This window comes from Oleiphilus sp. HI0067 (assembly GCF_001635735.1).
The window spans coordinates 1-57,671 of sequence record NZ_LWFI01001420.1 but is presented as its reverse complement, the minus strand read 5'-3'; the positions used below and the strand labels follow the sequence as shown (position 1 = coordinate 57,671).

General features: G+C 44.2%; 57 protein-coding genes (1 of these 57 running past the window's edge). 26 read left to right on the top strand and 31 right to left on the bottom strand.

Features of this window, described 5'->3' with window-relative positions:
- Positions 1–238, bottom strand: partial view of an NAD(P)H-flavin reductase gene (locus tag A3739_RS22770; RefSeq protein ID WP_068477541.1) — the 5' portion only. The gene continues 536 nt to the left of window position 1, outside the view; the window shows 238 of its 774 coding nt (coding positions 1–238); it begins with the start codon at positions 236–238; its stop codon lies beyond the left edge, outside the window.
- 130 nt (positions 239–368) lie between these two features.
- Between A3739_RS22770 and A3739_RS22765 the strand changes: the two genes are divergently transcribed.
- The 11 genes from A3739_RS22765 (at position 369) to A3739_RS22720 (ending at position 10,809) form a co-directional block, all read left to right on the top strand.
- Positions 369–1,277, top strand: a complete 909-nt coding sequence (locus A3739_RS22765; RefSeq protein WP_068480542.1) for a LysR family transcriptional regulator — start codon at positions 369–371, stop codon at positions 1,275–1,277.
- A 154-nt stretch (positions 1,278–1,431) separates the two neighbouring features.
- The gene (locus A3739_RS22760) at positions 1,432–2,439 is read left to right on the top strand and encodes a DUF1852 domain-containing protein (protein ID WP_068480545.1); all 1,008 of its coding nucleotides are present in this window, start codon (positions 1,432–1,434) and stop codon (positions 2,437–2,439) included.
- A 26-nt stretch (positions 2,440–2,465) separates the two neighbouring features.
- Positions 2,466–3,494, top strand: a complete 1,029-nt coding sequence (locus A3739_RS22755) for a methionine synthase (protein ID WP_068480548.1) — start codon at positions 2,466–2,468, stop codon at positions 3,492–3,494.
- Between the two features lie 58 nt (positions 3,495–3,552).
- A complete protein-coding gene (locus tag A3739_RS22750; RefSeq protein ID WP_068480551.1) occupies positions 3,553–4,383 on the top strand; it encodes a sulfite exporter TauE/SafE family protein in 831 nt (276 codons plus the stop codon).
- Positions 4,384–4,426: 43 nt separating this feature from the next.
- A complete protein-coding gene (locus tag A3739_RS22745) occupies positions 4,427–4,831 on the top strand; it encodes an acyl-CoA thioesterase (protein WP_068480554.1) in 405 nt (134 codons plus the stop codon).
- A gap of 157 nt (positions 4,832–4,988) precedes the next feature.
- Positions 4,989–6,380 carry a peptidoglycan DD-metalloendopeptidase family protein gene (locus A3739_RS22740; protein ID WP_068480557.1) on the top strand — a complete coding sequence of 464 codons (1,392 nt, stop codon included), beginning with the start codon at positions 4,989–4,991 and terminating at the stop codon, positions 6,378–6,380.
- 53 nt (positions 6,381–6,433) lie between these two features.
- Positions 6,434–6,688 carry a membrane protein insertion efficiency factor YidD gene (gene yidD, locus A3739_RS28330; protein ID WP_231876684.1) on the top strand — a complete coding sequence of 85 codons (255 nt, stop codon included), beginning with the start codon at positions 6,434–6,436 and terminating at the stop codon, positions 6,686–6,688.
- Between the two features lie 136 nt (positions 6,689–6,824).
- Positions 6,825–7,124: a hypothetical protein gene (locus A3739_RS22735; RefSeq protein ID WP_068478857.1), complete on the top strand. Its 300-nt coding sequence runs from the start codon at positions 6,825–6,827 to the stop codon at positions 7,122–7,124.
- A 543-nt stretch (positions 7,125–7,667) separates the two neighbouring features.
- Positions 7,668–8,330 (top strand): ATP-dependent zinc protease, encoded by a 663-nt coding sequence (locus A3739_RS22730; protein ID WP_082878552.1) that lies wholly within the window; start codon positions 7,668–7,670, stop codon positions 8,328–8,330.
- Between the two features lie 8 nt (positions 8,331–8,338).
- Positions 8,339–9,856, top strand: a complete 1,518-nt coding sequence (locus A3739_RS22725) for a UUP1 family membrane protein (protein WP_068502925.1) — start codon at positions 8,339–8,341, stop codon at positions 9,854–9,856.
- Positions 9,857–9,858: 2 nt separating this feature from the next.
- Positions 9,859–10,809, top strand: coding sequence for an alpha-L-glutamate ligase-like protein (locus A3739_RS22720; RefSeq protein WP_068502922.1), 951 nt, complete (start codon positions 9,859–9,861; stop codon positions 10,807–10,809).
- A 35-nt stretch (positions 10,810–10,844) separates the two neighbouring features.
- Here A3739_RS22720 and aguA read toward each other — a convergent pair whose 3' ends face one another.
- From aguA to A3739_RS22700, 4 genes are read right to left on the bottom strand one after another with little or no spacing between them, the layout of a single operon-like run.
- On the bottom strand, positions 10,845–11,945 hold the full coding sequence (aguA, locus tag A3739_RS22715) for an agmatine deiminase (protein ID WP_068475941.1): 1,101 nt from the start codon (positions 11,943–11,945) through the stop codon (positions 10,845–10,847).
- Between the two features lie 17 nt (positions 11,946–11,962).
- The gene (gene aguB / locus A3739_RS22710) at positions 11,963–12,856 is read right to left on the bottom strand and encodes an N-carbamoylputrescine amidase (protein ID WP_068475940.1); all 894 of its coding nucleotides are present in this window, start codon (positions 12,854–12,856) and stop codon (positions 11,963–11,965) included.
- A 2-nt stretch (positions 12,857–12,858) separates the two neighbouring features.
- Positions 12,859–14,211 (bottom strand): glutamine synthetase family protein, encoded by a 1,353-nt coding sequence (locus A3739_RS22705; protein ID WP_068475939.1) that lies wholly within the window; start codon positions 14,209–14,211, stop codon positions 12,859–12,861.
- A gap of 9 nt (positions 14,212–14,220) precedes the next feature.
- The gene (locus tag A3739_RS22700; RefSeq protein ID WP_082869137.1) at positions 14,221–15,012 is read right to left on the bottom strand and encodes a gamma-glutamyl-gamma-aminobutyrate hydrolase family protein; all 792 of its coding nucleotides are present in this window, start codon (positions 15,010–15,012) and stop codon (positions 14,221–14,223) included.
- A 189-nt stretch (positions 15,013–15,201) separates the two neighbouring features.
- Here A3739_RS22700 and A3739_RS22695 point away from each other — a divergent pair, with 189 nt between their 5' ends.
- On the top strand, positions 15,202–16,650 hold the full coding sequence (locus tag A3739_RS22695) for an NAD-dependent succinate-semialdehyde dehydrogenase (protein WP_068475938.1): 1,449 nt from the start codon (positions 15,202–15,204) through the stop codon (positions 16,648–16,650).
- 10 nt (positions 16,651–16,660) lie between these two features.
- Complete coding sequence (locus A3739_RS22690; protein WP_068475937.1) at positions 16,661–18,022, top strand: glutamine synthetase family protein; 1,362 nt, start codon at positions 16,661–16,663, stop codon at positions 18,020–18,022.
- Between the two features lie 212 nt (positions 18,023–18,234).
- Here the strand turns inward: A3739_RS22690 and A3739_RS22685 are convergent, their stop codons facing one another.
- Genes A3739_RS22685 through A3739_RS22670 form a run of 4 tightly spaced genes read right to left on the bottom strand, consistent with a single transcriptional unit; the run spans position 18,235 to position 22,702 of the window.
- A complete protein-coding gene (locus A3739_RS22685) occupies positions 18,235–19,515 on the bottom strand; it encodes an FAD-binding oxidoreductase (RefSeq protein ID WP_068475936.1) in 1,281 nt (426 codons plus the stop codon).
- Between the two features lie 6 nt (positions 19,516–19,521).
- Positions 19,522–19,878, bottom strand: coding sequence for a cupin domain-containing protein (locus tag A3739_RS22680; protein ID WP_068475935.1), 357 nt, complete (start codon positions 19,876–19,878; stop codon positions 19,522–19,524).
- 9 nt (positions 19,879–19,887) lie between these two features.
- Positions 19,888–21,375 (bottom strand): CoA-acylating methylmalonate-semialdehyde dehydrogenase, encoded by a 1,488-nt coding sequence (locus A3739_RS22675; RefSeq protein WP_068502919.1) that lies wholly within the window; start codon positions 21,373–21,375, stop codon positions 19,888–19,890.
- A 7-nt stretch (positions 21,376–21,382) separates the two neighbouring features.
- A complete protein-coding gene (locus A3739_RS22670) occupies positions 21,383–22,702 on the bottom strand; it encodes an aspartate aminotransferase family protein (RefSeq protein WP_068502915.1) in 1,320 nt (439 codons plus the stop codon).
- Between the two features lie 262 nt (positions 22,703–22,964).
- On the opposite strand from A3739_RS22670, the gene A3739_RS22665 reads away from it, so the two are divergent.
- A complete protein-coding gene (locus A3739_RS22665) occupies positions 22,965–24,461 on the top strand; it encodes an aldehyde dehydrogenase (protein ID WP_068502913.1) in 1,497 nt (498 codons plus the stop codon).
- Between the two features lie 43 nt (positions 24,462–24,504).
- On the opposite strand, the gene A3739_RS22660 is transcribed toward A3739_RS22665, so the two are convergent.
- Complete coding sequence (locus A3739_RS22660; protein ID WP_068502910.1) at positions 24,505–25,803, bottom strand: FAD-binding oxidoreductase; 1,299 nt, start codon at positions 25,801–25,803, stop codon at positions 24,505–24,507.
- Positions 25,804–25,965: 162 nt separating this feature from the next.
- Here A3739_RS22660 and A3739_RS22655 point away from each other — a divergent pair, with 162 nt between their 5' ends.
- Positions 25,966–26,514, top strand: a complete 549-nt coding sequence (locus A3739_RS22655; RefSeq protein ID WP_068502905.1) for a cupin domain-containing protein — start codon at positions 25,966–25,968, stop codon at positions 26,512–26,514.
- Positions 26,515–26,601: 87 nt separating this feature from the next.
- Here the strand turns inward: A3739_RS22655 and A3739_RS22650 are convergent, their stop codons facing one another.
- From A3739_RS22650 to A3739_RS22635, 4 genes are all read right to left on the bottom strand, one after another.
- The gene (locus A3739_RS22650) at positions 26,602–28,101 is read right to left on the bottom strand and encodes a hypothetical protein (protein ID WP_156502774.1); all 1,500 of its coding nucleotides are present in this window, start codon (positions 28,099–28,101) and stop codon (positions 26,602–26,604) included.
- Positions 28,101–29,552 (bottom strand): rhomboid family intramembrane serine protease, encoded by a 1,452-nt coding sequence (locus tag A3739_RS22645; protein ID WP_068502898.1) that lies wholly within the window; start codon positions 29,550–29,552, stop codon positions 28,101–28,103. Before A3739_RS22645 ends, A3739_RS22650 begins: the two co-directional genes overlap by 1 nt.
- A 428-nt stretch (positions 29,553–29,980) precedes the next feature.
- A complete protein-coding gene (locus A3739_RS22640; RefSeq protein ID WP_068502896.1) occupies positions 29,981–30,868 on the bottom strand; it encodes a succinylglutamate desuccinylase/aspartoacylase family protein in 888 nt (295 codons plus the stop codon).
- A gap of 334 nt (positions 30,869–31,202) precedes the next feature.
- Complete coding sequence (locus tag A3739_RS22635) at positions 31,203–32,084, bottom strand: aspartoacylase (protein WP_068502893.1); 882 nt, start codon at positions 32,082–32,084, stop codon at positions 31,203–31,205.
- A gap of 658 nt (positions 32,085–32,742) precedes the next feature.
- Between A3739_RS22635 and A3739_RS22630 the strand changes: the two genes are divergently transcribed.
- Positions 32,743–34,419 carry an aspartate:alanine exchanger family transporter gene (locus A3739_RS22630; protein WP_068502889.1) on the top strand — a complete coding sequence of 559 codons (1,677 nt, stop codon included), beginning with the start codon at positions 32,743–32,745 and terminating at the stop codon, positions 34,417–34,419.
- 568 nt (positions 34,420–34,987) lie between these two features.
- Here the strand turns inward: A3739_RS22630 and A3739_RS22625 are convergent.
- The 4 genes from A3739_RS22625 to A3739_RS22610 all read right to left on the bottom strand — a co-directional run bounded on the left by A3739_RS22625 (position 34,988) and on the right by A3739_RS22610 (position 37,673).
- On the bottom strand, positions 34,988–35,809 hold the full coding sequence (locus A3739_RS22625; RefSeq protein WP_068502885.1) for an HAD family hydrolase: 822 nt from the start codon (positions 35,807–35,809) through the stop codon (positions 34,988–34,990).
- A 456-nt stretch (positions 35,810–36,265) separates the two neighbouring features.
- Complete coding sequence (locus A3739_RS22620; RefSeq protein WP_068478913.1) at positions 36,266–36,598, bottom strand: PepSY domain-containing protein; 333 nt, start codon at positions 36,596–36,598, stop codon at positions 36,266–36,268.
- Positions 36,599–36,963: 365 nt separating this feature from the next.
- A complete protein-coding gene (locus A3739_RS22615) occupies positions 36,964–37,236 on the bottom strand; it encodes a cation transporter (protein ID WP_068502880.1) in 273 nt (90 codons plus the stop codon).
- Entirely contained in the window at positions 37,233–37,673 is a 441-nt protein-coding gene (locus tag A3739_RS22610) for a gamma-glutamylcyclotransferase family protein (RefSeq protein ID WP_068478918.1), read from the bottom strand. Before A3739_RS22610 ends, A3739_RS22615 begins: the two co-directional genes overlap by 4 nt.
- A 30-nt stretch (positions 37,674–37,703) precedes the next feature.
- Here A3739_RS22610 and A3739_RS22605 point away from each other — a divergent pair, with 30 nt between their 5' ends.
- From A3739_RS22605 to A3739_RS22585, 5 genes are all read left to right on the top strand, one after another.
- On the top strand, positions 37,704–38,189 hold the full coding sequence (locus A3739_RS22605) for a GNAT family N-acetyltransferase (RefSeq protein ID WP_068502877.1): 486 nt from the start codon (positions 37,704–37,706) through the stop codon (positions 38,187–38,189).
- Positions 38,190–38,425: 236 nt separating this feature from the next.
- Positions 38,426–39,553, top strand: a complete 1,128-nt coding sequence (locus tag A3739_RS22600; protein ID WP_068502874.1) for an ABC transporter ATP-binding protein — start codon at positions 38,426–38,428, stop codon at positions 39,551–39,553.
- Positions 39,550–40,473, top strand: a complete 924-nt coding sequence (locus A3739_RS22595; RefSeq protein ID WP_068502869.1) for an ABC transporter permease subunit — start codon at positions 39,550–39,552, stop codon at positions 40,471–40,473. Before A3739_RS22600 ends, A3739_RS22595 begins: the two co-directional genes overlap by 4 nt.
- Positions 40,463–41,302: an ABC transporter permease subunit gene (locus A3739_RS22590; RefSeq protein WP_068502866.1), complete on the top strand. Its 840-nt coding sequence runs from the start codon at positions 40,463–40,465 to the stop codon at positions 41,300–41,302. Before A3739_RS22595 ends, A3739_RS22590 begins: the two co-directional genes overlap by 11 nt.
- A 112-nt stretch (positions 41,303–41,414) precedes the next feature.
- Positions 41,415–42,512: an extracellular solute-binding protein gene (locus A3739_RS22585; protein ID WP_068478930.1), complete on the top strand. Its 1,098-nt coding sequence runs from the start codon at positions 41,415–41,417 to the stop codon at positions 42,510–42,512.
- Positions 42,513–42,734: 222 nt separating this feature from the next.
- On the opposite strand, the gene A3739_RS22580 is transcribed toward A3739_RS22585, so the two are convergent.
- From A3739_RS22580 to A3739_RS22570, 3 genes are all read right to left on the bottom strand, one after another.
- Positions 42,735–44,036 (bottom strand): FAD-binding oxidoreductase, encoded by a 1,302-nt coding sequence (locus A3739_RS22580; protein ID WP_068502863.1) that lies wholly within the window; start codon positions 44,034–44,036, stop codon positions 42,735–42,737.
- A 165-nt stretch (positions 44,037–44,201) separates the two neighbouring features.
- A complete protein-coding gene (gene ald / locus A3739_RS22575; protein ID WP_068478120.1) occupies positions 44,202–45,338 on the bottom strand; it encodes an alanine dehydrogenase in 1,137 nt (378 codons plus the stop codon).
- Positions 45,339–45,517: 179 nt separating this feature from the next.
- On the bottom strand, positions 45,518–45,976 hold the full coding sequence (locus A3739_RS22570) for a winged helix-turn-helix transcriptional regulator (protein WP_068481781.1): 459 nt from the start codon (positions 45,974–45,976) through the stop codon (positions 45,518–45,520).
- Between the two features lie 270 nt (positions 45,977–46,246).
- Here A3739_RS22570 and nhaR point away from each other — a divergent pair, with 270 nt between their 5' ends.
- Positions 46,247–47,170, top strand: a complete 924-nt coding sequence (nhaR, locus tag A3739_RS22565) for a transcriptional activator NhaR (protein WP_068476073.1) — start codon at positions 46,247–46,249, stop codon at positions 47,168–47,170.
- Here nhaR and A3739_RS22560 read toward each other — a convergent pair.
- Complete coding sequence (locus A3739_RS22560) at positions 47,145–47,465, bottom strand: hypothetical protein (RefSeq protein WP_068481778.1); 321 nt, start codon at positions 47,463–47,465, stop codon at positions 47,145–47,147. The genes nhaR and A3739_RS22560 overlap by 26 nt on opposite strands.
- A 216-nt stretch (positions 47,466–47,681) precedes the next feature.
- Between A3739_RS22560 and A3739_RS22555 the strand changes: the two genes are divergently transcribed.
- Positions 47,682–48,041, top strand: coding sequence for a hypothetical protein (locus A3739_RS22555; protein ID WP_068502861.1), 360 nt, complete (start codon positions 47,682–47,684; stop codon positions 48,039–48,041).
- 208 nt (positions 48,042–48,249) lie between these two features.
- Positions 48,250–49,452: a Na+/H+ antiporter NhaA gene (gene nhaA / locus A3739_RS22550; RefSeq protein ID WP_231876682.1), complete on the top strand. Its 1,203-nt coding sequence runs from the start codon at positions 48,250–48,252 to the stop codon at positions 49,450–49,452.
- Positions 49,453–49,475: 23 nt separating this feature from the next.
- Here the strand turns inward: nhaA and A3739_RS22545 are convergent, their stop codons facing one another.
- Genes A3739_RS22545 through ubiE form a run of 8 tightly spaced genes read right to left on the bottom strand, consistent with a single transcriptional unit; the run spans position 49,476 to position 54,931 of the window.
- A complete protein-coding gene (locus tag A3739_RS22545) occupies positions 49,476–50,195 on the bottom strand; it encodes a 16S rRNA (uracil(1498)-N(3))-methyltransferase (RefSeq protein ID WP_068481772.1) in 720 nt (239 codons plus the stop codon).
- Between the two features lie 2 nt (positions 50,196–50,197).
- Entirely contained in the window at positions 50,198–50,968 is a 771-nt protein-coding gene (gene tatC, locus A3739_RS22540; protein ID WP_068481754.1) for a twin-arginine translocase subunit TatC, read from the bottom strand.
- On the bottom strand, positions 50,965–51,300 hold the full coding sequence (tatB, locus tag A3739_RS22535; RefSeq protein WP_068481743.1) for a Sec-independent protein translocase protein TatB: 336 nt from the start codon (positions 51,298–51,300) through the stop codon (positions 50,965–50,967). Before tatB ends, tatC begins: the two co-directional genes overlap by 4 nt.
- 10 nt (positions 51,301–51,310) lie before the next feature.
- Positions 51,311–51,532, bottom strand: coding sequence for a Sec-independent protein translocase subunit TatA (gene tatA / locus A3739_RS22530; protein WP_068481740.1), 222 nt, complete (start codon positions 51,530–51,532; stop codon positions 51,311–51,313).
- A gap of 1 nt (position 51,533) precedes the next feature.
- Entirely contained in the window at positions 51,534–51,869 is a 336-nt protein-coding gene (locus tag A3739_RS22525; RefSeq protein WP_068481737.1) for a phosphoribosyl-ATP diphosphatase, read from the bottom strand.
- A 17-nt stretch (positions 51,870–51,886) separates the two neighbouring features.
- Complete coding sequence (ubiB, locus tag A3739_RS22520; RefSeq protein ID WP_068502857.1) at positions 51,887–53,527, bottom strand: ubiquinone biosynthesis regulatory protein kinase UbiB; 1,641 nt, start codon at positions 53,525–53,527, stop codon at positions 51,887–51,889.
- Between the two features lies 1 nt (position 53,528).
- Positions 53,529–54,158 carry an SCP2 domain-containing protein gene (locus A3739_RS22515; protein ID WP_068481732.1) on the bottom strand — a complete coding sequence of 210 codons (630 nt, stop codon included), beginning with the start codon at positions 54,156–54,158 and terminating at the stop codon, positions 53,529–53,531.
- Complete coding sequence (gene ubiE, locus A3739_RS22510) at positions 54,158–54,931, bottom strand: bifunctional demethylmenaquinone methyltransferase/2-methoxy-6-polyprenyl-1,4-benzoquinol methylase UbiE (RefSeq protein WP_068479572.1); 774 nt, start codon at positions 54,929–54,931, stop codon at positions 54,158–54,160. The genes A3739_RS22515 and ubiE overlap by 1 nt, the downstream gene beginning before the upstream one ends.
- A 151-nt stretch (positions 54,932–55,082) precedes the next feature.
- Between ubiE and A3739_RS22505 the strand changes: the two genes are divergently transcribed.
- Together A3739_RS22505 and A3739_RS22500 are read left to right on the top strand one after the other, a co-directional pair.
- Complete coding sequence (locus A3739_RS22505) at positions 55,083–55,361, top strand: polyhydroxyalkanoic acid system family protein (protein ID WP_068479568.1); 279 nt, start codon at positions 55,083–55,085, stop codon at positions 55,359–55,361.
- Between the two features lie 33 nt (positions 55,362–55,394).
- A complete protein-coding gene (locus A3739_RS22500) occupies positions 55,395–57,218 on the top strand; it encodes a long-chain-acyl-CoA synthetase (protein ID WP_068481729.1) in 1,824 nt (607 codons plus the stop codon).
- Between the two features lie 8 nt (positions 57,219–57,226).
- Here A3739_RS22500 and A3739_RS22495 read toward each other — a convergent pair.
- A partial coding sequence (locus A3739_RS22495) for an enoyl-CoA hydratase-related protein (protein ID WP_231877132.1) occupies positions 57,227–57,671 on the bottom strand: 445 nt, incomplete at its 5' end.

Below are 57,671 nucleotides of genomic sequence, written 5' to 3'. Positions count from 1 at the left end.
TATACAGTTGTATTCGACGAGCTTGGTTTGGGTCGCAACGATTCGCAATGGTATAAAAAAACGCTTGTGGTTCTCCATCATCATTTAGATCGAGTTCCAGCTGCAGATACTGCCCTGCATGATAATTCAGCGAGGTGCCGACGGGAGAAAGTAATTCAATCTCTAGGGTATCTTTGGTCAAGGGTTCTGCGCTCAAGACCTGACATTCGTGCGTAACTTTATTCGCAACTTTGTTCATATCAAAGCCATCATTACTATTTCAATAATCGAGTTCTAGCAAGTTTAGAGGACTTTTATGATGAGTAAAAATGGTATATTTTCACGTACCGATTAATATTTCTCATGCATGATGTTTGCTGAACTTAACGATGATTGAACGTACTCACCTTAGAATTCTGCACGCCGTTGAACAGAACGGATCATTAACGGCGGCTGCTAAAGCGCTTTGCGTGACGCAATCCGCTTTAAGTCACACGATGCGAAAGCTGGAAGATAATCTCGGCGCCGAAATTTGGTTTCGAGAAGGGCGCAGTTTGCGTCTCACTCAGTCAGGTCGTTATCTATTAAATATCGCGAATCGCGTGCTTCCCTTGCTAGATCATGCTGAAGAAAAGCTCAAGCAAATGGCGCAAGGTGAGCGAGGCACATTGCGAATTGGTATGGAATGCCATCCTTGTTATCAATGGTTGTTAAAAATCGTTTCTCCGTTCTTGGATGCGTGGCCAGATGTGGATGTAGATGTAAAACAGAAGTTCCAGTTTGGTGGTGTCGGCGCACTGTTAGATTACGAAATTGATCTATTGGTGACGCCAGATCCGTTTTATAAAAGCGGCCTAAATTTCACCCCTGTATTTGATTATGAGCAGGTCTTGGTTGTGCCTCGGGGGCACGATTTAGTTGGATGCCAATATGCAGAAGCAGAAGATTTAAGAGACCAGGTTTTACTGACCTATCCGGTCGCCACTGATCGACTCGATATTTATAGCCAGTTCCTTAATCCGGCGGGTGTCGTGCCCAGACTTCACAAAACCAGTGAGACGACCGAGATCATGTTACAGATGGTCGCTTGTGGGCGCGGTGTGGCTGCTCTGCCACGTTGGTTAGCAGAGGAGTATTGTAAAAAGCTTCCTTTAAGTGTGGTGCGTTTAGGTAGAGAGGGCATTGCCAAGCAGATATTCGTGGGGACGCGTGAAAGTGATGGCGATATTAAGTATCTCAATGCATTTATTGAAATGGCACGTGGCTACGAATATCCGATATCAACCGGTAAAACCTAGGTTTTTCGCTAGGTTCTATCCTCTCGCTCCAATTAAGTATGATAAAAACTCATAAAATAATGAAATAAAATCAATTTTATTCATGATTTGATCTGGGTATAACTATATACAGTTTTAAATGCGGCATAGCATGTATACGGGAGGTCAGGTCACCATGAGTAAAGGGTTTACATACACAATTAAGACAATTCAGTTTGATGAACACTATCGTCCATCAGACGGTACTCGAATCACAACTAATTTCGCAAACCTGGCGAGAGGTGAAAGCCGTAAAGAGAATCTGCGAAACGCCTTGAGAATGGTGGATAGCCGATTCAACGCTCTCGCTAATTGGGACAACCCAAAAGGTGATCGCTATTCAGTTGACTTGGAGATTGTATCGGTCGACATGGATATCGAAGGAAATGGTGAAAAATTTCCATCGATAGAAATTCTCAAGACTTATGTTGTTGACCGCCTTACGAATAAGAGAATTGAAGGCATTGTAGGGAATAACTTCTCATCTTACGTTCGGGATTATGATTTTAGCGTGCTGCTTTTGGATCATAATAAAGACCAGGATCATTTTAGTATTCCTGATAACTTTGGCGATCTACATGGCAATCTATTCAAAGATTTTATCTGCTCTGATACTTACAAAAAGAACTTTAACAAGCTGCCTGTTATCTGTCTGAGTGTGTCTGATAATAAAATTTATCAACGTACAGAAAACGGTCATCCTGTCTTAGGCATTGAATACTTACCAAACGAATCTTCTTTGACTGAACAATACTTCAAAAAGATGGGCTTTGAAGTGCGTTATTTTATGCCACCAAACAGTGTCGCGCCGCTTGCGTTCTACTTCTTTGGCGATTTGCTTAGCGATTACACCAATCTAGAGTTGATCAGTACCATCAGTACGATGGAGACCTTCCAGAAAATCTATCGGCCTGAAATCTACAACGCTAACGCGGTGGCGGGTAATCACTATCAGCCAAAATTGAAGCATTCAGATCATTCCTTAACGCAAATTGTTTATGACAGACAGGAACGTAGTCAGTTAGCCATCAAGCAAGGGAAGTTTGCTGAGGAGAATTTTATAAAGCCCTACCAGAATGTTCTAGAAAAATGGTCGGCAAACTTTTCCCCATCAAACGATGTTTTACAAAACCTAGCCTCGTGATTGGCCTAAAAAGACGGAAATTCATGATGAAAAAATTATTACCTACTTCGACGGCTGGTAGCTTACCCAAGCCTTCATGGTTAGCGGAACCTGAAAAACTCTGGTCACCATGGAAGTTGGAGGGAGAGGACTTAGTCTCCGGTAAACAAGATGCACTTCGCGTTACCTTGCAGGAGCAAGAAAATGCAGGAATAGATATCGTGAGTGATGGTGAGCAAACGCGTCAGCATTTTGTAACGACTTTCATAGAGAGCCTGAGCGGCGTTGATTTTGATAAGCGCAAAACGGTTAGGATTCGAAATCGCTATGACGCGAGTGTGCCGACTGTTGTTGGTCCAGTGAGTCGCCAGAAAGGAGTGTTTGTTGAAGATGCGAAGTTCTTACGCAAACAAACCAAACAGCCAATAAAGTGGGCGCTTCCCGGTCCTATGACGATGGTGGACACGCTTTACGATGAGCACTACAAGAGCCGTGAAAAACTGGCTTGGGAATTCGCCATTGCCTTAAACAAAGAGGCTAAGGAACTCGAAGCGGCTGGTGTTGATATTATCCAGTTTGATGAGCCTGCATTTAACGTCTTCATTGATGAGGTCAACGAATGGGGCATTAAGTGTTTAGAGCGGGCGATTGAAGGTCTGAAATGCGAGACCGCTGTACACATTTGTTATGGCTATGGCATTAAAGCCAATACAGACTGGAAGAAGACTTTAGGTTCGGAGTGGCGACAGTATGAAGAGACATTTCCATCGATACGAGAATCTAATATCGATATTGTTTCGTTAGAGTGCCATAACGGTCGCGTACCGGTTGAGGTTCTTGAACTTATTCGAGGCAAGAAAGTGATGGTCGGTGCCATTGATGTAGCAAATGAAACTATCGAAACGCCCGAAGAGGTCGCTGAGACTTTGCGAGGCGCTTTGAAATATGTCGATGCAGATAAGCTCTATCCGTGCACCAATTGTGGCATGGCCCCATTATCCCGAAAAATTGCAAGAGGAAAACTTGAAGCCTTACGCGCTGGTGCCGATATCGTCAGACGAGAATTGGCCGCTTAAAAGTCAAAACAATTGTGAGCAAACCTAGATAAACCACTCAAAGCAGAAGTAGTCACTGATGAGTATCATTGAATTTTTAACACAAAACTTTCCCACCTTTTTAGCCTTGTTAGCGACAGGAGTATTTGCTGGTATCCTTGCCGGATTATTAGGCGTTGGTGGCGGAATCGTCATCGTACCTGTATTGTTTTTCTTGTTTCAGAGCTTTGGCGTCAGTCCCGAGTCTTCCATGGTAGTGGCAACTGCCACCTCACTGGCGACGATCGTGCCTACTTCAATCAGCTCCATTCGGTCTCATCACAGTAAAGGTTACGTAGATTTTGGTCTGCTAAAACGTTGGGCCATATTCATCTTCGTTGGTGTGTTGGTGGGCAGCTGGCTAGTTACGCGCGTCGATGGTACGTGGTTGACAATGCTATTTGGTGTGATCGCGACCTTATCCGCGCTCAATATGTTATTTAGAACAGGAAAGTCAGCGTTATTTACAAGTTTGCCGGGCAAAGCTGGACAATCAGTGATGGGGACGTCCGTTGGGTTTTTTAGTTCCATGGTTGGTATCGGTGGCGGGACAATATCTGTTCCTTTGCTTACGCTATACAATTATCCAGCCCACAAGGCGGTTGGTACGGCTGCGGCGATTGGTCTTATCATATCTTTGCCAGGCGCGTTAACGATGCTGTTATTGGGAACCACACCAAGCGATGCTCCTGTCGGTACATATGGTCTCGTGAATTTGATTGGTTTCATCTGTATTGTTCCGCTTACTGTTTTCTTTGCACCAATTGGCGCATCGCTTGCCGCGAAACTGGATGCGGCTAAACTGAAAAAAGTATTTGCTGTTGTATTGCTTATTACAGGTATTCGAATGTTAGTTCAGTTGGCGCTGTAAATGATGTTTGGCTGATAGTTGCCTAAAAAGTTGATGGATAATAATGAACGATTCAATTTTCGAAAAACGTAAGGAACTCTCCCTTACACGTATTACTAAAGCGGTTTTTCCTGACACGACAAATCATCACGATACGTTGTTTGGTGGCACAGCAATGCAATGGATGGACGAAGCTTCATTCATTTCTGCCACCCGCTTTTCACGCAAACGTCTAGTCACGGTTAGCAGCGACCGAATCGACTTTGAGCATCCTGTACCGGCTGGAAGTGTGGTCGAACTTATTGCTTCAGTCGCAGACGTGGGGCGAACGAGCTTAACAGTACGGGTTGAAATGTGGGTTGAGAGTATGTATCACGATGGCAGAACCAAGGCCATCAGTGGCGTGTTTAAGTTTGTAGCGGTCGATCAAAATATGCAGCCCACGCCAGTAATGGAATTTACTGATTGATATCTTACTGTTGCTATGCGAGCTAAGTAGAATAGAATGATATGTTATATCGTAACTATATTGATTCTCGTTGCGATGATAGTAAATACATATCAGAGGGAGTTAAGGTTTAATATCGGCTATGGATGGTTTCCTCATTAAGAAAAATGAATAAAAAATGCGACGTAACAGAATCACTTTTAATAAGCTGCTCATTGGTCGAATTCAAGTATCTTTCGGTTTTATTGGTCTCATAAGCTTGCTTTGGTACAGTGTCAGCTCTACATCACCATCAGCTTCTACCACTAATCAACGCATCATTCCTATTGAGCTCATCGATCAAAAACAGGATTCAACAAATAATCATCTCCCTCAAAAATCGCAAGAAAAACGGTTTCGAGACCAGCGTTACACAGTAGTGGAAGGCGATACCCTAGAGGCGATATTCAAGCGAAAGCAGCTCTCTATCAACGAGCTATATGAAATTATAGAGGCTGATGAACCGTATTTAGAGCTGGATGTTTTACAACCAGGGGATCAACTGATTTTTCGTATCGAGCGTGAAGACAATCGACTCGAAGCCTTGTCTCGCATCGTTGATCCAAGTAAGACAGTTACGTATCAATACAATAACGATGATTTCATATACCAAGAAGAGCTTACTCCAACAGACAAAATTGCCGAGGTGACACGTGGGCAGATAGACGGCAGTTTTTATGTTTCGGCCTCATCTTCAGGTCTAACCGATAACGGTGTTATGACGATTACTCAGCTTCTCAAAAGCTCCCTCAACTTTAGACGAGACCTACGAGCTGGTGACCACTTTCAAGTCATCATGGAACGCGAGACTGTTGAAGGAAAGACGATCGGTAAAGATCGATTGCTTGCTGCACGCGTTCTATCTAGGGGGAAAGAATTTGGCGCCTACCTACACAGTGATGGCTCATACTACAACGCACAGGGCGAAAGCTTAGTACCCGCACTTTTACGTTATCCAACAAAAAAGAAATATCGCATAAGCTCGCATTTCAACCCTCGACGAGTCCACCCTGTTACCGGAAGGGTGAAGCCTCATAATGGGGTCGATTTTGCGATGCCAACTGGCACGCCGATACTTTCTACAGGACATGGTCGTGTCACCCGTGTTGCCTCCCATCGCTACGCAGGTAAATATATTGATATAGATGAGTTTGGCCCTTACTCGACACGATTTCTTCATCTTAGCAAGATACTGGTAAAGAAAGGTCAGCAGGTTGAACGTGGTCAAGTCATTGCTCTTTCTGGAAATACAGGTCGCTCTACTGGTCCTCATTTACATTATGAGTTGCACATCAAAGGTCGGCCAGTTAATCCAATGACCGCAGATATTCCTATGCTTAAATCGATTCCCAATAGCGAGATCAAAGACTTTCATTTATATGTTGCGGATATGCGAGATTTAATGCTTAGCGAAGAAAAAGTTGTGTATCTAGATGAGCAAACAACGGATAAACATAAACAAGAAACTCATCAATACAACTCAGCGAAGAGTTCGAAGGAGCCCCCTGTGATTTCATCTTCGGCGAGTTAGGATTTTTGTTAGTGAAAAGGGATCTAGCTAGCTATCTTCAGAAGATTAAGCGCTTGCCAGTAGCGCTATTGATCCTGTTAGTAAAGTTTTATCAATTATTTATTAGCCCCATTATTGGTCCTCGTTGTCGTTTTACGCCAACTTGTTCAGAATATGCCGTCGAAGCTCTAAAAACTCATGGCGCGCTTAAAGGAGTTTGGTTAACAATAAACCGGCTGTCTCGGTGCCATACTATGCATCCTGGCGGTCACGACCCGGTGCCGCCATGTTGTTCGACTAAGAAGCTATCAAACTTCGATAAGAGCTAAGGTCGCTCTTTAACGGCAACTAAGGATTTGGACGGGGTTCTGGAATCAAAAGACTTTGGTCTCGCTACGTAACACACTAAGGGTAATCTATGGGTACCCAACATAATTTAAAACTAGTAAGGGTATTAAACGAAAGATGAATGAATACAAAATAGTCATACAAGAGAAAGAGCATGGCTATGTGGTAGAAGGCAAAGATATTTGCTTTGAGGTAGCAATTTCTTCAGAAGGTGGCAGGAGACAGATTTCCTCGGTCTCAGGGTATGCGAATGCAGACGATGACGACGCAGTCGACATTAGACGAGATGATGCTTTAAAAGTTACGAAGTTCATTCAGCAATTAGATCCTGACCTCATACTAAATGAGCTTGTTAGAGGCGGTTGGGACCAAACAGAAAATGAAGGCTCGGAGCTTGGTTGGTGGCAAACTGCTTAGCGATGAAATAAGCGTATAAACACAAGGCAAAAATGTTTGCTTTCTCATCCTTTGCAATGAATCGCATTGTATTAGCGCTGGTCTGATTTTCCTGGTGAGGATGTTTGGAGCTAGTGGGACGGAAAGCGATGATTCAAGCCTCCCTCAAAAGTCTGCTATCCGAACAAAGGTAATGTTCAGAGTTAAACTTTGATGCCAGATCTTAAGGTCCGTTATTGTCTATGTTCGGAAGTTAGGAAATGCCAGATACAGTTGTTTGACGGACTCGGTGGCCACTATATGGTTCCTTTAGGTGGCCAACATATGGTTCCCACACCACCTTCTTACAATTTGTTTTACTTGCCTGAATATCAATGCAGCATTGTTTGTTTTGTTAGCTTAGTTCAACGCAGTGATGAAGAATTTGTTACACTCTGCGCCCTCATTTTTATGGCTTGTATGAGCTAGTTCAGTCTGGCTTATTCAAACAAACCTTCAATTTTTAAATTTTTAACTACACTTACGCTCTAGCTATTCGATTGCTTTTAGACGTATGGAGCATCCATGCTGCGTTATTTATTCATCATTGCTGTCATTGTTGTCTTGCCTTCTTGTGCTTTGATTGGGCAGAAACAGCAGGTCGTTGAACCTGAGGTGAAAGTTGTTGAAAAAGTGGTGGTCAAGGAAGTACCTGCACCATGCCCGGTATGTCCAGAGTTAAAACCTCAGCCTGTATTAGAAAAAACGCTAGAATGCCCTAGCCCAAAGCAAGACGTTTCGCAGATACAGCCTGTTAAATCGTTACATCACACCAGCCTGCCAATTATTGGTGAGGTGGAGTGGGTTTCCGTGAATGCAAAACGTAATCGATTTAAAGCACGTATTGATACCGGAGCTGCGACAAGTTCGATCCATGCGGAAGATATTCAATTATTTGAGCGAGATGGGCACACGTGGGCCTCTTTTAATATCCATCCTTTCAAAAAGTCGAAGCCTGTAAGAGTCAAAGCACCTATCACGCGTGAATCTAAGATCAAGCAACATGATCGAGCATCTGATGAACGTTACGTGGTCGAGCTGACGCTCACTATGGGCGATATTAAAATGAAGACAGAGGTGAATTTGAATGATCGTTCAGAATTCAGATACCCTTTGTTGGTCGGTCGTAGCTTTCTTGAAGGCAATGTGCTCGTTGATACCAGTCAACGTTATATGGTGCTCGATTAGGTGCTCTTATGAACTCCCGGCTTCAAATTGCGTTCGTCATCAGTGTACTTATTATTTTGGGTCTCGGCGCGGTCGCCTATAAAAACCAAGTGCTCTCGTTTCCGCTCACGACGAATCAAGACCAAGAAGTATGGTCTGTCGAAATAAAGCTCTCGTTTGAAGCCACTGAAGAATCTGTTCGATTGTTTATCAATGCTGCAGATAAAAACCCTTACCGTCGTACCTTAGTCACTCAAAAATTTGGTCCCTTCCAGTCGCAAAAGAATAACTCAGAAAACGGTTATGAATCAGTTCTGCTTGAAGGGAAAATGAATCTAGGTAAGCAAGAAGCTGCGATTCGTTATGTTACGTGGTTTTTGAATAATGATAATTACACGAGACCGTCACCAAGCGAGCTCAGTCTCCCAACATTTCTCGTGAGTGAAAAACAGGCGGTTGATGCGATTACAAGGTCGCTTGAACAGTATCGTTCACCCAAAGGAAAAGCGCTGGCTTTGTTAGATATGATGAATACTGATGAGCCGAGCATGCTGGTTCTATTAGGTGAGAACGCACGCTTAAGTAAGCGCATAGAGCTTGCGCAAAAATTACTAGCTTACTCGGGTGTACATAGCAAAACTGCACAAGGCTTGATGCTGCGTGATCGCAAACGCAACACGCCTATTCAGCAATTTTTAAGGGTTTACGAACAGGACGCGTGGCATACCATCGATGCCTTAGAAGAGTATGTAATTCAGCCTAACCGACTAATTTTGTTCCAAGAGGGCGATGAGCCGCTTATTGAAATTTACGGAGGTCGAAATGCGGAACTTCGTTTTTCAATGCTCAGAGAGTATCGCAATGCGCTTGCCACGTCGGTAGAGAGTCAAGGGATCGCAGATAGCTTGTTTATCGACTTTTCAATTTATTCTTTACCGATTTCTGAGCAAAGCACTTTTAAGTTGCTATTGATTATTCCCTTGGGCGCTTTGGTTGTTGTTATTTTTCGAAATCTAATCGGCATCAGAACGTCCGGGACGTTTATGCCGGTATTAATAGCCATGGTGTTTTTGCAGACTGAGCTCATTGTCGGGCTGACGCTGTTTGTCTTGGTGATTAGCATTGGCTTGTTACTTCGATCTTGGCTAAGCCGTCTGAATTTACTGCTGGTGCCAAGAATCGCGTCAGTACTTGTGTTTGTGATTATTATTTTTGCAGCTATTGGTATTGCGAGTCATAAACTTGGTATCCCATGGGGGCTTAAAGTGACGTTTTTCCCTATGATAATTACCGCATGGACGGTTGAGCGTCTTTCTATTCTTTGGGAAGAAGAAGGTCCAAGAGAAGTCGGGATTCAAGGCTTAGGTAGTTTGCTCACGGCAGTAGTGAGCTATATTTTGATGAGTAATACCTACGTTGCAGATTTTGTTTTCTTATATCCCGAAAGCTTATTACTAGTATTGGCGGCGATTTTAGCGATAGGAAATTACAACGGCTATCGCTTAAGTGATTTAAGACGCTTTAAATCGATTTTGGAACATCGTTGATCATGTTTGGTTTTGCCAGCCCTAAACGTCTAAAACAATGCGGCATCATCGGAATGAACCGCCGCAATGTCCAGCTGATTGCAGAGAACAACCCTCGCCAATTGTATCCCCTTGTCGACAATAAGTTGAAAACCAAACAACTTTGTCTGAAGTCTGGTATTGCGACGCCTGACCTACTTGCCGTGTTCCGCGCGCAATATGAGTTACGAAGTTTGGAACCAACATTAAAAGGGCTCGAGGGTTTCGTTATCAAACCTGCGCAGGGCAGTGGTGGTAAAGGAATTTTGGTAATTATTGATCGTAGAGGCGATCACTTCATCCGTACAGATGGCTCTGAAATTGATAGTAATCATGTACATCGTCATATCTCCAATATTCTAAGTGGTCTTTATAGCTTGGGCGGACGAAATGATGTGGCCATTGTCGAATCTCTAGTTCAATTTGATCCGTGCTTTGAAGGTATGAGCTATAAGGGCGTCCCGGATATTCGTGTGATCGTTTACAAGGGCTATCCGGTGATGGCGATGACGAGATTGTCCACGCACTCGTCTCACGGCAAGGCTAACTTGCATCAAGGGGCTGTTGGTGTTGGTTTATCCATCCGTAATGGCAGTACGTTGCGTGCAGTTATGCGCGACAACCCAGTGACCTTTCACCCTGATACAGGCAAAGATCTCACGAAGCTTAATATTCCGCGATGGGATGACTTGCTGGCTTTGTCGGCGCGTTGCTATGAAATCACGAATCTTGGTTATTTGGGTGTCGACCTAGTCTTAGACAAAGACTTAGGCCCCTTGCTGATGGAGTTGAATGCGCGACCAGGTCTAGCTATTCAATTGGCCAACGGACAAGGCTTGCTGCCACGCATTAATGCCGTTAATGCGATATCTGCGCGCTACGATCATTCTATATCTGAGAGAGTGTTATTCAGTCAGAATGAATTCGATACCTAGCCAACGTACTATCCCTGGAGGCTTAACAGATTTTGTTAGGACGCTTTAGGGATTTGTTGCGTGACGCAATGAATATTACCGCCGCCTAATAATATTTCCCGTCCACCTTTTATTCCCGTGACCTGATAATCAGGAAACGCCTGTTGAAGAACTTCAGCGGCTTGAGCATCTGTTTTTGGATCTAACAACGGGAAAATGATTTGTTGGTTGGTGATTAGAAAATTGGCATAACTTGCTGCAAGTCGCACGCCTTCATAACGAGATTCATGCGGCTCGGCGTCGAAGCTATCCGCTTCTTCTCCACTCATAAATAAGGGGCCGGGCATTGTGATTTTACGGATCGTTATGGTCCGACCTTGTGCATCAGGATGAGAGTTGAGAGCACGTTCAGCTAGTCGTGAAATCTCATATTGAGGATCAGATGGATCGTCACACCACGTTAAGACTACCTCACCCGGTGCTACGACATGCAGTATGTTATCGATGTGTCCGTTAGTGTCTTCATCGGCATAGAGCCCTAAAGGTAGCCAGAATACAACGTCCACATTTAGGTATTGTTTTAAGTAGGCTTCAATTTGCGCTTTGCTTAGCTCTGGATTACGGCTGGGATGTAACAGGCATTCTTCCGTTGTATAGCATGTGCCTTGTCCGTCGACGTGAATCGCGCCGCCCTCTAAGATGAAAGGAGCTTGATAAACATCAGAGTCAAAGCAATTTGCGAGCTGCTTTGCGACGGCATCATCTTTACTCCAATCGCTATACATTCCCGCTAAATGACCACCCCAGGCATTGAATTTCCATGAGACGGCGCGGCGCTTTCCTTCTTGGTTGATAAGAAAACTACAGCCTGTGTCGCGCAACCAAGAGTCGTTATTCTCAATGACAATGACCTGAATATGTTCAGGTAATTGTGCGCGAGCAGACGAAAGGCTACTGGCATTGGCGTAGACATAGACAGGAGTTGTCTTAGCAATCTGCAGTGCAACTTCTACAAATGCCGCCTGAGCCGGCAATGCCTTGGCTCGCCAAGTCTCGAGATTATCGGGCCATATTAAACCTACTGCTTCATGAGGACCTGACTCAGCAGGCATATAGAAAGCATCTTGTTTTGGGGTTTGGCTATCGAGCTTTGCCATGTGCGGATCTCGTGTTGTTATTCGCCTTGATCAGATACATCTAAGTGCTGCAGCGCTGAATAATGCTCTGGACGTCGATCACGATATAAGCCCCAAACGTGACGATCACGTTGCGCCGCACTCAAGTTTAGGCTGTGCGTGATGAATGTTTCGCTTTGGCGGTCGGCACTTACTTGAATCTCGCCCTGATGATCTGTAATAAATGACGAACCATAAAAATCGATGACATTTGTGTTTGTCTCAGCCGATTCTTTTCCGACTCGGTTTGCAGCAATCACCGGAACTTGGTTTGCCGCAGCGTGACCTTGCATTGTGCGACGCCAATGTGGCATCGAATCTAAGTCAGGTTCTTTAGGTTCAGAGCCAATAGCAGTCGGGTATAAAAGTAGTTCAGCGCCGGCTAAAGACATACTTCGTGCAGTTTCTGGGAACCATTGGTCCCAGCAAATACCTACACCAATTTTTGCGTAGCGTGTGTTCCAAACTTTAAAGCCTGTATCGCCAGGCGAAAAATAGTATTTCTCTAAATAGCCATCGCTATCCGGAATATGGGTTTTACGGTACGTGCCTAAAATTTCTCCATCTGCATCGACCATTGCGACAGAGTTAAACAAGACATTACCGGCTTTTTCGTACCAACTAAATGGGATTACAACAGCAAGTTCAGCACAAAGTGCTTGCAGCCATTTGATAGACGGGTTGTCTTTCAGAGCTGTTGCAAGACCGAGATGTTCTAGTTTTATTTCAATACAAAAATATGGCGACTCAAATAATTCTTGAAGTAGAATGATTTGCGCTCCGTCTGCGGCCGCGGCTCGAATCATCTTTTCTAATTTATTCAAATTATCTTGGCGATCCCAACTGCAAGCAATTTGTACTGCAGCGACTTTAACAACTCGATCTTGTGTCATAATTAAACCGTTGATAGCAAAAATTCACGTTCCCAAGAACTAATTACGCGCTTAAAGCCTTCATACTCCGCCCAGCGAGTCCCAATAAAACCATCCACAAACTCTTCGCCTAAGAAGGTTTTGATGTCATCGCAATTTGACATCGCTTCTAGTGCCGCTTCCAAATTTAACGGTAGATAAGGTGCATCTACTTCGTTGTGGCGCCCGACAACAGGGTCTCTCGGCTTAATCTGTTTCATCATGCCTAAGTAGCCACATAACAAGTTGCCCGCGAGTGCCAGGTATGGGTTGGTATCAGAGCCCGGTAAGCGGTTTTCAACACGGCGCGCAGCGGCATTTGCTTGAGGAACTCTTAACCCTACAGTTCTGTTTTCTTCTGCCCACTCAGTATTTACAGGAGCGTTGCCATCTTCACCACTTTGGAAACGGCGATAGCTATTCACGTTTGGCGCAAAAATCGGCATCATTTGTGGGATATATTCTTGAAGGCCGCCAATATAGTGATAAAAGTTTTCAGACGCATCGCCATCTTCATTTGAGAAAATGTTTTTGCCAGTCTTTTTATCGATAATAGATTGGTGAATATGCATCGAACTGCCTGGCTCGCCTTCAATCGGCTTCGCCATAAACGTCGCATCAATTTTGTGTTTCAATGCCGCTTCGCGAACGACTCTCTTAAACACAAATACTTGATCAGCGAGGTGCAAGGCGTCTCCATGGCGGAAGTTGAATTCAAGCTGTGCAGGGCCTTCTTCATGAATAACTGTATCGATATCTAAGTTCATCGATTCACAATAGTCGTAGATATCTTCGATAATTGGATCGAACTCGTTCGCCGCGTCAATGCTGAATGATTGTCTACCAGACTCTTGTCGACCACTTCGACCAACAGGTGGAACCAATGGAAGATCCGGATCCGTGCAGCGCTTAGTAAGGTATAACTCAACCTCAGGTGCAACAATTGGTTGCCAACCTTTCTCATCAAACAAGGCGAGTACTTTCTTCAAAATGGCACGCGGAGATAATGGAAATTCTTTGCCTGCACCATCGAAACAATCGTGAATGATCTGCGCCGAAGGCTCCAATGCCCAAGGAACAGAAAACATCGCACATTCATCTGGTTTTAGAATCATGTCGATATCAGCAGGGTCTAAAAGATTGTAATAGAGCTCGTCATCCGGGTAGTCGCCAGTGGCTGTTTGCAGCATGACAGATTCTGGCAAGCGAATACCTGCCTCTGCGATGAATTTTTCTGTAGGCATTATTTTACCGCGAGCAATACCTGTTTGGTCTGGCGTAATACACTCGACTTCAGTGATATTGTTTTCGGTTAACCAATTGATGATTTTTTGCATGTAATTCGATTAGCGTTGCTGACGTGTTTTACACGCTGCGCCAAAGGCCTCATATAATTTATGTTGAATTGGGTTTTGAGTAACTTGCCACTCAGGGTGCCACTGAAGCGCTAATCCAAATGTAAGTTGTGGAATGCTGAATGCTTCAATAAGACCATCTTCGGCGACTGCTTCAACTTGAAGCCCTTGTCCTAACTCTTTAATTCCTTGGGTATGCAGGGAGTTCACGAGGATATCATTTCGTCCCGTAATCTTGCGCATTATACCGTCTTCGTTGAGCGTGACTGAGTGCGTATCCGCATACTGTTCAGCTAGTGGTGCGTTTTTATCTTCGCGGTGATCATTCATTCCTTCAACTTCGTGAAGGCTTTGATGAAGCGAGCCACCTAACGCAACGTTGATGTCTTGCAAACCACGGCAAACGGCGAACAAAGGCTTGTCTTCTTTAAGCATGTTTTGAATGAGTGCGCGACTAAGATTATCTCGTTGATCATCGTAGTCGAAGTCGGCGTCAATTTTTGACTCACCGTAGAGAGAAGGGTTAACCATTGAGTAGGCGCCTGTTAGAAATACGCCATCTAAGTGCTCTGTCCAATGTGTGATGTCCATGATGTCATTCAGAGCAGGGATCATGATTGGTACGACATCAGCAGCTTCAACGAGAGCACGTAAATACTTGTCTCCCGCGATATGGAATGGATGCGGCGAAATCACTTTAACATCACTAATGACGCCAACGAGCGGTTTTTTACTGGAGGAACCCATAAAATGACCTGTTGTTTGCTTTAATGTACGGAGCATAAAATATTTTTTACACCATGAAAAGCCATTAAGAGATGCAAATACGGTTTTAATCGTCTCTCAAAACGAGTTGTCCATACTTGTTTGACGTTCAAAATAATTTATACTGCGTTCAAAAGATTATACACCTCTGTTGTTCAGATATCTGTACGACATAAACATTTTTGATTGATAGATAAAGGTTGATGGATGCCGATCTCGATACAGTTCACCCAGAGTTATGTTGGTGGTAGCTGGAAAGACAGCCGCAGTGGAAAAACATATGAAGTAGTCGATCCGAGTACTGCAAAATGTATTGCTAGGGTTTCTGACTGCGATGCGCAAGATGCGACGCAAGCCGTTGATGCCGCGCATCAAGCTTTAAATTCATGGCAGAGCAAAACCTCCGTTGAGCGCCATGGCTTGTTGATCAAATGGTTTCAGTTGGTTCAGCAATCTGCGGATATGCTGGCCGAAATTATGACCTTGGAGTCGGGTAAACCGCTTAGTGAATCCTATGCAGAGGTGAATTACGCCGCATCGTATATTGAGTGGTTTGCAGAAGAAGCGAAGCGTGTTTATGGCGATGTGATTCCTGCTGTCAGCCCAGATAAAAAAATGTTGGTGCAGCGTCAAGGTGTTGGTGTTTGTGCAGCCATTACCCCTTGGAATTTTCCCTTAGCGATGATTACCCGAAAGGCCGCTCCAGCGCTTGCTGCCGGGTGCACCATGGTACTGAAACCTGCTGAAGCAACTCCTTTAAGTGCGTTAGCGCTTGCTGACCTTGCAGGCAAGGCAGGTATTCCTGCTGGGGTATTTAATGTTGTCACGGCGAGTCATGGGGTAGATGTCGGTAAGGTATTCTCGCAAGACGCGCGAATCAAAAAGCTTTCTTTCACGGGGTCTACTGCGGTTGGCAAATTACTGTTGAAGCAGTGTGCAGATACGGTTAAACGCGTGTCGATGGAACTTGGCGGCAATGCGCCTTTTATTGTGTTTAATGATGCGGATATTGAACAAGCTGTGGCGGGTGCGATTGCTTCTAAATATAGAAACACCGGTCAAACTTGTGTATGTGCCAATAGATTTTACGTGCAATCAGGTATTTATGATCGTTTTGTCAAGGCTTTAAGTGATGCCGTGAAATCAATGAAAGTCGGGCATGGTTTGGATGAAGGAGTGGTGCAAGGCCCACTTATTAACCAAGCCAGTTTCAATAAGATAGCTGGGCTTGTTCAGGATGCGAAACAAAAAGGGGCAGAGGTTGTCGTTGGCGGCGAGCCGCACTCTCTAGGTGGATTGTTCTATCAACCTACTATCCTTGGCAATATCTCAAGTGACATGGACATCGTTCATCAAGAAATTTTTGGCCCTGTAGCGGCTATTAGCGTGTTTGAAGACGAGGCCGATGTCATCGAAAAAGCCAACAATACGCCATATGGCTTGGCTGCATATTTCTACTCAAAAGATATAGCGCGTGTGTGGCGCGTTTCAGAGGCATTGGAATACGGAATGGTTGGCATCAATGAAGGGGTTATCTCTACTGCCATGGCACCATTTGGCGGTGTTAAAGAGTCTGGTATGGGGAGAGAGGGAAGTCAGTACGGCATGGATGAATATTTGGAACTTAAATACCTCTGCATGGGCGGTTTAAATTAAGGAGTACATGATGCAAAACCAAGAAGTGAGGGATTTTCTTAACCGCTATCCTAAGGTTCAAACCATCGAATTACTGTTGCCTGATCAAAACGGCATTCTTCGAGGTAAACGAATCGAAATTGATCTGCTTGATAAAGTGTACCAAACGGGGTGTTGCCTACCTGCCTCGGTGATGAGTTTAAACAGCCGAGGAGCATCAACTGAAGAAGCGGGTTTGGGTCTTGCACAAGGCGATCGAGATTATGTTTGTAAACCCATTGAGGGCACTTTAGCGATTGTTCCGTGGGTCGAAGATCTCAGCCGTGCGCAAGTGCTCTGTACCATGTTGGAGGATGATGGCTCGCCGATGGATGTTGTACCGCGCAATATCCTCGTTAAAACGAATGAACGTTTTAGCACACTGGGATACAAAGTGGGTATTGCCTTGGAACTTGAGTTCTATTTATTGGATACCGAGAGAACAGAAAATGGCGGGCTGCAGCCACCTAAATCTCCCGCTAGCGGTCATCGAATGAGTTCAACGCAAGTCTATGCAATGCAAGACTTGGCGGATCATAACGACTTTATTGAAGAGGTAATTAGTGCTGCACATATGCAGAATATTCCTGCTGATACGGTCATCGCTGAATATGCACCCGGCCAGTTTGAAGTAAATCTAAACTATGGCGACGATGTCGTGGCTGCTGCAGATCAGGCGCTTCTTTTAAAACGCGTGATTACTTCCATTGCTAAAAAGCGTGGTATGCAAGCCACATTTATGGCGAAGCCGTACCTCGAAGAGGCAGGTAATGGCTTGCATATGCACTTAAGTTTGATGGACGAGTCGGGAACAAATGTGTTCGCGAGTGAACCCCCAACGGATAATCCTTTACTACAATACGCAGTTGCGGGCTTATTAGATATGGCAGATTCATGCCAAGCCTTGTGGAGCCCTAATGTGAATAGCTTTAAGCGTTTAGCTTCTCGCTCCTTTGCGCCTACAAGTAAAACGTGGGGTTACGACAATCGTTCCGTTGCTATGCGTATTCCTTCTGGAAGCCTGTCTTCGACTCGAATCGAGCATCGTATGGCTGGTGCGGATGCAAACCCTTATCTTGCAACGAGTGCGTTGTTAGCGGGTGTGTTTCATGGAATTACCGAAAAGATGACTGCTCCTGAGCCTGTCACAGGTGATGCCTATAAGCAGGACCATCCTTGCGTTGCTGATAACCAAAGAGACTCTTTGAGATTGATGGAATCAGACCCACGCATTAGCGATTGGTTTGGTGCTGAGTTTATTCGCGTGTTTAGCGCAGTGAAATGGGATGATGTAAACATTTTTGAGCAGCAAATTAGTGCCTTAGAGCACGAATTATTACTCCCGTATATCTAAGGTTTCCTTACTTTGATAAAAACGCTCTCCAGCATAATGTGCTCGAGAGCGTTTTTGTTTGTCTTACGCGTTACTCTCTAGAGTAGGCAATACGTTTTATAGGTATTGAGTGTGTAATTTGAGAGCGTGCTTTGAGATTAAGTCACACGAGATTTAGTGCGCAAGATAGAGAAGAACTAGCGGTCGCTAAATAGTTAGACTAAAGCTAGGGCTTAAATGCCTAGCTTATCGCGAAGACCATAATAAAACGCACCGATCGCAGTGTAAGGTACACGGAAGATGCGCCCACCAGGGAAGGGAAGGTGTTTCAAGCTAGCAAAGGTATCAAAGCGCGTCGCATCGCCCTTCAGCGCTTCCGCAATGACCTTGCCTGCTAAATGCGTGGTTGTAACGCCATGACCACTGTAGCCTTGCGCATAGTAGATTGAATCATTGAGTCGGCCGAACTGTGGCAAACGACTCATCGTTAACAAGAAGTCGCCCCCCCATGCATAATCAAATTTGATGCCTTTGAGTTGCGGGAAAGTACGCTCAAGATGTCGACGAAGAAAATGTTCGATTGAATTTGGATCGCCGCCGCCATAGGTGACTCCACCCCCAAACAGTAATCGATTGTCTCCAGTGATACGGTAGTAATCGAGTTTGTAGTTGCAGTCTTCGACACAGTATCCGTTGGGAATGAGAGTGCTTGCGACGGACTCTTCGAGAACTTCGGTCGTGATGATTTGCGTGCCACAAGGCATCGTTTTCGCTGACAACTCCGGTACCAAACCATGCATGTAGGCATTGCCTGCAACAAGAAGATAATCAGCTGTCACACTTCCTTCAGCGGTATGTATTTTAGGGCGACGTGTTCGTTCTATTTTTAATGCGGCAGAGTCTTCATACACAACGCCACCGAGTTGTTCGAACGCCGCTACTTCACCCAGTAACAAATTAAGTGGATGCATATGACCGCCTTTGTGATCTAAGAGGGCGCCTTCATAAACATCAGTATTTATTTCTTTCTGCACTGCATTGCTATCTAACAATTCAAGCTCGGTATGGCCGTAGCGTTCCCATAGCTTTTTCTGTTCTGTTAGCTCGTGCATCTGCTTTGCGTTAAGCGCAGCAAATATGCCACCGGGTTTTAGGTCACAGTCGATATTATATTTTTTGACGCGCTCGCGAATAATGTCGGCACCTTCAAATGCCATAGCGCCAAAGCTATGCCCAGTTGTCTTGCCATAGTTGCGTTCAATGACATCGATATCTCGACTGTAACTATTTACAAGTTGGCCGCCATTGCGACCACTTGCTCCAAACCCAAGGCGTGCGGCTTCAAGTACGACGACCTTGAAGCCTGCTTCGGCGAGGTGTAATGCGCTAGATATGCCAGTGTAGCCACCACCGATAATGCACACGTCTGTATCAATGTTGTCCTTCAGTGCGGGCCTATCATTGCGATCATGACGGGTTGCTGCATAATAGGATTCAGTGTGCTCGGTACGCATATTGGATTACGCCTCGTAGATTACATAGATTTTTTTGCAGTATTTGGGCACCTCCCAGGTACCTGAAAATCCTGCAGGAATGGTAAAAGTGTCGCCAGCTTTAACTGTCTTGCTTTGCCCTGATTCGTCGTGAATGATCGACTCGCCCTCTAGTATGTAGCAGAACTCGTCTTCATCGTAACTAACAGTCCAAGCACCGGCCTGTGCGTCCCAAACGCCGGCATGGAATTTCTCATCGCGAGACGAGAATGCATTCCATACATTTTGATGTGGCGTGCCTTTCACAATTTTTTCCGCATCAGGTAGATAGCTATCTACCTGAATATCGGAAACATCAAGGGACTTTATATCATTGATAGACATAAAAGCCTCTTACTTCATGGTTGGCATATTGAACTCTGCCGCTAAACCGTCTCCTGGCCAACGGATGGTAACGGCTTTGCGCTTGGTATAAAAACGCACGCCTTCTTCGCCGTGAACATGATTCGATCCAAACAATGAACGTTTCCAACCGCCAAATGCGTGGAATGCCATTGGTACAGGGATTGGAACATTCACACCTACCATGCCGACTTGAATGTCATGCGCGAACTTACGTGCGATGCTTCCAGAGCGCGTGTAGATAGATGTGCCGTTGCCGTACTCATGATCATTAATCATTTTGGCTGCGGTCGCATAGTCTGGTACGCGTACGACACATAGTACTGGACCAAAAATTTCTTCTTGGTAGATACGCATGTCGGTAGAAACATTGTCGAATAAACAGCCGTTCATGAAGTAACCATCTTCGTGACCTTCTACTGTATGCTCGCGACCATCAACAACTAGCGTTGCGCCTTCTTCCACACCAAGATCTACATAGCCTTTTACTTTTGCTAAGTGCTCTTTAGTAACCAGAGGCCCCATATCTAATCCATGGTTTACGCCATTACCTACTTTAAGTTGACGTGTTTTCTCAGCAAGTTTCTCAACTAGTGCATCACCAATATCACCAACCGCAACGGCAACAGAAATAGCCATACAACGCTCGCCAGCAGAACCGTATGCAGCGCCCATTAGCGCATTCACAGCGCCATCTAGGTCTGCATCAGGCATAACAATTAGGTGGTTCTTTGCACCGCCCAGTGCTTGAATGCGCTTACAGTGTTTTGAAGCGGTAGAGTAGATATATTCAGCAATTGGCGTAGAGCCAACAAAGCTTACTGCTTCAATGTCTGTGTGAGTGAGTAAGACGTCAACGGACTCTTTGTCACCGTTTACGATATTGAACACGCCATCAGGGAGACCCGCTTCTTTTAACCACTCAGCAACTAAAAATGTTGCGCTTGGATCTTTTTCTGAAGGCTTCAAGATAAAGGTGTTACCCGTAGCAATGGCGATTGGCCACATCCACATAGGTACCATCGCAGGGAAGTTAAAAGGCGTAATGCCCGCCACAACGCCAAGAGGCTGGCTCGTTGAATAAGCATCAATGTCGCGACCTACTTGCTCAGTGAAGTCACCTTTTAATAATTGTGGGATACCGCAAGCGAATTCGACAACTTCTAAACCGCGGGTGATTTCTCCGCAAGCGTCTTCGTATACTTTGCCATGCTCTTTTGTGATTGCCGCAGCTAACTCGTCTCTACGCGCTTCAAGAATAGTTTTAAACTTGAAAAGAATTCGAGAGCGATTCAGTGGCGTTACCGCAGACCAAGAAGTAAATGCTTCTTTTGCTACTGCAATCGCGTTTTCAGTTTCTGCAACGCTTGCGAGTGATACTTCTGCAGTTTGTTGGCCTGTAGCAGGATTATAAACAGGCGCTGTACGTGCGCTCGCTGCTGTGAATTCGCCATTAATAAAGTGTGTTAGTTGATCCATAATTCACCTAGTTTTTTAAGCTTTCAATTGCATCGCCTAACGCAGCGACTAATTGGTCAATTTGTTCGTGATTAATAGTAAGTGGTGGAGATAGTGCAATCGTATCGCCTGTGCATCGCACTAGGGTATTTCCTTTCCAGAAACAGTGCGTAAAGACTTCGTAGCCCTTACTTCCAGGTTTATCTCCGCTATGAAGTTCAATGCCTGCAACTAGGCCGAGGTTACGAATGTCTTTGACTTCGTCATAGCGGCGTAGGCTGTGTACGGCCGTCTGCCAATATTCTTCGAGCTCTAAAGCGCGATCAAATAAACCTTCTTGCTCATAAATATCTAGCGTTGCAAGTCCGGCCGCTGCAGCAACAGGATGTCCTGAATACGTATAACCATGGAATAGCTCGATGACTTCTTCAGGCCCATGCATAAATGCATCATGAATGTGATTACCAGCAAATACTGCACCCATTGGTAGCGCGCCATTTGTGAGGCCTTTTGCCGTCGTCATTAGATCTGGTGTAATGCCGAATCGGGTCGACGCGAATGGTGTTCCGATACGACCGAAACCACTAATTACTTCATCGAAAATAAGAAGAATATCGTGTTTCAAGGTAATTGCGCGTAGCTTTTCTAGGTAGCCTTGTGGCGGAACGTAAACGCCAGCAGAACCGACTAAAGGCTCGACAATAACTGCAGCGATATTCTCTGCTCCATGAAGAAGAACCATGTCTTCAAGCGCATCAGCTAAATAGGCGCCTTCTGGTGGCTGGCCTTTTGCAAAAGCCTGTTCTGGTAAATATGCATGAGGTAGATGGTCAACGCCGGTAAGCAAGCTACCAAAAGCACGTCGATTGTTACCTAAGCCGCCAACTGAAATACCGCCAAAGCCGACACCGTGATATCCGCGTTCACGGCCAATTAAACGTGTTTTTGAAGGATTGCCTTTTGCGCGATGATAAGCCAAAGCGATCTTTAATGCCGTATCGACAGACTCTGAACCTGAGTTGGTAAAAAACACATGATCCATATTCTCTGGCGAGTGCTTCACCAAGCGATCAGCAAGTTGATGTGGTAGTGGATGACTCATTTGGAAGGTCGGCGCAAAATCTAGATTTCGAATTTGCTGACTAACTGCTTGCGAAATTTGTTCGCGACCGTGCCCTGCGTTAGTACACCATAAGCCGGCGGTACCGTCTAAAATTGTACGACCATCATCAGAGGTGTAGTGCATTCCTTCTGCTGAGACGAGCATGCGTGGTTGTTTTTTGAATTGTCGATTAGCCGTGAAGGGCATCCAAAATGCATCGTTATTACCAAAGTCAGAGTTCGACATTTACAAAGCCTCTGTGTGTTATATTGAACGTCTATGAGTCGAGTTTATGTAAAATAAATAAAACATCAAGAGCATATTTGTATTAAATGAAATTTATTTACAATAATGGGGTAAAAGCCAATATTAGTGCGGGTGTGAGTGGGCATTAAATTAGATTTGGTGTTCAATATATTGAAAGAATAATTGAAAAAACGCGCAAAACTAGTATTGTGCGTATGTAAAGTATACGGCAACACTTTCAGAATTTTATCGGAGTGCAAACATGACAACGGATCAGAACTTACATTATTGGCAGTCATTCGCAGAGACTGTATCGATTGAGGGGCGTGCGTTTATTGACGGGCGTTATCAAGATGCAGAAAGCGGAGAAGTCTTTGATTGTATTAGTCCTATTGATGGACGTGTTTTATGTCAGGTTGCTAGTTCCGGAGAAAGTGAAGCAAATCGTGCAGTCGCTGCAGCAAGAGCTTCTTATGTATCGGGTGTTTGGGCAGATAAATCGCCTGCCGAGCGTAAAGAGATCCTTTTTAGATTTGCGGATTTGATCGAAGCAAATCAAGAAGAGCTGGCTTTGCTAGAAACCTTAGATATGGGTAAGCCGATTAGTGATTCGCTTGGTGTAGATGTTAATGGAACCCTACGTGCCTTGCGCTGGACAGCCGAAGCCATCGATAAAGTATACGACGAGCTAGCCACCACTTCTCACGATCAGCTTGGAATGGTGACGCGTAATCCTGTGGGTGTTGTGGCGGCGATTGTTCCGTGGAACTTTCCTATGTTGATGGCAATGTGGAAATTAGCGCCAGCGCTTGCGATGGGAAACTCGGTTGTACTGAAACCTTCAGAAAAATCGCCACTGACAGCGATCAAACTGGCAAGCTTGGCGCAACAAGCAGGTATTCCTGATGGTGTATTAAATATTTTACCAGGATTTGGCCATTCTGTTGGTGCGGCATTAGCCAAGCATGATGATGTGAATACGCTCGTATTTACGGGTTCAACAGGTGTTGCGAAGCGTCTGATGATTATGGCGGGCGAGACCAATATGAAGCGTGTTTGGGCGGAAGCTGGTGGCAAGTCAGCAAACATTGTTTTTGCCGATGCGCCAGATCTAGATGAAGCTGTTGAAGCTGCTGCTTCAGCGATTTGCTTTAACCAAGGCGAGGTTTGTACTGCTGGTTCCCGTTTACTTGTTCAAGATAATATTGCTGATGAGTTCATCGAAAAATTACAGACAGCCTTCCAAGCGTGGAAACCAGGAAACCCATTAAATCCAGCAACAACCATTGGTGCAATGGTTGATGATATTCAGATGAAGCAAGTTCTTGGCTATGTTGAAAAAGGTAGTGCTGAAGGGGCAACCTTGCGTTGCGGTGGCGAGCAGTTGGACATCGAACCGAATGGATATTACGTGCAGCCAGCTATTTTTGAGAACGTAACGAACGATATGGCGATCGCGCGTGAAGAAATTTTTGGCCCAGTACTATCTGTCATTCGTTTTAAAGACGAAGAAGAAGCGTTGGCGATTGCTAATGATTCTATCTACGGATTAGCTGCAGGTTTATGGACTTCTGATTTGAGCCGTGCGCATCGGGTCGCGCGTAAGCTAGAGGCTGGTTCGGTTTGGGTGAATCAATACGATGGTGGTGATATGACGGCACCATTTGGTGGATTTAAGCAGAGTGGTAATGGACGAGATAAGTCCTTGCATGCGCTTGATAAGTACACTGAATTAAAAGCAACTTGGATGAAGATCTAGGTGGCAAAAGAGCTTGGTCAGCGGCCAAGCTCTCTTATTGGTATTAGCTGAGCCAATCCTTCAATCGGTGATATAGCATACCGATCGCTAATAAGGGTGATCGGAAGCGTCTTCCTCCTGGGAATTGAATATGACTGATCTTCTCAAACCATGCGATACGGTTTGATTCCCCACTAATTGCTTCTGCAATCACTTTGCCGGCCATGTGTGTCACGTTGACGCCATGACCTGAATACGCTTGCGCAAAGTATACGTTCTCTTTTAAACGACCAACCTGAGGGAATCTGTTTGCGCCAATCCCGATCATTCCACCCCAAGCATAATCAATCGCGACGTCTTTTAAGAAAGGAAATACTTTGTCCATGTTAGGGCGCAAAGCTGCAACAATGTCTTTAGGATCTCTTCCCGAGTACGTGCACAGACCGCCAAATAATAGGCGCTTGTCTGCACTTAAACGGTAATAGTCTAGGTCTATGCGTTGATCGCAAACAGCCATGTCTTGCGGAAGAATTTTATTACATAGTTCTTCGGATAGAGGCTCCGTTGCAATCACGTAACTTCCTGCGGGAAGTACCTGACCTTCGAGCTGTTTATTGAGTCCCGCGACATGTGCGTTGCCGCATATTACGAGCTTATCTGCGATCACTTCGCCAGCTTCGGTTGTAATTCGGTTACGCTTGCCGTACTCAATATTGGTAACCTTAGACTGTTCAAATATTTGAACTCCTAGCTCGTGTGCGGCATTCGCTTCACCACACACCAAATTTAAAGGATGAAGGTGTCCGCTGCCCATATCAATGAGTCCACCGATATAAGTCGTTGAGCCAACCACTTCATGCATTTCGTCTTTTTCTAACAGGCGTGTTTCATGTGGATAACCAATTTTATCTAGCCACGCTTTGTGCTCTTTAAAGTCTTCTACATGTCGAGGTTTATGCGCCAAATCGCAATAGCCCATCTTTAAATCGCAATCAATGTTGTACTTTTTAACGCGCTCTCTGACGATATTAACGGACTCAAATCCCATGTCTTCAATGGCCTTTACACCCTCTTCTCCTAGGGCTTTCGCAAAAGGCTCAATACCATGAACAACACCTTGGATGAGTTGTCCACCATTGCGTCCTGAAGCTCCCCATCCGATGCGATATGCTTCGAGCAATACAACTTTGAACCCTCTTTCAGCAAGTTCAAGAGCGGTATTTACACCGCTAAATCCACCGCCAATGACGCATACCTGTGTGTCGAGGCTTTTCGTTAGTGATGGGTAACGCATCGGGTATTTCGACGTCGCCGCATAGTAGGAGTTTGGGTATTCGTTGGAGTGCGTTCTAGGATTTAGCATGTTTGATATTCACAACAAATTAGTTTGATATAATTGACGAATGTATAGCATTTTTTACACGCTGCAAAGTAAAAGATCTATTATTTCATCCTTATGGTGGGTAAGATGTAGCCAAAATGTAGTTGAAGACTAATTGAATCATAAATTAATAGGTGGTTTTACGTGGATGTAGGAAAGCGCTTGTCTGAAGTACGTAAAAAGTCGGGAATTTCGCAACGAGAACTAGCTAAGCGTGCTGGTGTTACGAATTCTACAATCTCGATGATCGAAAAGAACAGCGTCAGCCCCAGTGTGAGCTCTTTGAAGAAAGTACTCTCTGGATTACCTATGTCTCTAATGGAGTTCTTCGATTCTGAGGACTCTTCGCGTGTTGATACGCCAGTTGTGTATAGCGCTGACGAATTCTTAGATACCTCAAGCCCTGGTTTAGATTGGAAGCTTATTGGTAAGGCTTTCCCTAATCGGCAAATGTCTTTTATGGTCGAAAAGTTAAGCCCCGGTGCAGATACCGGTGAAGACATGTATATGCATGAAGGTGAAGAGGCTGGGTATGTCTTAAGTGGCAAAATGGAGCTGACGGTTGATGGTGAGGTCTACATTGTTGAGGCCGGTCAAGGTTATTACTTTGATTCACGCAAAGAACACCGTTTCAGAAACCCTTTCGATAGTGATTGTGAGCTAGTATCTTGCACCACTCCTGCAGATTTTTAGTTTATCTCTAGAATTCAAATCTTATTAGGGAGGCTTCTCTAAAAGCCTACAAGCCTCCCAATGTCCCAGGCCTTTCTCACAGTCGCATTAGTTAAACTCAATCGGCGGCAATTTATTTAAGCCAGTTTCTTCTTTAGATTGATTGATAGCAGGTTTTGTTTGTCGAGACAGCTGAGTTGGAGTTTCTAATTCTTTCGACTCAAATGGTTTGCTTTTCTTGGCATTCTCAGCAGCGCGTCGACGTTTGAGCTTGTTTAAAAACTCCTCAACCAAAGGGGCTTTATTTTCGAGCTCTGGCACTTCTAGAATTGCTTTGACCAATAACTCATATGCATCGATTAGCCTAATAAAGTGGGGTGAACTTTTATGCAGGTCTTTGAGCAGTTTTACAGTGAGTTTGAAATTGCCTTTATCAAAATTGCTCCTCGCTAATTCAAATCTCAAATTAGGGTCTGTTGGCAAATAGTGTTTACAAGCCAATGATGCACGTTTGAAGCTAATCGCGAGCTTATCGTTTTGACCCGATTGGGTTAAGTGCTTGAGGTAGCGGTCGAATACTAGTGAAGCTTGATTTGGTGTCTTTGGTACGCGGGCCAAACTTAACTGGAAGCAGGATTCGTTCAGTTCTTTGTCGCCCGGATGGCTTTTTAAAGCTTGTTCATAGAGCCGGGCTACCTTAGTTAGCTCGCCTTTTTTGGTTAGAAGTTTGATATGAGCTAGGCACTTCTCTTTATCTGAGCGAATGCTTTTGGGCTCATTGGTGAGCGATTCAGCCGTGTAACCTAGCTTTCCTTGGTACTGAAAAATCATGTATCCCATTAAGTGGAACATGACCACAGAATAAAAGTTGGAAATCGCGGATTGAAGAGCCATTGAGACAAACGAGCCCTCGTAGCCAATAATTTGGCTAAGCAGATCAACAGAACCAAGCATGACCATCATCAATGCTAAGATAAGGCCATAAGGCATTCCAATACTGCTAATCAGCGCAATTATTTTTAGAGGGTTCAATGCTTCTGCGAGACTCTCCGTCATCGCATAGAGAATGATCATCGCCGGTATTGAAACGATGACAAAGAATCCAAGAAACGAAGCGAATCCTGATCCTAATAAAGTACCTGCTGTTGCGACAGCCACTAATAGCAATACAAGAACGAAGAGTATTTTGAATACTAAAAGCACACCGCCTTCATAAGCCGATGTGACATTGGGTGCTTGCATATTGCCCATGGCTGTTTCGGAAAGACAGTTAAAGCAATACTTAAACATCACACCAGAAGTTAATAGGTATAAACCTATCATCAGTGGCACAAACAAAAAGCTTGCCGCTGCCATGGCCATCGAAACAACAACGATAAACGAAAGGCTTTGCTTGCTCAGAGGATACCGGAAACTTTGATCAATTCGCCGCCAGAAGGGTACGACATCAGATTGAACGCCAAGGCTTTCAGTTTCTCGCTCACAGATCATGCATGTGGGATTTTTGTTTGTTTTGCTTTCATTTAAACAGGTAGGACAAAAATCCTGATCGCAATGAGTGCAGTGATGGCTAGCAGGGCTAAGAGGGTGATAATGGCAGTAGGACATTATTGACTCCCTCCCAGGCCTATTGTTGTTTCAGCAATATTTGCATAGTGCTGGGATTTTTCTGATTGCTTGCACTTTCCAAAAACAATCGACAGCTTTCGGGCCAGAACATCGAGGTTGAGTTGACTATTTTGTTGAGTGTTGAGCTTCTCGAAAATATCTTCAGCAAGGCTTATATGCTCGTTAGTACAAAGTTTTAATGCCAGCTTGTATTGCTGCTCTTCATTCAGCTGGCTCATGAGGTCTGGTGTGTTCTCGCAGATATTGGCTAACTGGCTTAGATCTCGCTCGTCTCGTATTTTTATATCCATTAAGGTCGCGAAAAATAGAGCATGACCTTTCAATCCCGTTTCTTGAGATAACTTAAAAGCCAGCATGTTGAGCTCAAAGCTTGCCCCGTAATCCTTGTTGTACTGTTTGATACTTTCTACAGCTCTCGTAAATGAGAAGCGGTCTATCTGTTCGTAAATCTTGGCTCTAGCTTCGCGTTCTGGATCGATTTCTTGGTTTTGTTCCACGTACTCTGTATTCACAAGTTGAGGTCGGAAGAAGTAGATCAAACCAAGCAATGCTCCACCCCCAGCAAAGCCACCCGCGTGCGCCATAAAGGCGACATTCGAATGCGGGTTGAGAAAGTAGTCGCTTATCTCTTTGCCGATATACAAGGGAAGGATGAGCAAGGCTGGTGCTCGAAAATATCCAGCAAATACAAAAATCCAATAAAAGAACTCAATTTTGCGCAACCTGAATACACCCAGATACATGGCCATGACACCAGATATTGAGCCTGACGCTCCAACTAGAGAGGTGTCGCTTGAGAGATCCATTACCGCATACAACAGGCCTCCAGCAATTCCTGAAAGCAAATAGAGCAGCAAAAACATCCAACCACCAATGGCTGCTTCAACAGCGAATCCGCAAAAAACGAGGAAGAACATATTGCCAAGTAAATGCATGAAATCGCCATGCAGAAATTGATAGCTAATCGTTTTGAACCAGCTGAGTTCTGATGGAATAAGCCCGTAAGCCAGATAGCTTTGTGAATTGAAGGCTTCGTTGACTTGAGCTCTTAGTTGGAGCCAGTTTTGCCAATTATCAGATACATCATAGGGGTCAAATACTAGGAAGTTGCCATTGCTTTGAATAAATGGATAAAAGTCTTTATCTGAAATGATGCTGTATATGATGTCGGTGTCATAACCGTCGTTATATTCTTCTTTAAAGGCTTCCAGCAAATCAGTTTCATTACTTTGCTCTAAATACTTTTGATACCCCTGCCATTCTTTTTCTAACAGATTGAACTTGGCGTATTGTTCATAGGCATATTCAAATTTGGCTGAGTCGCCAGACTGGTAGAGAAAGAAAATGCCAACGTTTAGCAAAACGATCGTGAAGAGCATGACCGGAGAGTATCTCCAATCAAAACGTTTTTCTGTAGGTAGAATGACCATCCGTATCCTTAGTTAAAAATGTCCCTTTATAAAAGCTTAGCAAGAGCTCATGAGCTTTCTAATTTTATTGGAATTTTTGAAAAATAAGGGGGGGATAGTGGCGTCTAGGTGAGAGGGTTAGTGTCTTGGTTTAGACATGAGGAGACGTTGGCGCAAACAGGTTCTTTATGCCCACTTCAAGAGTAAAGTGGAACTAAATCTGTATCATTTTGGACTTCTTATTTTCCTTTAGTCATTTGAAAATAACGGACCAAATGGGATATTGAAAACTGGGTTGAACTGTATCTTTATAGACGTTAAGAAGATTTATAAAGCTGACGACAATGGCTAATGAGTTTGATGAGCCGAAATACATTACACCTCCTCCGAATCAGGATAGAGCTTTCCATCGGCATCATCTGTAACACAAAGAGTGTTTTATTTTGGTATCAAGATAGTGGTTCAGGACTCGCTGTTTCAACGCCGAAGTAAAACCATTCACCACCCACACTGGTGTGTAATTTTGGTAATATGATGACGCCTCGTTCGGGGGCGACAAGCTCCTCACCATCGGCGTAAGTTGCCAACACATCATTTTTTTCCACGGTATCGTAATGCTTCCAGGGCTGAGTGGTGTCGCCTTCTTTTTCTTTATAAAAAACTGACTTCATTTGTACGAATCGTTGTTGATCCGTTGGCTTTACTCTATCTTGCTCGACGCCTCTAGGATCCATCATCCCCAGATGTGTGAGTGCATTAATAATGGTGTAGTAAGCAATATCCGCGGCATCGTCGTTAAGATGGTTGCCACACTCGATGGTTGTCGCAACACAGCCTACCGATCTAGCGTATTCAACGGTGCCCATGTTATCTCTTGGATCTTCTTCAACCTTACCGAAGGCCTCTGCCCAGCCATAAACAAAGTCATTGATACCCAGCGAACGGCAATATTCAATCTCCTGAGTATTCGTGGAGCCTAAGAATCCAAAGGGCCCACCTTGGGAAGCATAAGAATGAATGTCGAGCAATACATCAGCTTGATCGAGAAGACCGCAAAGCACGGGATCGATGAAGTCTTCATAGTCTTTAGGCGACTCTTTTATGTACATCGCGCGGTTGAGGTTACGTTCATAGAAGCGGGTACCTTGTTCGTATGCTTTGGGATTACAAATCGGGACGCACGTCAATGTGCCTTTGGTTAAAGAGAGCCCATTGTTGAGTTCATCAATTAGCTTGCGAATAGCAGTGGTACCGCAGGTTTCATTGCCATGCACAGCTCCTAAAACAATCAAATGTGGACCAGGGTTGAGCGTCTCGAATCTTGAAATAGAAATCATAAAAAATTAGTTCTGTTGTAAGGTGTTATTCATCATCTGCACATTAATGGTCTAGGGATAATATCGGGTCCCCGTTGTCGATCTGGCCAATGCGAATATCATTTACTCACCATAAACGTCGACGTATGCAATATTGTAGCTCTACCAGCGCATTCCAACAGCAGCCGTTAGCAACTCGCTATCTTAGTGTCAGTTGAATCCTGGGAGAGGAAATAAAAACTGAAAAAGCCTTAACGATGTCCTTCCGGCCTTCAGGAACAGTAGTTCTCAGCCTTCAGCCCCTGACCTGACCAGACATGGGATAAAGCACGGAGTTACAAACAAGTTCGGGATGTCAGTCGGTCCACGTTAGGTGTCTCTTGCGCATGAGTGACAGGCCATGAGCCTGGTCATAATAGGCGGCTTCATTAACAAAAGCGACATAGACCGGTTCGTGATACTCAAACAAGACTGTTTCTCCGGTGTCCAAAATAAAAATTGGCTCGCCCGGGGATAATTGACAATAATCCTGATCCTGTAATTGCGGGTGTATCATGCCGATGATTTCACCACTTTCATCCCGCGGCAAATGCAGTTTCTCAGTAAACTGGAAGACGTCGGCTTCTCGGATAGAGGGTAGGCTCAGTTGTCCACTTAATTGTAAATCGATAAAGTCTAAGGCATGGCTCAATGCTTGGCGTGTGTGTTCAAAAGCATCCCACCGAAGCAAGCCTTGCGCTACAGGACCAACTTCAATGAGAAAACCATGCTTGGCTATCGAACAAAGAAAAGAATTTGTAGTAGGGGCGTTATCTTCATAAAATATTACAGCGCCTGGTAGTTGTTTTTGCACATAAAGGGCCATATCCAAAGCAAGCGGATCGTTCTGCTGAACTATAAGCGTAATCCCCATATTTGCTGTAGTGGTATGTAGGTCAATAATCCAGTCAGTCTGAGTGTTAGGGCCTTTGGGGCCAAATTGTTCATTTATTTCTTTTGCTCGGGATTGTTCTCGATTCTCCGGTATATTACTGAGCAACTCTTCACTAAAACATCGATTCAAATCCTGATCGAGGTATCGTCGGTTATTTGCCATCGCTAATTGGTTGGCCAATAAGGTTTTCGCTACAAAATGATTGCGCTCTAACTCTGTCGAACTTGCCTGTAAACGACGAATTAACTGAACGCCAGTACGCTCATTGCCGTGGGTACCGCCTACGATCAAAACTTGGATCATATATTTAATGCTAAAGAAGCTTGATTAGATTAAGAGAGAAGAAACAATATTATAATTTGACAGTTCAAATATTAAATAATGCCCGTAATTTTGTATAGGGCGCCGAGTAAGATCCTCAAGCATGGCCGTCTCAAACGATTAACGGACGAAATGGCTGGTTCAAGAGGACTGCAGCTGTCTCGAATGGAATGACGGCGGCTTCCGCTACTAGACACAAGCTTACTTTGGGAATAAGCAGCTGTCGTTGATAGGTTTAGCTCGCAACTACAAATTTTCTGACGTTAACTTAGGGATGTTCAGAGATACCTCGACAACAAAATATTGGGGCTCATATGCGCTTCCAAAGTTGATACGAAGTGGATAAAAATACCAGACATTGAATGACTGAGTTTGATCTGACATCGAATTTGCGTTGCCATAGTACTGCATGATTAACCTAATGAATCATAATAAGAAAGCAGCGGGCGAAAGTTAGCTATACCCTCATCATTCTAAATGCACCACGAAGTATCAAGATATCTAGCTTGTCCCATATTTTTACTCGGACCACCCTGTCACTCAAACTATAAAAATTTATGCTTTGTTTCTGTTATGGCCAATAATATAAAACTCAACAACCAACTCCTACCAACTAAACAAGGTCAAAAGGACTTTCGATATGGAAACCTATACGGTCTTTGAGCAATTTCTCCACTTGCTCTCAAACCAACCTGTCCTGACTCTATTCCTAATTATCGGGATTGGATATCTACTTGGCGATATCAGAATAGGGTCGTTTTCTCTCGGGCCTGTTGCAGGAGTGCTATTTGCAGGGCTTTTCCTAGGGCATTTTGGTTTTGAAATGTCACCCGGAGCCCAATCTGTGGGTTTTGCCTTATTCATTTTTTCAGTGGGATATCAAGCGGGACCAAGTTTTTTTGATGTACTCAGAACAGATGGTTTGAAGTATTTTCTTCTGGCTCTTGTGATCGCCACGACTGGTTTTGGCATCGCGATTACGGCGTCTTATATACTTGATATGTCACCTGGCACATCAGCCGGTTTGCTCTCTGGTGGTCTTACCAGTTCGCCTACACTTGCCGCCGCGCAAGAGGCGCTTAGGTCAGGCCAAGTCCTGCCACCTGAGGGGATTACAGTCGATGAGATGATCGGTAATGTTGCTACTGGTTATGCAATTACATACATCTTTGGCTTGGCTGGTCTCATTGCGATTATCAAAATGCTTCCACAACTCCTCGGGATAAATCTCGCAGCCGAGGCAAAGCGTATGGAGGAAGCCAGACAAGGTAGTGATGACTATAATATTGGTAATATCTCTGCTCGAGTTTACCGACTAACAAATGAATCTCTTACCAAAGTCCCTGTTGCGGATTTGGCTGAAAAATACTGGGACAAACGATCCGTTGTTAGAGTGCGCCGAAACGGTGAGGTCTTGGCCAGCAACCCCAACATCAGGTTACAGCTAGACGACGAAATTCTAATTCTTGGCACCGCGGAATATTTCACAGAAATTCTTGCTGATGTGGGCCAAGAAATTACTCCGGAAAAGAATACTGATGCTTTAATCGATACCGCTCAAATCGTAGTCATCAATCCTGCTATCACAGGCAAAAAACTATCAGATATCAAGTTACCCCAGCAATACGGCGTGCTGCTTAAAAAGCTTACTCGCACGCGCGTAGAAATCCCATGTGATCCCGATATTGAATTAAAAAAAGGCGACATTCTTACCGTAACTGGTTTGGGTGAATACATTGACCTGCTGGGTAAGGACCTTGGGCACGTTGAACGTGCAATGATGGAAACAGATATGGTGACCTTTTCGTTCGGGATCGCTATCGGCGTATTGATTGGCTTGTTTGCCGTTAACATTGGTAACCTCTCGATTGGACTTGGTTCCGCAGGAGGCCTACTGGCATCCGGTTTAGCAATTGGTTATCTGAGGAGTGTGAAACCTACTTTTGGACGTATGCCTGACGCAGCTAGATGGTTTTTGATGGAGTTCGGTTTATTACTATTTATGGCGGGAGTTGGACTGCGAGCCGGCGCCGACATTATCGAGACGCTTGCAGCCGCAGGCCCAACATTAATTTTAGCCGGCATCGTGGTAACAACCGTCCCCATTGCTGCTGGTTACTCATTTGGACGCTTGGTATTAAAGATCCACCCTGTTTATTTACTGGGGGGAATCACCGGTTCCATGACCAGTGGTGCATCATTGAGCGTCGTTACAAAGGCAGCAAACAGCAGCTTGCCCTCGCTTGGTTATACTGGAGCCTATGCTTTTGCAAATGTTTTACTAACAGTTGCTGGCAGTATCATACTTTATTTTTAGTTAACGAGACTTCCAAAAACGTTTCTGCAACCACCAGAAGGGAAACTCAATGCGAGTTATCCCTAAGACTTATTTTTATCCACTTTCAACAATAAGGCCGGCAAAAAGAGGAAGTTACAAATTAAGGCGATCGTGATGGTAATCTCCACCACCAGACTCACATAATGCAACTTGCAATGCTCTCCCGCACTTTTTCCTAAACTTTCAGCGAGTTCAGAATCACAGAAAAAAGGTCACAGGTCTATTTCTACAGGTCTCGTAGCGAACTTTCTTTCAAAGGTCCGCGAACCTCTTAATGCGTGCTTCAAGAGGAAAGGAGGTTTTAGGCTTGTATGCTTGCAAGACTGCTTCTCCTAGGGAGCAGGCTAAGTACAAGGCCGCTTGCTTGCGGGCACTTAATCTAAGCCTTATTCGGCGCACTCTGCAGGCTCTAAAAGCTCACCACGCAATACGTTGATGCTCTTGGGCGCTGAACTAACCTTGCATTGTTTGCCTTGAAAGGCGTGCAAGAGTATTTCGATTTGCTCGCCGTGCATTGAATAAAGTGAACACGATGATAGAAGTACAGTCAGAGTGAGAAACGTTCTCTTAAAAAGTGCGCTACGCCATCTTGATGGTGATGGCCTATAACTTCGTTGGCCAACTTTTTAATGACAGTTTTGGCGTTCTCGGGTGCATAACACTCATCTGCTAAATTAAACATTGTCTCATCGTTGTAACTGTCACCAAAACATATGACGTTGCTGGCACCTAGTTGCTCTTTTAAGGACTTCACGGCACTACCTTTGTTGGCTAATCGATGATGGACATCCATCCAACTATAATGATCGCCCTCTATAGCCGTGCCAGAGTAAGCAACTATTGAGTCAAACTCGTTAAAATACTGCCAAAGCACCTGTATCAGATTGGTATCTCCGATCATGCTGATATTGGTAACTCGGCAATGTGTTTCAAACTCAGAAAGCGGCCTGAGTTTGAGATTGCTCTTCGCGTAGTAATTATCCACGAGGTCTTTTTCAATTTGTCGTTGAAGAGTGGGATAAAAAATAGTGTGTTGATAAAGACTATCTATGGTGTTGATAAATGGAGCTACCCCTTTCGAAAGTGAAAAGTCAACAATAGTGTCAATGTCATTTTGACTGAGTAGATTATCCAAAGTTAGAGATTGGTGTTTCGGATCCCAGAGGGCTACGCCATTGCAGTAAATATGCGGCAGGTCGAAGTCATAGACATGAATAATTTGTTGGGCTGATGACATTGTTCTCCCCGTCGCCAAGGTGTGCGCAATACCTTTTTCCTTAAGCATCTGAAGAGTATCGAGAGTGAATGCAGATATTTCCGAAGATTTATTCAGTAAGGTGCCATCTAAGTCAAAAAATACTAAGTCCATTAAAGCTAGCCAAGTTCGTAAATTATAGTTACGCAGACCATCTCATTTTTGTTCACTTAGTGCAGTAATTCCCCATGATGAGCGGTTGGCTAGCGATGGGGTCATAAAATAAGGATTTCTGATATCAACATGCTGCTCGAATATAAGTAGTTTGTATTTAAAAAAGTGTACGTATTCCGTCGTGGAAACTCGTGGATTCTAGACATTAGCGGCTGTTAGAGAGCGCCGTTTCGATGGCTAACGAAAAGACTGCTTCTGCTCGCAAGCGTACATCGGATTATACTTTACCTATCATTTAATCCGATCTTTGCCTCATAGATCGATCAGGGCCACCCTTTTCGCGTATTTCACTTATTGGTCCTCACCGGATTGAGCTACTCATACAACTAGAATAGATCTTTCACCCTGTCTTATTGGTTCTGAGTAACAACAAATAGTTAGAGCATTGCTACGCGATTAGTCGGTATCGCCTTCGACACCTTCGTGCGACAAGTTACCGGAAAGCTCGGATTGAATTTCATCAAGGCTCTCTTTCTCGACGGCGATGATCTCGCCGCTAATAGCATTTACCTCAATTTCATAAGCTTGATCTTTCGTTCGGATGAATACGTCCCACTGAGTGTCAGGCTCGTCAAACCGAATGCCTATAACTTCTATATCGAGCGCACCAAGTGCATTTTCGATTGCTTGTTCTTCACTAATGTGAGTTGACTCTTCTACAGCATAAGTTAAAGCTCCTAAAACGCTAGCGGCAACAAAAACGATACTGCCTAAAATTTTATTCTGCATCGATAGCTCCTGACCTGTTATAAGTTATTGATTAAAATTAGAACTGTCCAATCCCCGAACTTTTACCTACCCCGACTAAGGGAGCCTTGATCTCAGCTTAGCTTCCATTACCAATCTGATCACTAAATTAAAACCTACTAAACCGAATGTGAATGAAATGTGCACGAGCGCTCTAAGTCTGATCAGCAACGAACGTATTTGTTCACTCTTTGTTCATATTTAGAAAGTTACTATGATTCCATTGTTCAATCAATGAGGCTTAAAAATGAAATGTTTTTTACCCTCTACAGTACTATTTTGCTGTTCATCAGTGGTGGTACTAAACCTTGCCAATGCCAACGAAGTTGACTTACGGTCAACTCCATTTAGTAATTATCTGCAAGAAAGCTTTGATGATTATTTAAAAGAATGAACAGCGTTTCAAATAGTGATTTGCCATAAGGGAATCTTGGTGATTGTCCTGCTTCAACCACTTTAATGATGTGCATAGACAGAACGGTTAAGCCGATATTCATCGCTGAATAAACGGCATCAAATAGGATCATGCCAGAGCCGCTGACGATGCCTAATACCAATCCAAAAACGGCAAAGAATGTTGATGCAAATACTGAGAGTAAGAGAAGTCTTTGTTCGCTCATGATGAAAAGTACTCGCTCAAAAACTCTGGAATGATGTGCGTTTTAAAATGCTCATAATATGCTGATTCGAATTGTGCTTGATTCCAGGTCCTGCCGAATGTGATCTCTGAAGAGCCAGCTTCATAGCATTCTACGTCAATGATGCTGTTGCTATTCTTGCAGATAGCGGTGACAGATTTACGAGCATAGATACCTTGATCAACGCACTCGTAAGCGTCTAATAAATTTAAGGTTTCTGGGTCAACGTTGTATAAAATTTTTCCGGTTACGGAAGCGTTTTTATCGGGTACGATAATTGGAGAAGACCCAAAACCTTCTTTTAATAAAATGCAGCGGCGATAACCATGTAATGTAGCTGGCGTCATTTGCCATTCCTTCTTGGTTAACTGCGCGAGAAGTTCGGGATACATTAATGTGCCGTATGCAAAAATATTCATGGTCTTCAATGCTTAAGGGTTGTAGTAACAATGTTTTCAATAGATGCCATAAATCACGCTGATTGGTCTCGTATCATGGATATTCAGCACAAAGCGTATGCGGACGACTATCCTGAATCAGTAGACGTGCTCAAAGCGAAATGGCTGCTTGCACCTGAGACGTGTTTAGCTATTCGCAATGACGAGGACTTGCTCGGATATTGTTTAGCGCACCCCTGGCCGATTAATGACACGCCTAAATTACATGTTGAGCTTAATGCTCTGCCGGAAACTGATGATCTATTCATACATGATCTGGCTTTGCACCCTGATGCAAGAGGTCAGGGGGCAGCCAAAGAACTCGTCTTAAGTGTGCTAAATATTGCACGCTTGAATCATTATAAGCAAGTGCATTTGGTGGCCGTACAAGGCTCAGAACAGTTTTGGTGCTCTTTTGAGTTTGAGATTTTGGCGGAGAGCCAGATTAGTGCAGGCTACGAAGATGAGGCCCTGCATATGTCCGTGCACCTTAAGTGAACGAGCTAGAAGGTTGATGCATTTTCGTGGTGCGTAAATGTGGCTTTGTGTGTATTGTTTAAGGTGTGCGATTTATCAAACGTGAACTCTGACCGGTTTAATGTTTGTGAACTGATTAGTATTAGGATGTGCTGTTGCATAAATTGAACGCTTCTGTTTGATATAGTGGCAACTTGGCAGCATCTTTGCATACATAATAAAAAGCCGAAGAGCGGTTGTTGTTTTTGGAGAAAATCATGGCGTCATCATTTGCCGATGATAAAAAAAATGTTCACCTATCTATTTCTCAAGTTGTTAAAGATTTTGATGGTTTCAAAGCGGTCAACGACGTTAGCTTAGATATCTATCAAGGAGAAATTTTCGCTCTGCTTGGTGCTTCTGGTTGTGGTAAATCTACTTTATTAAGAATGTTGGCAGGTTTTGAAAAGCCTACGTCTGGTGACATCATTCTTGATGGTCAAAGTATGTTGGATGTTCCTCCTTATGAGCGTCCGGTTAATATGATGTTTCAATCCTACGCTCTATTTCCTCATATGACGGTCGAGCAAAATATTGCCTTTGGTCTGAAGCACGATAATCTCTCAAGACCTGCGATTGCTAATAAAGTTGAAGAAGTATTAAACCTTGTTCGTATGACGGAATATGCGAAGCGAAAACCGCATCAATTATCTGGAGGGCAACAGCAACGTGTTGCGCTAGCTCGTAGTTTGGCTAAAGAGCCTAAGTTACTCCTGTTGGATGAGCCAATGGGTGCCTTAGATAAAAAACTGCGTACTCAAATGCAGCTTGAAATTGTCGATATCTTAGAGGCTGTTGAGGTGACATGCGTGATGGTAACGCATGACCAAGAAGAAGCGATGACTATGGCTTCTCGCGTCGGCATTATGGATCAAGGTGTGATTCGCCAGGTGGGCGAGCCAGTGGATGTATACGAGCATCCGAATAGCCGAATGACGGCAGAATTTATTGGCTCTGTGAATATTTTTGAAGGGACGCTATCAAAAGATGAGTCTGATCATGCTGAGTTAATATGCGATGATTTGACCGTTGCCATTCATGCCTCGCATGGTGTGGTAGGTAGTTTGGGTATGCCAATGGCCTACGCAGTCAGACCTGAGAAAATCCAAATTAAGCGCCGTGCCCCGGATCAGCCTTATAACTGGGCGAAGGGTGCGATTAAAGATATTGCTTATCTTGGAAGCCATTCGATTTATCATGTTGAACTAGCAAACGAAAAAATTGTACTCGTATCAATGGCCAACAGTGATCGTTGGTCAGAAGTTGATGATGGTCCTCGCCTCAGTTGGGAAGATGAGGTGTATGTATACTGGGCTGACGATAGCGGAGTTATGCTGAACTCATGAATATCGCCCAAGTATTTACCCAAACACTGAAACAATCGGGCAAGAAACTGGTCGTTCTGTTACCGTTTTCTTGGCTGCTTGTCTTCTTCTTAATTCCCTTTCTGATTGTTCTCCAGATCTCTTTTAGTGAGTCGCGCATAGCGCAGCCGCCGTTTACGGACCTCACTAGTTTTGTTGATGACGTTTATACGATTAGCCTTAACTTATTCAATTACATTGATTTGTATGAATATGATCTTTATTTGAGTGGTTATATTAGTTCCGTGAAGATTGCGTTCACGGCTACAACCTTATGTTTGCTGATTGGTTACCCGATTGCTTATGCGATTGCGAAGTTGCCCCCGCACACTAGAAACCTCGCGTTGATGCTCGTCATCCTTCCATCTTGGACATCATTCCTTATTCGTATTTACGCTTGGATCGGTATATTGAAGCAAAACGGTCTAATCAATAATGCCTTGATGGGCTTAGGTGTGATCGAGCAGCCCCTAGAAATTTTGCATACTCCGATAGCGGTTTACATCGGTATTGTGTATGCCTACTTACCGTTTATGGTATTGCCGATTTATACAAACCTTGTGAAGCACGATTCGACTTTATTGGAAGCGGCTGCTGATCTTGGTGCAAGACCAATTGGTTCATTCTTCAAAATTACCTTGCCTTTGTCTGTCTCGGGCATTGTTGCAGGCTCAATGCTGGTGTTTATTCCATCCGTCGGTGAGTTTGTTATCCCTGAATTGTTGGGCGGTCCAGATACCTTGATGATTGGTAAATTGCTTTGGAGTGAGTTCTTCAATGCGCGTAACTGGCCTGGAGCATCTGCGGTGGCAGTAGTTATGTTGCTGTTACTTATTTTGCCGATCACGATCTTCCAGCGTTATCAGGCAAAAGATTTAGAGGAGCAGGCTAATGAGCACTAACAAGACCAATAAATTGTCTTGGGCAATCTTATTAGGTGGGTTTGCTTTTCTATACTTCCCGATTTTTATATTGATTGTCTACTCGTTCAATGAGTCGCGTTTGGTGACAGTTTGGGCAGGATTTTCGACAAAATGGTACGGCGAGCTATTTGAAGACGAACAAATGATGAGCGCCGTTTGGATGAGTTTGAAAATTGCATTTTTAAGTGCGAGTGCTGCGGTCGCATTAGGCACCTTGGCCGCGATCGCCTTAGTGCGATCGGGCGCATTTAAAGGCAAAACGCTGTTTACCGGAATGATTACTGCACCCTTGGTCATGCCGGAAGTAATTACGGGTTTGTCGCTTTTACTCTTGTTTGTAACGATGTCGCAAGTACTTGGTTGGCCTGAGGGGCGTGGTAGCTTAACGATCTGGATTGCCCATACAACTTTTAACATGGCTTATGTGGCTGTGGTTGTGTCTGCAAGATTACGCGAGCTTGATCGACGTTTAGAAGAAGCTGCGATGGATCTTGGTGCTAACAAATTCCAAGTGTTTATCTACATCACTTTACCAATTGTTGCGCCAGCATTATTGGCTGGATGGCTATTGGCATTTACTTTGTCGCTCGATGATTTAGTAATCGCGAGTTTCGTATCGGGGCCAGGTTCTACAACCTTACCAATGGTGGTGTTCTCTAGTGTTCGATTAGGTGTGAGTCCAAAAATAAATGCATTAGCGACATTACTTGTTTTGGCCGTGGCAATGGCGGCCTTTATCGCATGGTGGTTCATGCGAAGAAATGAATTGCAAAGACAAAAGGAAATTCGCTCGGCATTTAGTCAATAAGCGAATGGGGCATAGATAAGACATTGATGTGTTCCAGAAAGGAAAATGACTCGGCAGAGCAGTTAAGGCAGAGTTAATTAAGATCTTCTTAGGGTGTAATCGAGGAAAAATTATGAAAGCAATAAAAAAGCTAGCGTTGGCAACAGCGTGTGCGGTGGCTACAACAGGCGCTATGGCCGAAGAGAAAGTATTAAACGTTTATAACTGGTCTGACTATATCGCTGAAGATACTTTAGCGAATTTTGAAGCCGAGACTGGTATTAAGGTCGTTTACGATGTCTTCGATAGTAACGATGTTCTGGAAGCAAAACTGCTTTCAGGCAAGACTGGTTATGATGTTGTTGTGCCTTCAGCGACATTCTTGGCGCGTCAAATTCAAGCCGGAGTTTTCCAGCCACTTGATAAGTCAAAACTTCCGCAGTATGAAAATCTCGATGCACCGATGATGGAAAAGTTGACTTCGCATGATCCAGACAATGCTTACTCTATTCCTTACCTTTGGGGTACTACAGGCATTGGTATCAATGTGGGACAAGTTACAGAGCGTTTAGGCGAAGACATGCCTGCTGATTCATGGGATCTGGTTTTCAACCCAGAGATTGCGGCTAAATTAGCTGACTGTGGTATCACAATGCTTGATGCGTGGGACGAAGTTGTTCCAACCGTATTGAATTACTTGGGCGAAGACCCTAAATCAACTGATACAGCGCTTTTGAACGGCAAAGTAAAAGACACCCTTAGTGCAGTTCGTCCACACATTCGTTACTTCCACTCTTCGCAATATATCAACGACCTAGCAAATGGTGATGTGTGTGTGACAGTCGGTTGGTCTGGCGACATTCTTCAAGCGATGGATCGTGCTGACGAAGCTGAAAATGGCGTTGAAGTATCTTACGTAATTCCTAAGGAAGGCGCAGGTCTTTGGTTTGATATGCTCGCGATTCCTAAGGATGCAAGCCACCCAGAAAATGCACACAAGTTCTTAGACTTCTTGATGCGTAAAGATGTGATGGCGGGTATCTCAAACTACGTTTGGTATCCAAATGCGATCCCTGGCTCTAAGGAAATGATTGATGAGGAAATTACATCTGACCCATCAATTTATCCAACGCCAGAAGTAGAAAAGAATCTTTTCACTTTTCCTGTTTATGCTCCTAAATTTGACCGTGCCGGTTCACGCATGTGGACAGCGCTTAAGAGCGGCAAATAATACGAGCAGTGAATTGATACCTATGAAGAGCTAATAAGGCTTCTTATACATAGGGAACTTCTAGGCCTCCATTGTTTCAATGGGGGCTTTTTTTATTTTTAGACTTATCGAGCACCCAATAGAGATGGCTTAAAAATTCTTAGGGGGGACTCATCGCACTTATTTTAGACAAAAAAATACCCGCGACAGATTGTGCGGGTATTCGTTATTGATTGAAGTGTTTTACTTGAACTTCTCGAGCAAAAGGTAGTACCACATGCCAATGGCTAAGAACTGATTGCCGAGCCACTCAGAACCCGGTACGCGGATATGAGAGCATTGAGCGAAGGTATCAAATTCATGCAGATGACCAGTGATGGCATTAGCCATAATTTCGGAGACAATGTGGCTTGTTGCGATACCATGTCCAGAGTAGCCTTGCGCATAAAAAACGTTTTCAGATAGCTTTCCGAGCTGAGGAATGCGGTTGATAACGATGCCCATCATGCCGCTCCACTGATAGTCGATGCCAACGCCTTTGAGGGCAGGGAAGGTGCGTTCAATCGCAGGTCTTAATTCAGCAGCTATATCTCGTGAAGGCTTGCCGCTATAATTTGCGCCACCTCCGAATAGGAGACGTTTGTCTGCTGTCATGCGGTAATAGTCGAGCACGAAACGACAATCATACACAGCAAGATCTTTCGGGTTTATTTGCTCAGCTAACTCGCCCAAGGGCTCAGTAGCAACAATACCTCCTGCCGCCGGGAAGATCTTTCCACTCATTTTGCTACGTTGAAGACGATGATAAGCGTTGCCGGCTAACAAGACGGTATTTGCTGTGACGACACCATTCTCGGTAATAACTTGAGGGCGTTGGCCCTGCTTGATGTCCACAACCAGTGTGTTCTCGAATATTTGTACGCCTAGTTGTTGAGCCGCAGCAGCTTCTCCCAAGCATAGATTGAGAGAATGCAGATGCATGTTCTTTTTATTGTAGAGCGCGCCGTGATAGATCTCTGTCTCTAGGTAGTCAGGAATATCGTTCTTCAGTAGAAGCTTGACCTGGTCTCCCATGCCATTTGCGAGAGCTAAGTCGTAACTTGCTTGGAGTTCTTTCATGTGGCTTGGTTTATAAGCTGCATGTAAATGGCCATATTTCAGGTCGCAATCGATATTATATTTTTGAACGCGTTCTTTAATGATGTCATGACCACGCCAACGCAGATTCCAAATAAAGTCATCGACATCTTTGCCTAGTTTGTTACGCATTTGCTTACGCATTGCTTCGTCGCCAGACAAACTACCGGTAACTTGACCTCCGTTACGTCCGGTCGCCCCCCAAGCAATTTTGTTCGCTTCTAATAACGCAACGTTCAAGCCTTTTTCTGCGAGCTCAAGTGCTGTATTCACACCGGTGAAGCCACCGCCGACGATCGCAACATCAACATCGATTGCTTGGTTTAGGCTCGGGTAATCGCTTTCTTGGTTGACTGTAGCGGTGTAGTACGCGCCGCATCGTTCGGTATTTGGAGATGAATGAGACATGAATAAGCCGTTTGATATATTTTACAACATGTGTTCAGTTTTGCACGATTAAGAGGTTGTGACAAGTAATAGTTTGTATGCGGTTTGAGGAGGGAGAGGGTAACTAAAATGTGAAGTTTAGGAGCCGATTTTTCGACCCCTAAATATTAATCAGACCTTCTTTAACTACGCGCTTTTCTTAATATCTTTCATCGCTAGTGCAGAAGCTGGCGATACATAAGCGTATCCAAGTGCTTCAGCGACGGGTTCGTTAGTAACCATGCCTTTGTGGACGTTAAGCCCCTCGAGTAAATGTGCGTTTTCTGTCAGCGCATGTACGCCTTTGTTTGCCAATGAAATCGCGTATGGAAGTGTCGCATTGGTCAATGCAAAGGTTGAGGTTCTAGCGACACCGCCAGGCATATTCGCTACACAGTAGTGAACAATGCCATCTACCTCATATGTAGGGTTTTCATGCGTTGTTGCTTTTGATGTTTCGAAACAGCCGCCCTGATCAATCGCGACATCCACCAAGACAGCGCCTTTCTTCATGTCTTTAAGCATGTCGCGGGTAATGAGCTTAGGAGCTGCTGCGCCAGGAATCAGCACGGCGCCGACCACTAGGTCTGCGTTTTTAATGTGTTTTTCGATTGCATCTGCGGTGCTGTATACAGTGTTCATTTGCGAGCCGTAGATGTCATCAATTTGCTTCAAGCGTTCAATGCTACGGTCAAGGATAGTTACGTTAGCGCCAAGTCCAGAAGCCATACGAGCTGCGTTTAGACCTACAACTCCGCCACCAATGACAACCACACTTGCAGGTTCTACGCCCGGAACGCCGCCGAGTAGCATGCCATTACCGCCTTGTGCTTTCTCAAGAGTATGCGCGCCGGCTTGGATAGACATGCGGCCTGCTACTTCTGACATTGGTGCAAGTAAAGGTAGGCCGCCTTTGTCATCGGTAATTGTTTCGTATGCAACTGCTGTCACGCCAGATTTTAAAAGAAGTTCAGTTTGCTTTGGGTCTGGAGCCAGGTGTAGATATGTGAAAAGAAGCTGATCTTCTCGAAGGAGCGCGCATTCTTGTGGTTGAGGCTCTTTTACTTTGATAATCATTTCAGCTTGCGCAAACACATCTTCTGCAGTCGCTACAATTTGTGCGCCTGCCGCAATATATTGCTCATCTTCTAAGCCAATGCCGGCGCCTGCACTTTTTTGCACAATAACAGAGTGGTTGTTTGCGATAAGCTCTTTTACACCCGCTGGCGTTAAGCCAACGCGGTATTCGTGATTTTTAATCTCTTTTGGTACACCGATAAGCATGTTCTCTCCCTCTTGATTCGTGTCATGTTCAAATACGAATAATGTTAGAGAAGAACGAACAGAATTATCTTCTTAATTGTAGCTTGAAAGAAAATTTTTCAGGCTAACCGTCTGTTATTTATATTTTTATTGGATATATGTTCTTTATTATTTAATTTGAGAAGCATGTAATGATTTTATTAGATCGATAAATCTAAGGTCTCTTTGACTTGCTCCATCACTACATAAGACGTTGATTCTAAGACTCCAGGTAAGGTTAAAAGTGTTTCCCCCAGAAAAATTCGGTAGGCATTCATATCGTTTACTCGCGCTTTGATTAGGTAGTCAAAGTTACCCGACACTAAGTAGCACTCTTGCACTTGTTCAAGTGCTTGGGCCGCAGCATTGAAGCGTTTGAAAATATCGTCACTGGTTCTGTTCAAGCGAATTTGAACAAACACTAGTAGAGATGCGCCTAAGGCTTCTGGATCGAGCTGAGCGTGATAACCTTTGATGATGCCCTCGCGCTCGAGCTTTTTTACACGTTCAAAGCATGGCGAACTAGACAAGCCTACGCGCCGCGCCAGTTCAGCAAAACTAATACGCGCATCGTTTTGTAATTCGCGCAATATTTTTAGGTCGATCTTACTGAGCTGCATGATTAATCTCCTTTATTCATTGGGTCATGAAGTCTATTTTAGATGATTATGCCAAAGAATGGATATAGTGCAGAATAAATGGCTGAAACATCTAACAAGTGAAGATGCTACGTACACATCCTGCGACGCAATAAATTTGTTTTTCTTTGTAAATCCGATTTCAAAAATTGCTCGTAATAGCCGTTATTAAACGGCTAATTATTCGAATATATCTTTCAATTGGCTTGTCTTACTCTTACGGCCAATGTTATTGATTCAGTGGAGATCACAATGCGGCATTTGAATTACAACCACTTGCTTTATTTTTGGACTGTTGCGAAAGAAGGTAGCGTTGCGAAAGCTGCCGATATCCTCCATTTGACGCCACAGACTATCAGTGGTCAGTTAAAAGTGCTCGAAGACAGTATCGGAGAACCTTTATTTCAGCGTGTTGGACGAGGACTCGCTATTACTGAGACTGGACGCGTTGTAGAGCAATATGCAGATGAGATCTTTTCTCTTGGGTCTGAACTGACTCAGCGAGTGAAGAGTAAGCAGCCAGGCACTCCCATTAATTTCAATGTTGGGATCGTAGACTCGATACCTAAGTTAATTGCATACAAGATTCTTGAGCCTGCTCTAAGTTTTGAGCAGCCGATCAAAATCGTTTGTATGGAGGGAAAGCTAGAGACGCTGTTGGGTGACTTAGCCGTCCATAAACTTGATTTGATTTTGTCTGATCGAAGTATTCCAACAGGCTTAAATGTAAAAGCTTACAGTCATGAGTTAGGCGAAAGTGATTTGACCTTTTTTGGAACACCCGCCCTGTGCGCGCAATACGAAGGTTCATTCTCCAAATTCTTAGATAATGCGCCTGTTTTGTTGCCAGTGAATAATCATGTCTTGCGTCGCAGTCTCGATGATTGGTTTGATCGAGAAGGCATTACTCCGAAAATCGTCGCTGAATTTGATGATAGTGCATTACTCAAAGCTTTTGGCGAGGCAGGCGCGGGCTTCTTCCCAGCGCCAAGTGCTATGCGTCGACAAGTTGAAACAATGTATGGGGTAAAGGCAATTGGAGAAGTGTCTGATGTATCAGAGCACTTCTTCGTGATTTCGCCGGAGCGAAAGTTAAAACATCCTGCGGTGGTGTCGATTACCGAAACCGCGCGTTCAAATCTAGCTTCGATCAACCAGTCTGAGCGACTGTTTTAGGCTCATTGATTCCTCGTATTCTACGCAGCATTGAGCGTCTCGCTTTGGCGAAGATCTGCTCGATCGCTGCGCCACAATTCTCAAGTTCGAGTGCAATAGATATCTTCTGACCATTCGCTGGTATTACATCGAGCTCACAGCGATATACGGTGTCTTGAACGCTCGTTTGTTTGTCAATAAATAGATTCACTGACTCAATATCGTCTACAAGACTCCCTAGATGGATGTTGTAATACAGATCTATAGTGCGTTCCCAATATGCCAATACTTTTTCGTTCACGTTTAGGTACAGCATTACGAGCCTCCTCTTCAGCGTTTAACCAATGCTACTGAATGCGAAATAGCTTCTTCCATCAGTTATTAATCAACGATGAGTTCGAATACTTCGATCAATAATTGTTCGCTTTTATGATCATTTTTTTCGTTCTTTCGAGACGAATAAATCTTCTTTTTTCGAAGTGACGTGGATGACAGGATGACACCTACGGTTCACAACGATGGAGACTCGTAAATGAAGACTGTACATAAATACCTTCTCGAGAATGAAGGCAAGGACACAACCTTAAAGCCTAAGGAAGGGTTCAAGGTTCTTCACTGTCAGCGAGTATTAGTTGATAAAGCCATTTACTTGTGGGTAGAAGAACCTTTGCCGGCGGAAACGCCTTCGGTAAATGAGACCTTTCGCATTGTGAAATCTGGCGACCCTGTTCCCGTATTAAGTCAGCATGTTGCTACGACAGTCGATGTTTATGCTCCCGAGGCATATCACGTATTTCAGGTGTCTCGTCAGATTGTTTCTACTGGAAACGAAGCCCAATCCACCATAGCGCAAGAAGCTAAAGCACCGCTGTATTTACCATTGAGAGCTTAATTTTGGAGGCCTTTGAGAAAGTTAATTACTTCCTCTATTAATCATCTCCACCTTTAGCGTAAAGCAACTCCCTAAACGTGCTTTACGCTTTTTTTGGATTCATTTTTATAGACAGAATTTATCGATGATTTAGAGGTATATTCGACTTTTTCGGCGTACTACTGATGCGTATAAAGGATTGCTAAACAAGCTAACAATGGAGATCGTTGTGACAAAAGTTTTTCGAGAGATGGTTCAGCATGATGCTGCTGGAGGTGTGTTGTTGATTTGTGCTGCCCTATTGGCCCTTATCATGGCTAATTCGGGCATCAACATGTTCTATAGCGACTTCCTTAACATGCCGGTTGTCTTGCAACTAGGTGGCTTTGAAATAGCGAAACCGCTGTTGCTATGGATCAATGACGGACTCATGGCTTTGTTCTTCTTCCTTATAGGTCTAGAAGTAAAACGCGAAATACTAGAAGGACATTTGTCATCGAAGGATCAAATTATTCTTCCTGGTATAGCGGCAATAGCAGGGATCGTTGCTCCGGCTTTAGTGTATGTATTTTTTAATACTGGCGATGAAGTCGGGCTAAGAGGTTGGGCGATTCCTTCGGCGACCGATATTGCCTTTGCGCTGGGTTTGTTTAGCTTATTTGGTAAGAGCTTGCCTTTAACCTTAAAGCTGTTCTTACTGTCTGTGGCTATCTTCGATGACATTGGCGCAATCGTTATTATCGCTCTGTTTTATTCTGCGGATTTGTCAGGTCTTTCTTTGTCTGTGGCGGGATTTGGCTTAGTCGGATTGTTTATCTTGAACCGTTTAAAGGTGAGAGCGCAAGCTGCGTATATCATCATAGGTGTGGTTGTCTGGGCGGTCGTATTGAAGTCAGGCGTGCATGCGACGCTTGCTGGTTTCATCGTCGCTTGGTTTATACCTCTCAATGTGAAGACTGAGCACGGGCATTCCATGCTCAAGCAAATGGAGCATGGCATTCAGCCATGGGTCGCATTTTTCATCCTGCCTGTCTTTGCGTTCGCTAATGCGGGTGTGAACTTGGTAGGTATTGGAGTGGAAGACTTGTTCCATCCCGTTACGATGGGCATCGCACTTGGGCTATTTGTTGGTAAACAAATCGGTATTTTTGGTGTGTGTTGGTTAGCAATCAAGTCAGGTATTACATCGCTTCCTAAGGGAACGACTTGGTTACAACTCTATGGTGTGTGTATTCTTTGCGGCATAGGTTTTACGATGAGTTTGTTTATCGGGTCGCTTGCTTTTGAAGGCATGGATGCAGCATATCAAGAGAGCGTTAAGCTAGGAGTTTTGTTAGGCTCGTTGTTGTCAGCCGTGATGGGATCGATAGTAATTGTGAAGAGTCGTGAACAAGAGGTGCCAGACCTGCGAGCACAACAGAGCTACTCATAGTTAGGACTAAGGCTTTGCTCAGCTTATGCTGGGTAAAGCCTTGATAGTAGTGCTGGGACGGCAGTTTCAGTCCTTAAGATCCGATCTCCTAGATGCACAGACTCAAACTGTTGTTCGTAAAATTTCGAGACCTCATATTTTGTAAATCCTCCCTCTGGACCAATTGCTAAGGTCACTGGCTGTTTCGGATCTAATTGAACAGGGCACGGCGTTTCAGTGTGCGGATGTGCGATGAGTTTGAGGTCATTTCCCGCTAGGTCGCTTAATTCGTCTTCTACAAAAGGTTTGAACAGCTTTCTTGTTTTGAATACGGGCATCACCGTATCTTTGGCTTGCTCTAAGCCGATGAGCGCATTTTCACGCAGTGATTCCTCGTTTAACCAAGGGGTCTGCCAATAACTCTTTTCTACCTTCCAGGCATTGATAAAGGTGAAGTCTTTGACTCCCATCGTGACGGCAGTTTGAATGATGCGACGAAGCATTTTAGGCCGTGGTAGCGCCAATACGAGCTTGATCGGTAATGGTGCTGGGGCTTGCTTTGTACAGCGAAATGTTAGCTTTGCTTGTACTTGATTGAGCTCGGTTAATGTGCCTTTCCCAATCAAACCGTTTTCAATGCCTACGCTCAGCGTATCACCGGTTTTCGCGCGCAAGGTCTTGTGGATATGCTCGAGCTGCCGTCCTTTAATGACGGCAGTCGACTCATCGATAATATTGTTTGGAGAGAGTAAGAGCAGGTTCATTACTAGTTTGTTAGTTGCTCATTTTCTGTTTGTTTTTTCTCAATAAGTTTTGAAAACAGTAAACCGATTTCGAACAAAAGCCACATTGGAAGGGCTAGCAATGTTTGAGAAATAACGTCAGGTGGAGTCAGAAGCATACCCACAACAAAACAGCCAACAACGAGGTAAGGGCGCTTCTCTGAAAGGCTGGCTGTGCTTGTCGCCCCCACTGACACGAGAATAATAATCGCAATCGGGATTTCAAAAGCAAAGCCGAACGCGAAAAACATCTTCATGACGAAGTCGAGATAGCGACTGATGTCAGTCATCACCGCAACACCTTCTGGTCCTGCAGAGGTAAAAAATCCAAATACCAATGGGAATACGACAAAGTAGGCAAAGGCCATTCCTAGATAAAACAGCAGCACGCTTGAGAATAATAAAGGCATTGCTAGGCGCTTTTCTTTATCGAACAGAGCGGGAGAGATAAATCCCCAAATCTGGAAAAGCACATAAGGCATTGCGATAAAGATCGATGCGAAGAAAGTAAGCTTGAAAGGGGTTAGAAAAGGCGAGGCAACTTCTGTTGCTATCATGGTTGTGCCTTCAGGCATCAGCGCACGAAGTGGCTCGGATAATAATTGATAAAGATCGTTCGCAAAATAATAGAGAGATAGAAATACCACTATGACCGCGATCACGGCTTTAAGCATACGATTTCTTAGCTCAATTAAGTGAGCCATTAAAGGTTGAGCCTGATCGTTTTCAGGCGCGCTTGAATCGTTGTCGCTCATACTTCTTTACTTGGTGCGGTTGAAGATTCCAATGGCTGACTGGTGCTAAGGCTTTCTTTTTCAACGTCGGCTAATGCTTGCGAAACTGTCTGATGAATTTTGTTTGCATCATCATTGATATCCAAGCTGTTGCCTTGTTTTTTAAGTTGCTCTCGAAGTTCTTCTATTTCTACCTGACGATCAATTTCTTGAGAAAGTGTGCTGGTTAGTCGTCGAGCTTTGCCAATCCATTTGCCAATTGTCGCGGCTGCTTTAGGAAGACGCTCTGGCCCCAGGACGAGCAGCGAAATAATGGCAACGATGATAATTTCAAGAAAGCCAATATCAAACATAGGTGTTTATCTATGCCTTGTTATTGTCTGAATTTGTTTTTTCAGCTTTAACGTCGATCACGTCATCATCTTTCTTATCAAGCGGTTTAGCTTGCTCTTCGTCTTTCATTGCTTTTTTAAAGCCTTTTACTGCGCCGCCAAGATCTCCGCCCATATTGCGAAGTTTTTTGGTGCCGAATATCAAGGCAACAATCACTAAAATAATCAGTAGCTGAGTAGGGCTGATTCCCATATTAAGACTCCTTCTTACGTTGAGCTTTTTCTTCTAAGCCAGAGAGGTTAAAGCGTCGCTCCAACTCATTTAGTATTTCTTCGTTCGTAATGTCTAAGTGAGATAGCATAACCATAGTATGAAACCAAAGGTCTGCTGTCTCGTATATTAGATCTTGTTTATTACAATCAGTTTGCGCATCTTTCGCTGCCAAAATTGTTTCGGTGCATTCTTCGCCAACTTTCTCGAGAATTTTATTTAGTCCCTTATTGTGAAGGCTTGCGACGTATGAACTTTCTGGATCTGCTGAACGCCGTGCATCCAAAACTTCTTGTAGTTGCTTTAATACGTCAGACATTAAATTCAATTCTCCAATTACTTTGATGTAAGCAGTAGCCAGGCACCTAGCGTGATACTTAGTGCAGAGGCGGCTGACAGTGTTTGCGCGATGTGGAGCCAATCCGCATTGCTTGAGATTAAGCCTGTGCCAATCAATACGCAAGCAAGTACTTTACGTTTCTTGTTTGGTTTTTGTGTATCGCCTTGGTATGAGCTTGTTTGTGCCCTTGGGGGCTCGAGACGACTTAGGTTGTCCATGGTCTCGTAGATTAACTTAGGTAGTTCTGGTGACTGCTGTACTAAATCTGGGAATTGCTCGCGTAGTCGCTTGAATACGCCTGGTGGTGCAAGTCGATCGCGCATCCAGCGTTCTAGAAAGGGTTTTGCTGTACTCCATAGATCCAGATCTGGGTATAGCTGTCGGCCTAATCCTTCAATATTGATTAAGGTTTTCTGCAAAAGAACGAGTTGAGGTTGTACTTCCATATCGAAGCGTTGTGCGGTTTGGAAAAGACGCACTAAGAATTGGCCAAATGAAATTTCGCTTAACGGTCGTTCAAAAATGGGCTCACAGACTGTTCTTATTGCCGCTTCAAATTCTTCCACGCGTGTTGTCGATGGCACCCATCCAGAGTCAACATGTAAGCGTGCTACTTCGTGGTAGTCGCGATTGAAGAATGCGAGCAGGTTGCGGGCAAGATAGTTCTGGTCTTCTTCGCCAAGAGTACCGACAATGCCGAAATCGACGGCGATATACTGAGCTGCTTGCGGATTTTTTGTTGAAACAAAAATATTGCCGGGATGCATGTCTGCATGGAAAAAACTATCGCGAAAAACTTGTGTGAAGAAAATCTCGACACCGCGTTCAGCGAGAACTTTTAAATCAACATGATGTGCTTTTAGCGTTTCGATATCGGCAACGGGAGTGCCATATATGCGTTCCATCACGAGCACATGTTGATTGCAATAAGGCCAATATACTTCTGGGATATAAATCAGCTCTGAGTTTAAGAAGTTACGGCGGATTTGAGAGGCATTGGCTGCTTCGCGTTGCAAATCAAGTTCATCGAATATGGTTTTTTCATAATCGAGAACAATTTGTTGAGCGCGTAAGCGTTTGCCGTTTTTCCATAAAGCTTCAAGCAAGTATGCAAATAGCTTCATGAGCGACAAATCTTGCTGAATAGTCTTCTTAATGTTTGGACGAATGACTTTAACAATCACTTCCTGTCCGTTAGGCAACTGCGCACTATGCACTTGAGCAATAGACGCTGAGGCCATGACGTCTTCATCGAATCGTGAAAACACCTCAGAGACAGGTCGGCCTAAACCCTTTTCAATAAGTAGAATCGACTCTTTCTGACTAAAGGGAGGTACTTGGTCTTGTAGCTTTTTCAGCTCATTGGCTAACTCGTCATCTAATAAGTCACGACGCGTTGAAAGCAGCTGCCCAAATTTAATAAAAATCGGGCCGAGAGTTTCAATGGCTAATCTCAGACGAACGGCTTTTGAATGCTTAGGTCTTGGAAACAACTGCCAAGGAGCCAGAATAAGCAGTAATCGCAGTGAGGTAGGGAGCGAAGTTAGTGGAAGAAAGTCATCTAAGCGATAACGGCAAGTCACCCATAATATTTTGAAGGCCCTGCTTAACTTTTTAGTTCCTAAGTCGGCAGCCAAACTAACCTCGCTTGATGCGTTTCGAAAGTGATCTTACTCTTGCTTCTAGACGATCTCCGGCCAAACGGAGTTGGTCTATCGCTTCGAATTGCTTGTTGGCTAATGCGCGAGAAGGAAGTAAACGAAGTTCGTATTTTACGAACTCTTCTAGGTCTTTCACGAAGTTTTTGCTGAAGGTCTTTGCAATGGTGATGCTTTGTTTTGCGCCGCTGCTGATAAATTTTGCTGGTGTATCGCCAATGAAGTTAGCTAGCAAGCCTTCCCAGTCGATATCTAAATTATCTGCAAAACGCTGAATTTGTTGTGCGCGTACGGCATCACCAGTAAACGCAAGGTCGCCTGAGTTCAGTAGAGTGGCAGTGTCTCTATAAGCGGCCAATTTTAATAGTCCTGACAGGCTGGCGGTCATGGTGACTGTTGGAGCTTGCTCTGCAGATAAAAGTAAGATGCGATTGTTTTTTGCGCCAATGAATAGCGATTGATTTAGATTGCTAATACGTAGTTCGAGCACACAGCCATTAAGAGGCTTTAGTTTTTGTTCTGAACCTGGATCCATAGATAAGGTAGCGTTGAGTGTTTTCTCAACGCTAGGTGCGAACTGTTGGAATAAAGGTTGGCTAAAGATGTTCACTACGCCTTTACTCCGGTGTGTAGAGCAACAATGCCGCCAGTCATATTTTGATAGCGCGTATTAACGAATCCTGCCTCATCCATCATACCCTTCAAGGTTTCTTGGTCTGGATGCATACGAATAGATTCAGCTAGGTATTTATAGCTTTCACTATCATTTGTGATGAGCTTGCCCATCATAGGGAGTGCGGTGAATGAGTATTTGTCATACACATCACTAAGCACTGTGTTAGTGGGTTTTGAAAATTCCAATATCAAAAGTCTGCCGCCCGGTTTCAATACGCGGAACATAGAGCGGATAGCTTTATCTTTATCAGTGACATTTCTTAAGCCAAACGCGATCGATACGGCATTAAAGTAATTATCTGGGAAGGGAAGGCATTCTGCATTCGCTTGTACAAATTCAATATTGCTGCCGTAGCCTTTGTCTAATAATCTGTCTCGTCCGACATTGAGCATAGAGGCGTTAATGTCAGCGAGTACAACTTTGCCTTGATCTCCAACGCGTTTGGAGAACTGCATCGTGAGATCTCCAGTTCCCCCCGCAATGTCTAGTACCTTATGACCAGAGCGTACGCCAGAGGACTCAATGGTCAAACGTTTCCATAAACGGTGGATTCCAAAAGACATTAAGTCGTTCATGATGTCGTATTTTGTAGCGACAGAATGAAATACGTCTGCGACTTTGCCGGCTTTTTCTTCGACGTTGACGTTCTCAAAACCAAAGTGAGTGGTGTTTTGATTGGTGTCGTTGTTTGCTTGGGTTTCTTTCACGCTAAGTTGCTCTTGCAAGACTAAATCTGCACCTATTCTATCGTTCACAGAGCTCGAAGACTATCTTGAAAACCAATTAGATTGTTCTGGGTTTGTGCAATATCGGTTAGACTTGCCAAATTGTAAAACTAATCAGCAATAGGATTTTTTGATGAGCGCAATTCGCATCGAAAGAACGCATAACCGAGGACTAGACGCTGCAAAGCAAGAAGCGGAAAGTTTAGCGGAAGATCTAACTGAAAAGTTTGGGCTCAAATACGGTTGGCAAGGTGAGACGCTTGCGTTTAAAGGATCTGGTGCGAAAGGTGAAATTCACTGTGCTTCGGATAGTATCGCGTTAACTTTAGAGCTTAGTTTTGTTTTGCGACCGTTTAAAACACGAATTGAGCAGGAAGTGCATAAATACCTCGACGCGTTTGCTGCAAAATAAAACTACCGATATCTAACAAAAATAAGAATCCTTATGACTCAAATAGCCAATCAGCGTGCTTTAAGCGCACGTGATCTTATCGTTCGTTCTCCCGAGCTTTTTAGAGGCCTTCCAAAGAAATTACGCGGTTTATATCGTGTCGCGCAGCAGCGTAAGAATCCCGTTAATAATTTAGCTTCGTGCTTTGAGCTGGCAGCATCAAAGTTTCCAGACAATATCGCGGTGATGTTTGAAGGGCAGTCTTTGAGTTATAGCGACTTCAATCGCAAAGCTAATCAAATTGCGCATTATCTAGAGGGCACAGGGACGGTAAAGGGCGATACGATTGTTGTCATGATGGAAAATCGTGTTGAGTTATTACTATGCGTTGTGGCGTTAGCGAAGTTGGGGGCAATTGCTGCGCTGATCAATACATCGCAGCGAGGCAATGTTCTTGAACATAGTATTCGTTTGGTTTCGCCCAAGCGCATCATTGTCGGTGAAGAGTTGTTCGACGCTTGTATGGCTGTTGAGTCAGCGCTGCCTGATGGCGATCAAAGTGTGTTATGGGTCGCTGATAAAGCTACGAATGATACGCCTAAAAATGCCTATGATTTGATGGCAGTCGCTGGTAACCAGAGTGAGCAGAACCTCCCGCATAGTGAACACATCCGAGCGAATGATCCTCTTTGTTATTTTTACACGTCGGGCACAACGGGCTTACCGAAAGCCGCCATATTAACCAATGGGCGATATATGAAAGCCTACGGTGGAATTGGGGAAGCGTGTATTCAGTTGCGTAGTGATGATCGCGTTTATGTTCCCTTGCCGTTTTATCACGCGACAGCGATGGTTGTGGCTTGGTCTAGTATCGTATCGAGTGGTGCAACCTTAGTATTGGTAAGAAAGTTTTCGGCAAGTAAATATTGGCATGATGTGGTTTCGCAAGGAGTGACTGCCTTGTGCTATATCGGCGAGTTGTGCCGGTACTTAGTGGCGCAAGCTCCGAGCGATATTGAGCGTGAAAACAAAGTGCGTGTGATGTTTGGCAATGGGCTTCGGCCAGAAATTTGGCGCGAATTTAAACAGCGTTTTGATATTGATCGCGTGCATGAGTTTTATGGCTCGAGCGAAGGCAATGTCGGCTTTATGAATGTGCTCAATTTAGACAATACCGTCGGTTTCTCTCCTGTTCCTTACGCCATTGTCCAATATGACCTCGATGCAGAAGAAGCGCGTCGTTTTTCTAATGGTTATATGAGAAAAGTAAGTCGAGGCGAAGCGGGATTGTTGCTCGGTGAAATTAATGAAAAATCTCCTTTCGATGGGTATACCGAGCCAGAAAAAACAGAGAAAACTATTTTGCGTAATGTCTTTAAGCAGGGCGATGCTTGGTTTAACACTGGCGACATGATGCGTGACTTAGGATTTCGACATGCTCAGTTTGTCGATCGTCTAGGGGATACCTTCCGTTGGAAAGGCGAGAATGTATCAACGACAGAAGTTGAAAATGTTCTGGGTCAATATAGTGGAGTCATCGACGCGATTGTCTATGGTGTCGAAATTCCAAAAACTAACGGGCGCGCAGGAATGGCAGCCTTGCGGTTTGAGAGCGGGCAGTCTTTTGATGGGCGAGCGCTATATGAATATCTGCAGGCACACGTACCAGATTACGCGATCCCTCACTTTATTCGTTTGGTTGATGAGGTTGAATCAACGGGTACGCACAAATATAAAAAAGCGCCTCTGAAAAAAGACGCTTATGATCCGCAGGCTTGCGGTAGTAAGGTGTTTGTTCGATTACCGAAACAAAGCAACTTTGAAGAGCTAACTCAGTCGCTATACCTAGATATTATGTCATCAAAGCATAGCTTCTAAGCGAAAGCTTATTGGCTGCGATCTGAATATTCGCTAGCTGATTTATCGCCGCTATAAACCGCACCAGCGATTTTTTGATTGTGACGGCCAATCAGTTTTCGTTGCAGTTTTGTTTCGAGATTCAAAGCTTGGCGAATGGTTGATAGCCATGCGCCGTTATAGAGCTTCTTGGTTAAGCTGATGGCATCTGGCGATTTGTTTGCAATCTCTTTCAAGAAAGCAGTTGCTTCCGCCATTGGGTCATCGCATATGCGCGTCACGAGGTTGTACTCAGCTGCTTTTTGGGCATCAAATACTTCTGCCGTCATCGTTAATTCTTTTGCCTTATCGATCGAGCAAAGCTCTCTTAATGCGATCGAGCCGCCCATATCTGGTATGAGTCCCCATTTCGTCTCCATGATCGAAAATGTGCAGTTCTTAGATGTGTAGCGAAAGTCTGCTCCAAGCGCTATT

Excerpts from the sequence above, each read along its gene's own strand:
- A3739_RS22560 (WP_068481778.1), bottom strand. The coding sequence starts at position 47,465 with ATGCTGTACCTAAACGTGAACGAAAAAGTATTGGCATATTGGGAACGC.
- aguB (WP_068475940.1), bottom strand. The coding sequence starts at position 12,856 with ATGACACAAGATCGAGTTGTTAAAGTCGCTGCAGTACAAATTGCTTGC.
- A3739_RS22525 (WP_068481737.1), bottom strand. The coding sequence starts at position 51,869 with ATGTCTGACGTATTAAAGCAACTACAAGAAGTTTTGGATGCACGGCGT.
- tatA (WP_068481740.1), bottom strand. The coding sequence starts at position 51,532 with ATGGGAATCAGCCCTACTCAGCTACTGATTATTTTAGTGATTGTTGCC.
- tatB (WP_068481743.1), bottom strand. The coding sequence starts at position 51,300 with ATGTTTGATATTGGCTTTCTTGAAATTATCATCGTTGCCATTATTTCG.
- A3739_RS22685 (WP_068475936.1), bottom strand. The coding sequence starts at position 19,515 with ATGCGTACCGAGCACACTGAATCCTATTATGCAGCAACCCGTCATGAT.
- ald (WP_068478120.1), bottom strand. The coding sequence starts at position 45,338 with ATGCTTATCGGTGTACCAAAAGAGATTAAAAATCACGAATACCGCGTT.
- A3739_RS22680 (WP_068475935.1), bottom strand. The coding sequence starts at position 19,878 with ATGTCTATCAATGATATAAAGTCCCTTGATGTTTCCGATATTCAGGTA.
- A3739_RS22620 (WP_068478913.1), bottom strand. The coding sequence starts at position 36,598 with ATGCAGAATAAAATTTTAGGCAGTATCGTTTTTGTTGCCGCTAGCGTT.
- A3739_RS22645 (WP_068502898.1), bottom strand. The coding sequence starts at position 29,552 with ATGGTCATTCTACCTACAGAAAAACGTTTTGATTGGAGATACTCTCCG.
- A3739_RS22760 (WP_068480545.1), top strand. The coding sequence starts at position 1,432 with ATGAGTAAAGGGTTTACATACACAATTAAGACAATTCAGTTTGATGAA.
- A3739_RS22750 (WP_068480551.1), top strand. The coding sequence starts at position 3,553 with ATGAGTATCATTGAATTTTTAACACAAAACTTTCCCACCTTTTTAGCC.
- A3739_RS22755 (WP_068480548.1), top strand. The coding sequence starts at position 2,466 with ATGAAAAAATTATTACCTACTTCGACGGCTGGTAGCTTACCCAAGCCT.
- A3739_RS22610 (WP_068478918.1), bottom strand. The coding sequence starts at position 37,673 with ATGAATATTTTTGCATACGGCACATTAATGTATCCCGAACTTCTCGCG.
- A3739_RS22720 (WP_068502922.1), top strand. The coding sequence starts at position 9,859 with ATGTTTGGTTTTGCCAGCCCTAAACGTCTAAAACAATGCGGCATCATC.
- A3739_RS22615 (WP_068502880.1), bottom strand. The coding sequence starts at position 37,236 with ATGAGCGAACAAAGACTTCTCTTACTCTCAGTATTTGCATCAACATTC.
- A3739_RS22700 (WP_082869137.1), bottom strand. The coding sequence starts at position 15,012 with ATGCTCCGTACATTAAAGCAAACAACAGGTCATTTTATGGGTTCCTCC.
- A3739_RS22600 (WP_068502874.1), top strand. The coding sequence starts at position 38,426 with ATGGCGTCATCATTTGCCGATGATAAAAAAAATGTTCACCTATCTATT.
- A3739_RS22660 (WP_068502910.1), bottom strand. The coding sequence starts at position 25,803 with ATGCTAAATCCTAGAACGCACTCCAACGAATACCCAAACTCCTACTAT.
- A3739_RS22605 (WP_068502877.1), top strand. The coding sequence starts at position 37,704 with ATGTTTTCAATAGATGCCATAAATCACGCTGATTGGTCTCGTATCATG.
- A3739_RS22765 (WP_068480542.1), top strand. The coding sequence starts at position 369 with ATGATTGAACGTACTCACCTTAGAATTCTGCACGCCGTTGAACAGAAC.
- A3739_RS22730 (WP_082878552.1), top strand. The coding sequence starts at position 7,668 with ATGCTGCGTTATTTATTCATCATTGCTGTCATTGTTGTCTTGCCTTCT.
- aguA (WP_068475941.1), bottom strand. The coding sequence starts at position 11,945 with ATGGCAAAGCTCGATAGCCAAACCCCAAAACAAGATGCTTTCTATATG.
- A3739_RS22630 (WP_068502889.1), top strand. The coding sequence starts at position 32,743 with ATGGAAACCTATACGGTCTTTGAGCAATTTCTCCACTTGCTCTCAAAC.
- A3739_RS22595 (WP_068502869.1), top strand. The coding sequence starts at position 39,550 with ATGAATATCGCCCAAGTATTTACCCAAACACTGAAACAATCGGGCAAG.
- A3739_RS22745 (WP_068480554.1), top strand. The coding sequence starts at position 4,427 with ATGAACGATTCAATTTTCGAAAAACGTAAGGAACTCTCCCTTACACGT.
- A3739_RS22670 (WP_068502915.1), bottom strand. The coding sequence starts at position 22,702 with ATGTCGAACTCTGACTTTGGTAATAACGATGCATTTTGGATGCCCTTC.
- A3739_RS22640 (WP_068502896.1), bottom strand. The coding sequence starts at position 30,868 with ATGATTTCTATTTCAAGATTCGAGACGCTCAACCCTGGTCCACATTTG.
- A3739_RS22580 (WP_068502863.1), bottom strand. The coding sequence starts at position 44,036 with ATGTCTCATTCATCTCCAAATACCGAACGATGCGGCGCGTACTACACC.
- A3739_RS22635 (WP_068502893.1), bottom strand. The coding sequence starts at position 32,084 with ATGATCCAAGTTTTGATCGTAGGCGGTACCCACGGCAATGAGCGTACT.
- A3739_RS22725 (WP_068502925.1), top strand. The coding sequence starts at position 8,339 with ATGAACTCCCGGCTTCAAATTGCGTTCGTCATCAGTGTACTTATTATT.
- A3739_RS22740 (WP_068480557.1), top strand. The coding sequence starts at position 4,989 with ATGCGACGTAACAGAATCACTTTTAATAAGCTGCTCATTGGTCGAATT.
- A3739_RS22570 (WP_068481781.1), bottom strand. The coding sequence starts at position 45,976 with ATGCAGCTCAGTAAGATCGACCTAAAAATATTGCGCGAATTACAAAAC.
- A3739_RS22555 (WP_068502861.1), top strand. The coding sequence starts at position 47,682 with ATGAAGACTGTACATAAATACCTTCTCGAGAATGAAGGCAAGGACACA.
- A3739_RS22650 (WP_156502774.1), bottom strand. The coding sequence starts at position 28,101 with ATGTCCTACTGCCATTATCACCCTCTTAGCCCTGCTAGCCATCACTGC.
- A3739_RS22625 (WP_068502885.1), bottom strand. The coding sequence starts at position 35,809 with ATGGACTTAGTATTTTTTGACTTAGATGGCACCTTACTGAATAAATCT.
- A3739_RS22590 (WP_068502866.1), top strand. The coding sequence starts at position 40,463 with ATGAGCACTAACAAGACCAATAAATTGTCTTGGGCAATCTTATTAGGT.
- A3739_RS22705 (WP_068475939.1), bottom strand. The coding sequence starts at position 14,211 with ATGCAAAAAATCATCAATTGGTTAACCGAAAACAATATCACTGAAGTC.
- nhaR (WP_068476073.1), top strand. The coding sequence starts at position 46,247 with ATGCGGCATTTGAATTACAACCACTTGCTTTATTTTTGGACTGTTGCG.
- tatC (WP_068481754.1), bottom strand. The coding sequence starts at position 50,968 with ATGAGCGACAACGATTCAAGCGCGCCTGAAAACGATCAGGCTCAACCT.
- A3739_RS22585 (WP_068478930.1), top strand. The coding sequence starts at position 41,415 with ATGAAAGCAATAAAAAAGCTAGCGTTGGCAACAGCGTGTGCGGTGGCT.
- A3739_RS22735 (WP_068478857.1), top strand. The coding sequence starts at position 6,825 with ATGAATGAATACAAAATAGTCATACAAGAGAAAGAGCATGGCTATGTG.
- A3739_RS22675 (WP_068502919.1), bottom strand. The coding sequence starts at position 21,375 with ATGGATCAACTAACACACTTTATTAATGGCGAATTCACAGCAGCGAGC.
- A3739_RS22500 (WP_068481729.1), top strand. The coding sequence starts at position 55,395 with ATGACTCAAATAGCCAATCAGCGTGCTTTAAGCGCACGTGATCTTATC.
- A3739_RS22545 (WP_068481772.1), bottom strand. The coding sequence starts at position 50,195 with ATGAACCTGCTCTTACTCTCTCCAAACAATATTATCGATGAGTCGACT.
- A3739_RS22665 (WP_068502913.1), top strand. The coding sequence starts at position 22,965 with ATGACAACGGATCAGAACTTACATTATTGGCAGTCATTCGCAGAGACT.
- A3739_RS22690 (WP_068475937.1), top strand. The coding sequence starts at position 16,661 with ATGCAAAACCAAGAAGTGAGGGATTTTCTTAACCGCTATCCTAAGGTT.
- A3739_RS22505 (WP_068479568.1), top strand. The coding sequence starts at position 55,083 with ATGAGCGCAATTCGCATCGAAAGAACGCATAACCGAGGACTAGACGCT.
- A3739_RS22695 (WP_068475938.1), top strand. The coding sequence starts at position 15,202 with ATGCCGATCTCGATACAGTTCACCCAGAGTTATGTTGGTGGTAGCTGG.